General features: G+C 65.9%; 53 protein-coding genes and 1 riboswitch. Of the genes, 34 read left to right on the top strand and 19 right to left on the bottom strand.

Features of this window, described 5'->3' with window-relative positions; genetic code table 11:
- Nucleotides 1-429 precede the first annotated feature (429 nt).
- Nucleotides 430-819, top strand: a complete 390-nt coding sequence (locus tag ACQR13_RS31350) for a DUF1236 domain-containing protein (RefSeq protein WP_315718467.1) — start codon at nt 430-432, stop codon at nt 817-819.
- A gap of 52 nt (nt 820-871) precedes the next feature.
- Here the strand turns inward: ACQR13_RS31350 and ACQR13_RS31345 are convergent, their stop codons facing one another.
- The 3 genes from ACQR13_RS31345 to ACQR13_RS31335 form a co-directional block, all read right to left on the bottom strand.
- Complete coding sequence (locus ACQR13_RS31345) at nt 872-1,225, bottom strand: VanZ family protein (protein WP_315718418.1); 354 nt, start codon at nt 1,223-1,225, stop codon at nt 872-874.
- A 130-nt stretch (nt 1,226-1,355) separates the two neighbouring features.
- Complete coding sequence (locus ACQR13_RS31340; protein WP_316166990.1) at nt 1,356-1,955, bottom strand: thiamine pyrophosphate-dependent enzyme; 600 nt, start codon at nt 1,953-1,955, stop codon at nt 1,356-1,358.
- Complete coding sequence (locus ACQR13_RS31335; RefSeq protein ID WP_316184497.1) at nt 1,952-2,503, bottom strand: thiamine pyrophosphate-binding protein; 552 nt, start codon at nt 2,501-2,503, stop codon at nt 1,952-1,954. The genes ACQR13_RS31340 and ACQR13_RS31335 overlap by 4 nt, the downstream gene beginning before the upstream one ends.
- A gap of 149 nt (nt 2,504-2,652) precedes the next feature.
- Here ACQR13_RS31335 and ACQR13_RS31330 point away from each other — a divergent pair, with 149 nt between their 5' ends.
- Together ACQR13_RS31330 and ACQR13_RS31325 are read left to right on the top strand one after the other, a co-directional pair.
- On the top strand, nt 2,653-3,702 hold the full coding sequence (locus ACQR13_RS31330) for a hydroxyacid dehydrogenase (protein WP_316194004.1): 1,050 nt from the start codon (nt 2,653-2,655) through the stop codon (nt 3,700-3,702).
- Nucleotides 3,703-4,133: 431 nt separating this feature from the next.
- On the top strand, nt 4,134-4,346 hold the full coding sequence (locus ACQR13_RS31325; RefSeq protein WP_315754543.1) for a hypothetical protein: 213 nt from the start codon (nt 4,134-4,136) through the stop codon (nt 4,344-4,346).
- 9 nt (nt 4,347-4,355) lie between these two features.
- On the opposite strand, the gene ACQR13_RS31320 is transcribed toward ACQR13_RS31325, so the two are convergent.
- Both ACQR13_RS31320 and ACQR13_RS31315 read right to left on the bottom strand, forming a co-directional pair.
- On the bottom strand, nt 4,356-4,928 hold the full coding sequence (locus ACQR13_RS31320; RefSeq protein ID WP_315828438.1) for a GNAT family N-acetyltransferase: 573 nt from the start codon (nt 4,926-4,928) through the stop codon (nt 4,356-4,358).
- A gap of 8 nt (nt 4,929-4,936) precedes the next feature.
- Nucleotides 4,937-7,294, bottom strand: coding sequence for an Orn/Lys/Arg decarboxylase N-terminal domain-containing protein (locus ACQR13_RS31315; RefSeq protein WP_315754541.1), 2,358 nt, complete (start codon nt 7,292-7,294; stop codon nt 4,937-4,939).
- A 143-nt stretch (nt 7,295-7,437) separates the two neighbouring features.
- On the opposite strand from ACQR13_RS31315, the gene cobT reads away from it, so the two are divergent.
- Genes cobT through ACQR13_RS31300 form a run of 3 tightly spaced genes read left to right on the top strand, consistent with a single transcriptional unit; the run spans nt 7,438 to nt 9,802 of the window.
- Complete coding sequence (gene cobT, locus ACQR13_RS31310) at nt 7,438-8,493, top strand: nicotinate-nucleotide--dimethylbenzimidazole phosphoribosyltransferase (protein WP_316203082.1); 1,056 nt, start codon at nt 7,438-7,440, stop codon at nt 8,491-8,493.
- Nucleotides 8,493-9,086 carry a histidine phosphatase family protein gene (locus ACQR13_RS31305; protein WP_316171914.1) on the top strand — a complete coding sequence of 198 codons (594 nt, stop codon included), beginning with the start codon at nt 8,493-8,495 and terminating at the stop codon, nt 9,084-9,086. The genes cobT and ACQR13_RS31305 overlap by 1 nt, the downstream gene beginning before the upstream one ends.
- Nucleotides 9,083-9,802, top strand: coding sequence for an adenosylcobinamide-GDP ribazoletransferase (locus tag ACQR13_RS31300; protein ID WP_316171915.1), 720 nt, complete (start codon nt 9,083-9,085; stop codon nt 9,800-9,802). Before ACQR13_RS31305 ends, ACQR13_RS31300 begins: the two co-directional genes overlap by 4 nt.
- On the opposite strand, the gene cobD is transcribed toward ACQR13_RS31300, so the two are convergent.
- Nucleotides 9,799-10,854: a threonine-phosphate decarboxylase CobD gene (gene cobD, locus ACQR13_RS31295; RefSeq protein ID WP_315754534.1), complete on the bottom strand. Its 1,056-nt coding sequence runs from the start codon at nt 10,852-10,854 to the stop codon at nt 9,799-9,801. The two genes, ACQR13_RS31300 and cobD, sit on opposite strands and share 4 nt — an antisense overlap.
- A 37-nt stretch (nt 10,855-10,891) precedes the next feature.
- Between cobD and cbiB the strand changes: the two genes are divergently transcribed.
- Nucleotides 10,892-11,863, top strand: coding sequence for an adenosylcobinamide-phosphate synthase CbiB (gene cbiB, locus ACQR13_RS31290; RefSeq protein WP_316194002.1), 972 nt, complete (start codon nt 10,892-10,894; stop codon nt 11,861-11,863).
- On the opposite strand, the gene ACQR13_RS31285 is transcribed toward cbiB, so the two are convergent.
- From ACQR13_RS31285 to cobU, 3 genes are read right to left on the bottom strand one after another with little or no spacing between them, the layout of a single operon-like run.
- Nucleotides 11,850-13,343, bottom strand: a complete 1,494-nt coding sequence (locus ACQR13_RS31285; protein WP_315754531.1) for a cobyric acid synthase — start codon at nt 13,341-13,343, stop codon at nt 11,850-11,852. The two genes, cbiB and ACQR13_RS31285, sit on opposite strands and share 14 nt — an antisense overlap.
- 4 nt (nt 13,344-13,347) lie before the next feature.
- The gene (cobO, locus tag ACQR13_RS31280) at nt 13,348-13,956 is read right to left on the bottom strand and encodes a cob(I)yrinic acid a,c-diamide adenosyltransferase (RefSeq protein WP_315718430.1); all 609 of its coding nucleotides are present in this window, start codon (nt 13,954-13,956) and stop codon (nt 13,348-13,350) included.
- 16 nt (nt 13,957-13,972) lie between these two features.
- Entirely contained in the window at nt 13,973-14,509 is a 537-nt protein-coding gene (gene cobU, locus ACQR13_RS31275; protein WP_315754529.1) for a bifunctional adenosylcobinamide kinase/adenosylcobinamide-phosphate guanylyltransferase, read from the bottom strand.
- A gap of 34 nt (nt 14,510-14,543) precedes the next feature.
- Nucleotides 14,544-14,736, top strand: a riboswitch (cobalamin riboswitch).
- Nucleotides 14,737-14,855: 119 nt separating this feature from the next.
- Here cobU and ACQR13_RS31270 point away from each other — a divergent pair.
- From ACQR13_RS31270 to cobJ, 8 genes are read left to right on the top strand one after another with little or no spacing between them, the layout of a single operon-like run.
- Entirely contained in the window at nt 14,856-15,488 is a 633-nt protein-coding gene (locus ACQR13_RS31270; protein ID WP_315828430.1) for a HupE/UreJ family protein, read from the top strand.
- A gap of 3 nt (nt 15,489-15,491) precedes the next feature.
- Nucleotides 15,492-15,887 (top strand): DUF1636 domain-containing protein, encoded by a 396-nt coding sequence (locus ACQR13_RS31265; RefSeq protein ID WP_315718433.1) that lies wholly within the window; start codon nt 15,492-15,494, stop codon nt 15,885-15,887.
- 20 nt (nt 15,888-15,907) lie between these two features.
- On the top strand, nt 15,908-16,945 hold the full coding sequence (cobW, locus tag ACQR13_RS31260; RefSeq protein WP_315718434.1) for a cobalamin biosynthesis protein CobW: 1,038 nt from the start codon (nt 15,908-15,910) through the stop codon (nt 16,943-16,945).
- A gap of 9 nt (nt 16,946-16,954) precedes the next feature.
- On the top strand, nt 16,955-20,374 hold the full coding sequence (gene cobN / locus ACQR13_RS31255; RefSeq protein ID WP_316192278.1) for a cobaltochelatase subunit CobN: 3,420 nt from the start codon (nt 16,955-16,957) through the stop codon (nt 20,372-20,374).
- Nucleotides 20,371-21,645, top strand: a complete 1,275-nt coding sequence (cobG, locus tag ACQR13_RS31250; protein ID WP_316192277.1) for a precorrin-3B synthase — start codon at nt 20,371-20,373, stop codon at nt 21,643-21,645. The genes cobN and cobG overlap by 4 nt, the downstream gene beginning before the upstream one ends.
- The gene (locus ACQR13_RS31245; RefSeq protein ID WP_316192276.1) at nt 21,638-22,270 is read left to right on the top strand and encodes a precorrin-8X methylmutase; all 633 of its coding nucleotides are present in this window, start codon (nt 21,638-21,640) and stop codon (nt 22,268-22,270) included. The genes cobG and ACQR13_RS31245 overlap by 8 nt, the downstream gene beginning before the upstream one ends.
- On the top strand, nt 22,267-23,025 hold the full coding sequence (locus ACQR13_RS31240; protein ID WP_315718438.1) for a precorrin-2 C(20)-methyltransferase: 759 nt from the start codon (nt 22,267-22,269) through the stop codon (nt 23,023-23,025). Before ACQR13_RS31245 ends, ACQR13_RS31240 begins: the two co-directional genes overlap by 4 nt.
- Nucleotides 23,022-23,789, top strand: coding sequence for a precorrin-3B C(17)-methyltransferase (gene cobJ, locus ACQR13_RS31235; RefSeq protein ID WP_316192274.1), 768 nt, complete (start codon nt 23,022-23,024; stop codon nt 23,787-23,789). The genes ACQR13_RS31240 and cobJ overlap by 4 nt, the downstream gene beginning before the upstream one ends.
- On the opposite strand, the gene ACQR13_RS31230 is transcribed toward cobJ, so the two are convergent.
- On the bottom strand, nt 23,753-24,526 hold the full coding sequence (locus ACQR13_RS31230; RefSeq protein ID WP_434863553.1) for a cobalt-precorrin-6A reductase: 774 nt from the start codon (nt 24,524-24,526) through the stop codon (nt 23,753-23,755). The genes cobJ and ACQR13_RS31230 overlap by 37 nt on opposite strands.
- 14 nt (nt 24,527-24,540) lie before the next feature.
- On the opposite strand from ACQR13_RS31230, the gene cbiE reads away from it, so the two are divergent.
- Genes cbiE through cobM form a run of 3 tightly spaced genes read left to right on the top strand, consistent with a single transcriptional unit; the run spans nt 24,541 to nt 26,935 of the window.
- Nucleotides 24,541-25,776, top strand: a complete 1,236-nt coding sequence (cbiE, locus tag ACQR13_RS31225) for a precorrin-6y C5,15-methyltransferase (decarboxylating) subunit CbiE (RefSeq protein WP_434863552.1) — start codon at nt 24,541-24,543, stop codon at nt 25,774-25,776.
- A complete protein-coding gene (locus ACQR13_RS31220; protein ID WP_434863551.1) occupies nt 25,773-26,177 on the top strand; it encodes a cobalamin biosynthesis protein in 405 nt (134 codons plus the stop codon). The genes cbiE and ACQR13_RS31220 overlap by 4 nt, the downstream gene beginning before the upstream one ends.
- Nucleotides 26,174-26,935: a precorrin-4 C(11)-methyltransferase gene (gene cobM, locus ACQR13_RS31215; RefSeq protein ID WP_315754514.1), complete on the top strand. Its 762-nt coding sequence runs from the start codon at nt 26,174-26,176 to the stop codon at nt 26,933-26,935. The genes ACQR13_RS31220 and cobM overlap by 4 nt, the downstream gene beginning before the upstream one ends.
- Here cobM and ACQR13_RS31210 read toward each other — a convergent pair.
- Nucleotides 26,905-28,035, bottom strand: coding sequence for a cobalt-precorrin-5B (C(1))-methyltransferase (locus ACQR13_RS31210; RefSeq protein ID WP_316225769.1), 1,131 nt, complete (start codon nt 28,033-28,035; stop codon nt 26,905-26,907). The two genes, cobM and ACQR13_RS31210, sit on opposite strands and share 31 nt — an antisense overlap.
- A 47-nt stretch (nt 28,036-28,082) precedes the next feature.
- Here ACQR13_RS31210 and ACQR13_RS31205 point away from each other — a divergent pair, with 47 nt between their 5' ends.
- Both ACQR13_RS31205 and bluB read left to right on the top strand, forming a co-directional pair.
- Complete coding sequence (locus ACQR13_RS31205; RefSeq protein ID WP_434863550.1) at nt 28,083-29,423, top strand: cobyrinate a,c-diamide synthase; 1,341 nt, start codon at nt 28,083-28,085, stop codon at nt 29,421-29,423.
- The gene (bluB, locus tag ACQR13_RS31200; protein ID WP_434863549.1) at nt 29,420-30,076 is read left to right on the top strand and encodes a 5,6-dimethylbenzimidazole synthase; all 657 of its coding nucleotides are present in this window, start codon (nt 29,420-29,422) and stop codon (nt 30,074-30,076) included. Before ACQR13_RS31205 ends, bluB begins: the two co-directional genes overlap by 4 nt.
- Here the strand turns inward: bluB and ACQR13_RS31195 are convergent, their stop codons facing one another.
- Nucleotides 30,077-30,802 carry a formyltransferase family protein gene (locus ACQR13_RS31195; protein WP_315828421.1) on the bottom strand — a complete coding sequence of 242 codons (726 nt, stop codon included), beginning with the start codon at nt 30,800-30,802 and terminating at the stop codon, nt 30,077-30,079.
- Nucleotides 30,803-30,820: 18 nt separating this feature from the next.
- Nucleotides 30,821-32,152 carry a hypothetical protein gene (locus ACQR13_RS31190; RefSeq protein ID WP_434863548.1) on the bottom strand — a complete coding sequence of 444 codons (1,332 nt, stop codon included), beginning with the start codon at nt 32,150-32,152 and terminating at the stop codon, nt 30,821-30,823.
- A 941-nt stretch (nt 32,153-33,093) separates the two neighbouring features.
- On the opposite strand from ACQR13_RS31190, the gene ACQR13_RS31185 reads away from it, so the two are divergent.
- The 13 genes from ACQR13_RS31185 to cyoB all read left to right on the top strand — a co-directional run bounded on the left by ACQR13_RS31185 (nt 33,094) and on the right by cyoB (nt 47,167).
- Nucleotides 33,094-33,798 (top strand): RNA polymerase sigma factor, encoded by a 705-nt coding sequence (locus ACQR13_RS31185; protein WP_315754502.1) that lies wholly within the window; start codon nt 33,094-33,096, stop codon nt 33,796-33,798.
- A 138-nt stretch (nt 33,799-33,936) separates the two neighbouring features.
- Nucleotides 33,937-34,761, top strand: coding sequence for a flagellin (locus ACQR13_RS31180; RefSeq protein WP_315718450.1), 825 nt, complete (start codon nt 33,937-33,939; stop codon nt 34,759-34,761).
- Nucleotides 34,762-34,822: 61 nt separating this feature from the next.
- Nucleotides 34,823-36,538, top strand: a complete 1,716-nt coding sequence (fliD, locus tag ACQR13_RS31175; RefSeq protein ID WP_434863547.1) for a flagellar filament capping protein FliD — start codon at nt 34,823-34,825, stop codon at nt 36,536-36,538.
- Nucleotides 36,538-36,963, top strand: a complete 426-nt coding sequence (gene fliS, locus ACQR13_RS31170) for a flagellar export chaperone FliS (RefSeq protein ID WP_315828418.1) — start codon at nt 36,538-36,540, stop codon at nt 36,961-36,963. Before fliD ends, fliS begins: the two co-directional genes overlap by 1 nt.
- Nucleotides 36,964-37,194: 231 nt before the next feature.
- Complete coding sequence (locus ACQR13_RS31165; RefSeq protein WP_315754497.1) at nt 37,195-37,467, top strand: hypothetical protein; 273 nt, start codon at nt 37,195-37,197, stop codon at nt 37,465-37,467.
- Nucleotides 37,468-37,831: 364 nt separating this feature from the next.
- Nucleotides 37,832-38,497, top strand: coding sequence for a flagellar hook assembly protein FlgD (locus ACQR13_RS31160; protein WP_315718454.1), 666 nt, complete (start codon nt 37,832-37,834; stop codon nt 38,495-38,497).
- 22 nt (nt 38,498-38,519) lie between these two features.
- Nucleotides 38,520-39,758, top strand: coding sequence for a flagellar hook protein FlgE (flgE, locus tag ACQR13_RS31155; protein ID WP_315754495.1), 1,239 nt, complete (start codon nt 38,520-38,522; stop codon nt 39,756-39,758).
- Nucleotides 39,759-39,760: 2 nt separating this feature from the next.
- Nucleotides 39,761-40,030 (top strand): hypothetical protein, encoded by a 270-nt coding sequence (locus ACQR13_RS31150; protein ID WP_315718456.1) that lies wholly within the window; start codon nt 39,761-39,763, stop codon nt 40,028-40,030.
- 15 nt (nt 40,031-40,045) lie between these two features.
- Nucleotides 40,046-40,498 (top strand): flagellar protein FlgN, encoded by a 453-nt coding sequence (locus ACQR13_RS31145; protein ID WP_315718457.1) that lies wholly within the window; start codon nt 40,046-40,048, stop codon nt 40,496-40,498.
- Between the two features lie 27 nt (nt 40,499-40,525).
- Entirely contained in the window at nt 40,526-42,283 is a 1,758-nt protein-coding gene (gene flgK, locus ACQR13_RS31140; RefSeq protein WP_434863546.1) for a flagellar hook-associated protein FlgK, read from the top strand.
- A 54-nt stretch (nt 42,284-42,337) separates the two neighbouring features.
- Nucleotides 42,338-43,207, top strand: a complete 870-nt coding sequence (locus ACQR13_RS31135; protein WP_434863555.1) for a flagellin — start codon at nt 42,338-42,340, stop codon at nt 43,205-43,207.
- Between the two features lie 171 nt (nt 43,208-43,378).
- A complete protein-coding gene (locus ACQR13_RS31130; RefSeq protein WP_434863545.1) occupies nt 43,379-45,148 on the top strand; it encodes an SDR family oxidoreductase in 1,770 nt (589 codons plus the stop codon).
- A 15-nt stretch (nt 45,149-45,163) separates the two neighbouring features.
- Nucleotides 45,164-47,167: a cytochrome o ubiquinol oxidase subunit I gene (cyoB, locus tag ACQR13_RS31125; RefSeq protein WP_434863544.1), complete on the top strand. Its 2,004-nt coding sequence runs from the start codon at nt 45,164-45,166 to the stop codon at nt 47,165-47,167.
- A 60-nt stretch (nt 47,168-47,227) separates the two neighbouring features.
- Here the strand turns inward: cyoB and ACQR13_RS31120 are convergent, their stop codons facing one another.
- The 6 genes from ACQR13_RS31120 to ACQR13_RS31095 all read right to left on the bottom strand — a co-directional run bounded on the left by ACQR13_RS31120 (nt 47,228) and on the right by ACQR13_RS31095 (nt 52,281).
- On the bottom strand, nt 47,228-47,740 hold the full coding sequence (locus ACQR13_RS31120; protein ID WP_316166954.1) for a hypothetical protein: 513 nt from the start codon (nt 47,738-47,740) through the stop codon (nt 47,228-47,230).
- A 140-nt stretch (nt 47,741-47,880) separates the two neighbouring features.
- Nucleotides 47,881-48,282 (bottom strand): BA14K family protein, encoded by a 402-nt coding sequence (locus ACQR13_RS31115; RefSeq protein ID WP_316173087.1) that lies wholly within the window; start codon nt 48,280-48,282, stop codon nt 47,881-47,883.
- A 123-nt stretch (nt 48,283-48,405) separates the two neighbouring features.
- A complete protein-coding gene (locus ACQR13_RS31110; protein ID WP_316166952.1) occupies nt 48,406-49,188 on the bottom strand; it encodes an alpha/beta fold hydrolase in 783 nt (260 codons plus the stop codon).
- Nucleotides 49,189-49,192: 4 nt separating this feature from the next.
- Complete coding sequence (locus ACQR13_RS31105; protein WP_316166950.1) at nt 49,193-50,488, bottom strand: O-acetylhomoserine aminocarboxypropyltransferase; 1,296 nt, start codon at nt 50,486-50,488, stop codon at nt 49,193-49,195.
- 92 nt (nt 50,489-50,580) lie between these two features.
- Nucleotides 50,581-51,201, bottom strand: a complete 621-nt coding sequence (locus ACQR13_RS31100) for a nitroreductase family protein (protein ID WP_316166948.1) — start codon at nt 51,199-51,201, stop codon at nt 50,581-50,583.
- 81 nt (nt 51,202-51,282) lie between these two features.
- Nucleotides 51,283-52,281: an aliphatic sulfonate ABC transporter substrate-binding protein gene (locus tag ACQR13_RS31095; RefSeq protein WP_434840888.1), complete on the bottom strand. Its 999-nt coding sequence runs from the start codon at nt 52,279-52,281 to the stop codon at nt 51,283-51,285.
- A gap of 1,198 nt (nt 52,282-53,479) precedes the next feature.
- Between ACQR13_RS31095 and ACQR13_RS31090 the strand changes: the two genes are divergently transcribed.
- On the top strand, nt 53,480-56,180 hold a 2,701-nt coding region (locus ACQR13_RS31090; protein WP_434863543.1), incomplete at its 3' end, for a hypothetical protein.

The following is a 56,180-nucleotide window of genomic DNA, read 5'->3' as shown; positions in this document are numbered from 1 at the left end:
AGCGACGGGGTCAATCAGCCGGTCCCCGAGGAGAGCGCGAAAGAAGCGTTAAGACCGCCGCGCAGGGAATGCCGGTTGATCGGCTTTGCCTGTGGTACCTGCCGCCTGCATTTTTTTCAGCAGGCGGGCCATGGGTGAGGCCTTCACCCGGCATTCCCTGCGCCCTCTCGATGTCATCGGAGGGCGATCGATCGCAGGACTCGGGCGTGATCCGCCGCGAGAGTGCGAACCTGCGCGCGGTTGTTTGAAACGTGGATAGCAACTGAGCAATCTCTCCATCATCTCCGACGATGGTGAAGAGTTCGAGGCTTGGTTCCCTTGGCATGATGGTTCCCTTGGCATGATGAAGTTTCGGCCATTTGGAACCGGAACTGCAGGCGATCCCTTGGTGTTGAACGGCATCTCGAAAGCACTGGAGGAGAGACAATGATGAGAACCCGTCTTGCCGTTTCGCTGATCGCCACCTCGCTGCTGGCGTCGACCGCTGCGTTCGCCCAGTCCACGACCGTCGAAGGTGCCGCCAATGGTGCTGCGGCCGGCGGCGCCGTTGCCGGTCCGGTCGGCGCCATGGTTGGTGGCACGGTCGGCGCCGCCGTCGGTGCGGGCCTGGAGATTCCGAACGCGGTCATCAACTCGATCGAGGCCGAGCGCGCGCCGTCGGTGGTCGTCCATGAGCGTGTCGTGGTCGGCGAGCCGCTGCCCGCCACCGTCGAACTGCGTCCGGTACCGCGCTACACCGAGTATCGCTATGCCGTCGTGAACGATCGCCGCGTGATCGTCGATCCGCGCACCCGCCGCGTCATCAAGATCATCGAGTGATCTGACATTCTGACAGGCAGGGGCCTCGTCGCATCAGCGGCGGGGCCTCTTGTCATGCGGTTTGCGTGCGGATCTGTCGGATGAGCCAGTCGATGGCCGCGGACAGGCCGAATCCGATGCAGGCGGTCGCGGCGTCGACGACGAAGTCTTCCAGCCGTGCGTGACGCCCTGGCGCCAGGAACTGCGCGAGTTCGAGTGCACCGATCAGGATCACCGCAATCCCGGTGGTCAGCAGCCGATGACTGCGATAGGCGAGGCCGAACGCAAGGCCGATCAGGATGAAGGCGAGGGCGTGTTCGCCGTCCTGTCCAAGCTGCGAATGGGGCCTATAGCTGGGCGGACCCAGCGTTGCGAAGGCAACGGCTGCGGCGAGCAGCCAGGCCGAGAGGCGGATCGCGATCTTCATGGACGCTGCTTAGCACGTTCCGGGCCACGAACCGGGGTCACGGTCGCTTGAGGCACCGGTTTAGTTAACGTGGCTCGGAAGCCGGAACATGGCCTTCTCATCGTACCGCGAACAGCTTTCGTCCGGCGCCTCAGATCGGCTGCCGGACTCCCAGACCCTGCATGAAGCGCTCGCGGATCTGTGCCGGATCGCGCCTGGTGGCGCCCGTACCGGGCTTGTCGTCGATCTTCGCCGCAATCAGCACTGGACCGGGCGCCTCGAACGCAACATCGATCAAGCGTTCGAAATCCTCTTCGTCTACAGCCCAATGGCTGGCGCCAATGCCGCAACCGGCGGCAATGGCGACAATGTCGGCCTGCCGGGCCGAGGTCGGCTGGCTGCCGGTGATCTGGTAGATGCCGTTGTCCATGACGATGATGGCCAAATTTTTCGGCGCCAGCGTCGCAATCGTGGTCAGGCAGCCGAGCTGCATCAGCAGCGAGCCGTCGCCCTCGAGCGCGAACACCCGGCGCTGCGGCTGCGCCAGGGCGACGCCGAGCGCGATCGGGCAGGCAAGCCCCATGCTGCCGAGCATGTAGAAATTCTGCGGCCGCGGGCCCGCCGCCCACAGATCGAAATTGGTGTTGCCGATGCCGCCGATGACAGCTTCCTCGTGCTTGAGTTTCGCGACCAGCCGGCAGGTGAGGTCGGTGCGGTTCATGACCTTGGTGTTGCTGATGGTCGCGCTCATGCGAACACCTTTCCGCCGGTCAGCAGCGGCGACAGGATGAGCGCCACCGGCGCCTGTGTCGCCACCGCCTGCTTGATCGAGCGGTCCATGATGAATTCGAGCTCGTCGAGGCGCGTCATGGTGTGATGCTCCATCGCCAGCGCATCGAGCACGGGGCGCATGGTCCGGCACACCAGCGACTGGCCGTAGTTGAATTCGCCGAGCGTGCCGCGCTCGGACACGATCATGATCAGCGGGATCTGGCAGGGCACGACCAGCGAGGCCAGCACGTTGGGCAAGGTCGCGAAGCCCGATGTCTGCATCAGGAGCGCGCCGCGCCGCCCGCCCATCCAGGCGCCTGCGAGAATGCCGACCGCTTCCTCCTCGCGCGCCGTCGCAAACGTCGTGAAGAACGGATCGTCGTGCAGGCTGTGGATCAGCGGCGTCAGGACGCGGTCGGGAACGTAGGGGATGAGGTCGACGGCGTTGCGCTTGAAGGTCTGCAGCACGATCTCGTGCCAATTCGGCACGGTGCTTGCGGATCGCGCCGCATCGGCATCGGCGGCCATTGCTGTTCCTCCGGTCGTCCCTGATGGGGGCGCTGTTGGCGCTGAGCTTGACGGCACCGGGACGATTGTCAACATGCCGGCCCGGCCGGTCAGGCATCCGCCTTTCAAGTCCGACATCAAGAACCAAGACACCAGGAGGTCGCCTGTTCATGGCCGCGAATTCCAAGCGCGTGTTCTACGTCAAATATCTGGCGCACCCGATCTTCAGCGAGCTGCTCGCCGCACGCCCCGACGTCCGGCTCGACCGGCTGGAGAACGAGAGCTCCGAGGCCGAGACGGCGCCGATCCTCGCGGCGGCTCACGCCTACCAGATCGGGGCGGCCCGCGACGAACTCGCGCCGCGCTTCCATGTCGATGCAGACCTGCTGCGCCGCGCCCCAAACCTCCTCGTCGTGTCGAGCAACGGGGCCGGATACGACCCGGTCGACGTCGACGCCTGCACCGGGGCCGGCGTCCTCGTCGTGAACCAGTCCGGCGGCAACGCGCATTCGGTGGCCGAGCACACGCTCGGCATGATGCTGACCCTGTCGAAGCGCATCATCCAGTCCGACCGCCGGCTGCGCCGGGAGCGCGACGTCAACCGCAACGATCTGATCGGCAACGAGGTGCAGGGGCGGACGATCGGCATCGTCGGGCTTGGCCATGTCGGCCGCCGGGTTGCCGAGCTGTGCCGCGGCCTCCTCGGCATGACGGTGCTGGCCTATGACCCGTATCTCTCGCCGGAGGAGATCGCGGCACGCGGCGCGGAGAAGGTGGAACTCGATGACCTGATGCGGCGCTCTGATTTCGTCTCGATCAACTGCCCGCTGACGAGGGAGAGCCGGGGCATGATCGGTGCCCGCGAGTTCGCACTGATGCAGCCGAGCGCCTATTTCGTCACCACCGCCCGCGGCTTCGTCCATGACGAGGAGGCGCTGTTCACCGCCCTCAGCGAAAAGCGCATCGCCGGCGCCGGCCTCGACGTCTGGGCCAAGGAGCCGCCGCCGCCGGACCATCCGCTGCTCCAATTCGACAACGTGCTGGCGAGTCCCCATACGGCCGGCGTGACTCGCGAGGCGCGGCAGAACATGGGCCGGATCGCCGCCGAGCAACTGCTCGCCGCGCTCGACGGCGGGCGGCCGCCGCGCCTCATCAACCCCGAGGCCTGGCCGCGCTACAGCGCCCGTTTCCGCGAGGCATTCGGAGTGACACCCGCCTAGCCGGGAGAGAGGAATTGCGAGGAGAAGATTTCATGCGTCGCAAGCCGCGAGGTGGCAACAAATCTTCTCTCCCGGGCGGCTTCCGCGAAGCGGACATTGCTATTTTCCGAGCTGTCTCGACAGCACGATGGAGGCTGATCATTTTTCCTGTGGCGCCATGAGCTTAGGCCACGTTTTTCGCTCGGCGCGGAAGGGAAGTTGGTCCGATGCGCAGGCTGAACGCGATCCTGAAGTCGACCCACGGCCGCGTCCGTCGCGCCGTCTCGCAGTTCGTCGCAATCGCCGCGGCGAGCCTGCCTTCGGTCGGCGCCTGAGCGCCGGTTCCACGAGCTGCGTCAAATATTTGCATCGACCGCTTGATATCGGTCAACAGCGAGCTGGGAAGCGCGGTAACATCACCTCCGAGCACTCCGTGAGAGACGGGAGGTTGCATGTCGCGCTATGTCATCCATTTCATGAAGGACGTGCTGGGCGAGAACGGCCGCCAGTGCGAGATTTGCCAGAGCACGCTGGAGGTTGAGGCCGAGAGCGAAGGCGAAGCCGCAGAGATCGCAAAGTCCCGGTTCTGCGAACAGCAGGAGCTGCGCGACTGGTCGCTGCATGCCGACCGCATCGAGGTGAAGGCGGCCGACTTTCCCTCCTGACCTTGCGGCTCAGCGGCGCAGCCCAGCCGGCGCGTCGCTGGCCCCGGGGCCCAGCGAGCGCTGCACCATCACGGTGTCGCACCAGCGGCCGTAACGGTAGGCGACGCCCGGAAGCAGCCCCACCCTGGCGAACCCGAAGCGCTCATGAATGCCGAGCGAGGCGACGTTGTCGGCGTCGATATAGCCGATCATCTGGCGATATCCGGCCGCTGCGGAAGCATCGATCAGCGCCTGCATCAGCAGCCGGCCGACACCACGGCCGAGATGCTCATGGTGGACATAGATCGAATGCTTGACCGCGAACCGATAGGCTGGCCGCTTCCTGAACAGGACGACATAGGCATAGCCCACGACCTCGCCGCGGAATGTCGCGACCAGATGTGGCAGCCGATGATTGCGCAGATTCTTGCGCCGCTGCTTGAGATCGTCCGGCTCGGGCGCCCCGGAACCGGCGGCGCTGTCCTCGACCCCGCGGCGGACGTGCCGCCGGTAGATCGAGAGCATGGCCTCGACATCTTCGTCGCGTGACGGCCTGACGAGGACCGGCGGCTCGGTCTCGCGAGCCGTGATCGCGCTGTCCATGGTTCGAATTACTCTGCGCAGACATAGGTATGGAGCCGGATCCGGCCGGACTCGTCGAGCTCCTTGTACAGCCCCTGGATCTCGACGTCGAAACCGGGATAGGCGTTGAACGCCCGCTCGAACATCTTGAGGTAATCGATCATCGGCTGGGCGCGTTCGGACAGCCGTTCGCCCGGAACGATGGTGGCGATGCCCGGCGGATAGACCACGAACGGCGTCGTCGCGATGCGCCCGGCGATCTGGTCGATCGGCAGGTAGTCGACCTCGTTTCGCATCAACGCACGCGCCGCCTCGCGCGGCGACATCGCGATCTCGGGCAAGTGCTGCGGCTGGAACTGCTTCGCCTGCAGCGCGCTCACCTCGGCCTCGCGGTAGAAGCGGTGCATCTCGGCGCAGAGGTCGCGCAGCCGCAGCATGCCGTAACGCGCAAAGCGCTTGCGGGTGAACTCCGGAATGGCGTCCTCCAGCAGCACGTTGTCGTCGTGGAGCCGCTTGAAGGCGACCAGACCGCTGATCAGGGTTCCGGCCTTGCTCGCCTCGACCCCCGGCGTCAGCAGGAAGAGCAACGAGTTGAGGTCGTTCTTCTCCGCCACGATGCGGTTCTCGCGCAGATATTGCGCGACGATCGGAGCCGGGATGCCGTGATCGGCATAGCCGCCGGTGGTGCGATCGAAGCCGGGGGTGAGCAGGGTCAGCTTGTTGGGGTCGGTCATGGTGAAGCCAGCGGCGAGATCCGGAAAGCCGTGCCATGCCGCCCCGGGCGCGAGCTGCCACAGCGCGGCATCGGTCGAGAGCTGGTCGGTCGAGAGCGCCTCCCAGGCCACGTCGTGGCTAGCCCCGGGATTGGCCGCATCGGGGATCGATACGCGATCCGGAACGAATGGCTCGAAGAACCAGCGCCGCGCCGGATCCTTCTCCTTCTCCTCGAATTCGCGGCGCATCGCCCGGATCTTCTTGCGCAACTCGATGCCGAGCCGGATCGTGTCGTCCCACAGCACCTCACCGGAGCGGCCCTTCATCATCTGTGCGCCGACGTCCAGCGAGGCGAACAGCGGGTAGAACGGCGATGTCGAGGCGTGCTGCATGAAGCTTTCGTTGAAGCGGCGATGCTCGATCCGCCGCCGCTGCCCCTTGATGTGGCGGTCCTTGACGTGGATCTGCGATGCCTGGGAGAAGCTCGCGAGCTGCTTGTGGGTCGATTGCGTGGCGATGATGCCGGGAGCGTCGGGCCCGAGATCGCCGAGGCCCATGGCGAAGCGGCCGGCGTAGAGCGGGTGGAATTTCATGAAGCCCGCCCAGGCCTCGTCGAACATGATGTAGTCGCAGAGGTGCCCGATCCGCTTCAGGATCATCTCGGCGCTGTGGATCGTGCCGTCATAGGTGCACTGCTCGACCACCGCGACGCGGAACGGGCGCGGCTTGCGCCAGGCGTCAGGATCCTTGACCAGCGGGTTGTCGCGGATCTGTTGCCGGAGGTGCTCCTCATCGAGCAGATCCCAGCGCATCGGGCCGATCAGGCCCCAGGGGTTGCGAACCGTTGGGACGTAGATCGGGACTCCGCCGGAGATCAGCAGCGCGCCGTGATGGGCGGCCTTGTGGTTGTTGCGGTCGAACAGCACGAGGTCGCCGTCGGTGACCAGGGCCCCGAGCACGACCTTGTTGGAGGTCGAGGTACCGTTGAGGACGAAATAGGTCTTCTCGGCGCCAAAGATCTGCGCCGCTTCCTTCTGCGCGCGCAGCGCCGGCCCCTCATGGGTCAGGAGATCGCCGAGATCGAGCACGGAATTGTCGAGGTCGTCCCGGAACACGGCCTCGCCGAGATGCTCGACGAAGACCCGGCCGATCGGGCTGCGGCTATAGAACACGCCGCCATTGTGCCCGGGGCAGGTCCAGAGCTGGTTGCCTTCCTCGGCGTAGTCGACGAGCGCGCCGAAGAATGGCGTCTTCAGTGTCTCGGCATATTGCTTCAGCCGGCTGACCAGGTTCTTGGCGATGAAGGCGGGCGTCTCCTCCGACAGGAAGACATAGCCGTCGATGAAGTCGAGCACCTCGACCGGCAGATCCTCGAACCGCTTGCGGCGGATCAGGAGGATGATCGGGAAGTCCAGTCCGCGACGGCGCATCAGGTTGATCAGCGACGCCGTCTTGCCTTCCAGGCCCTTCTTGCCCCAATCGACGACCATGCAGCCGATCGCGGCATCCGTCTGCACGGCGATCTCGGCGTCCTCCAGCTTGCGGGCGCGCACCACCTCGAAGCCCGAGCGCTGGATCTCCTCGATGATCTGGTTGAAGCGGACGCCCGCAAGGTCGTCGGTCTCGAAGACGGGCGCGGCGAACAGGAAGGTGAAACGGCGGAAGTATTCCATGAGAGTCTTTCGGGCTGCGTGGGCAGCCACCTGTCGTCACGTTCGATGACGGTTCGATGACAATAGGGCGCCTCACGGAGCTTGTCTCGGCCGCCTCGCAGTGGCAATCGTCCTGAACCCGAGTGATGCTGAAAGGATCCGTGGTGCTTCCCGAATGGATCAGCCTTGATTGTGTGGCCCCGTCCGAGCTCCATCGGCAGGCGGCGCTGGAACGCCAGGCCCAGTTGACCAAGCCGATTGGCGCCCTTGGGCGATTGGAGCAGGTGGCGGTCGAGCTGGCGGCGCTGCAGGCGTTGGAGCGGCCGGGGGCCGATAGGGTCCCGGTGGTGCTGTTCGCGGGGGACCATGGCATCGCGGCACGGGGCGTGTCGGCGTATCCGCCGGAAGTGACGGTGCAGATGCTGCACAACTTCGCGGCCGGTGGCGCGGCGATCTCGGTGCTGGTGCGCAGCCTGGGCTGTCCGCTCGAGGTGGTCGATGTCGGTACGCTGGCGGATGAGCCGGTGCCCGGTGTCGTCGTCGACAAGCCGCGGCGCGGCACGCGCGACTTCAGCACCGGGGCGGCGCTGACGCCGGAGGAGGTCGCGTTCGCGGCCGACGCCGGACGGCGCGCGGTGGCGCGGCAGGCCGATCACGCGCCGCAGCTCGTGATCTTCGGCGAGATGGGGATCGGCAACACGACGTCGGCGGCAGCCATCGCCGCCGCGCTGCTGTCATGCGCGCCCGCGGACATCGTCGGCAGTGGCACCGGGCTCGACGCCGCCGGGCGGGCGAGGAAGGCTGCGGTGATTGCCGATGCGTTGGGGCGACACGGGCTCACGGCGGGAGCGGCCGTCGCGGACGTCCTGGCTGCCGTCGGCGGCTTCGAGATCATTGCGATGGCCGGCGCGATCGTCGCCGCCGCGCAGCGGCGCTGGCCGGTGCTGGTCGACGGCTTCATCGTCTCGGTCGCGGCGCTGGTCGCCGTCCGCCTCAATCCCTCCTGCCGTCCGTGGCTGCTGTTCTCGCATCGCTCGGCCGAGCGCGGCCACGCCATCGTGCTCGACGCGCTCGGTGCCCGTCCGCTGATCGACCTCGATCTGCGGCTCGGCGAGGCCTCGGGCGCCGCCACTGCGCTGCCGATCATCCGATTGGCCTGCGCGCTCCACGGGGGCATGGCCACCTTTGCGGAGGCCGCCGTCTCGGGAGCCAAGTCCTGATGCGGATCGATCTGCTGCGGCACGGGACGACAGGACGGGACGGCCATCTCGACGGCCGCACCGACCCGCCGCTCAGCGAGCCCGGCTGGGATCAATTCCGGCGGCAGACGCGGAGTCGGATCTGGCGCAGCGTCGTCAGCTCGCCGTTGGCGCGCGCACGTGCGGCAGCGGAGGATTATGCCCGGCTGACCGGCTGCGCGCTGGACATCGACGCGGATTGGAGCGAGCTCGATTTCGGCCTCTGGGACGGGCGGACGCATCGCGACATCGCCGCGGAGCCCGGAGGCGAAGCCTTGCTCGACACCTTCCATGCCGATGCTGAGGTCCGGGCGCCGGGCGGTGAGAGCTGGTCCGATTTGCAGGCGCGAGTGGCGCGCGCAACACATCGTATCCTTACCCGGCCCGAGCCTGCGCCGGTTCTGGTGGTTGCGCATGGCGGCGCCATGCGCGCAGCGCTCTCGCATCTGCTCGGCTGGCCGCTGCGCCAGCTGTGGAGCCTGCGCATCCGGCCCGGCACGCGGATCACGCTCGAAGCCGGGCAGGGCGGTGATGGTGTATCTTGGGGCGAAATCGTCGAGATCATCCAGCCATGAGTCTGCGTGAATTCTGGATCGCATTGCAGTTCCTGACACGGCTGCCGACACCGCGGGTCGCTGAGTCGCGACCGGACGATCTTGCACGGGCGTCGGTCTGGTTTCCGGCAGCCGGACTGGTGATTGGCGCCTGTCTGGCGCTGGTCGCCCGCCTTTTTCATGATGCCGATCCCTGGATCGTCGCGCTGACCGTGCTGGTCGCCTGGATCGGGATCACCGGCGCGCTGCATCTCGATGGGCTCGGCGACGTCGCCGACGCGTTCGGCGCCTCGCATGGCAGGCCGGAACGCTTCATCGCCGTGCTGGGCGATCCCCATGCCGGCAGCTTTGCCGTCGTCGCGATCAGCTTGCAGATCGCCGCCAAGCTGGTGCTGATCGCCGAGCTGGCGACGGGCCCGACGGCCTGGGCGCTGGTGCTGATCCCGGCCTGGGCACGCTGGGGGACTTTGATCTGCAATAAGACCCTGCTGTCGTTGAAGCCAGGGCTGGGGGCGAGCATCTCGAACAGCGTCGGCTGGAACGTCATCGTCGCCTGGGGCGGCGCGCTCGCGATCGGCGCGCTGGCCGGTGCGGTGCCGACGCTGATCGCGATCGCTCTGGTTCCGGGAATCGCGTTCTATTGGCAATGGCGGCTCGGCGGCATCACCGGCGATTGCCATGGCGCCAGCATCGAGGTCACGGAAACGCTGCTGCTTGCCGCCTGCGTTCTCGGCTAGGACGCGCTGCCGAGCGCCTGCGCCAGCCGCTGCCAGCCTGTCTCATGGCCCGGCAGGCCGAAGCGCAGCCAGCTTGTTTGAGCCGGAAAACGCCGGACATGGATGCCATGGCGGGCGAGCCGCTCGGCCAATGCGGCAGCATCCGTGCTCTCGACCAGTCTGAACAGCGGCGTTCCTCCAAGAGCCCTGGACGTAGGGGGGCCGTGAATCCTGCAGCCGGACGTGGTCAGCATCGTATCGAGGCGTTGTCCGTCTGACATCAGCCGCACGCGTGCCTCCTGCAGCCATCGGTCGTCAGCGAGAGCAAGCGAGCCAACCGCGAGCGCAGGTCCAGACACGGCCCATGGCCCCAACGCCCGGCGCAGTTGATCGGCCAGGTCCTGGCACGTGACGGCAAAACCGAGTCTCAATCCGGCCAGACCGTAAGCCTTTCCGAACGATCGCAACACCAGCGTGGCTGGCGGCAAATTCGGTATCAGGCTTGCCTCAACGGGACAGAAATCAGCAAAGGCTTCGTCCACCACGAGCAAACCGTTGCGACGGGCGAGAAACACGCCCAGCAAGTGGAGTGTGGCGCGTGGCATCAATCGCCCCGTGGGATTGTTCGGGTTGACCACAATGGCGACGTCTGCTTCGGCCAGTGCTTCGACCTTGTCGACCAGACGCACCTGGTGGCCGCAGCTGCGCCAGCAGAGCTCATGTTCTTCGTAGGTGGGCGCCAGCACGGCAACCGAACTTGGAGCGCGAAGACGCGGCAGGATCTGGAGCAGCGCCTGGGTGCCTGCGGCTGCAACGATCGATGCGGGTGTCCGCACGCCGTAGCGTGCGGCAGCAGCGGACAACAGCGCCTGCTCGTCGAGCTTGCTGGGCAACATTGCCCAGCTCTCAGCCGGGATCGCCGGCACGGGATAGGGGATCGGGTTGATTCCGGTCGACAGATCGATCCACGGCTGTGGCGCATCCGGATAGCGACGGCTGATCGCAGCGAGATCGCCGCCGTGAAGGATCGCTTCCGGCTCGTCCGCGCGCATGCTAGTCGCTCTGTCGTCCATCTCTTTCCTTTACATGTCTTTCCTTCAGCGGAGATCGATGTTCGTCTCTCTCGCGCTCACGGCGCTCCTCGTCGAGGCGGCGGTCGGTTATCCCCAGGTCCTGGTGCAGCGGATCGGTCATCCCGTGATGTGGGTGGGCGCGCTGATAGCATGGGGGGACCGCCGCTGGAACAGGGCAGCAGACGGCTTTGCCGCACGACGCGCGCGCGGCATTGCGCTCGTGTGCCTGCTCGTCGCGGGGATGATGGCCACCGGTCTCGCCGCAACATGGGTCATGCAGGCGCTCGTCGGCGAACCGGTCGCAACCATCATCCTTGGTGTGGCGGCAAGCAGCCTGCTGGCCCAGCGCAGTCTCGACACGCATGTCGCCGCGGTTGCAGAGGGACTGGGGCAGGAGGGGCTCGAGGGTGGCCGCCGAGCCGTCTCGATGATCGTCGGCCGCGATCCCGAGCGGCTGGATGAGGCCGGCGTCGCGCGGGCCGCGGTCGAGAGCCTGGCAGAAAACTTCTCCGATGGCGTCGTCGCACCCGTGTTCTGGCTCGTCGTCGGCGGGCTGCCGGGCATCCTGATCTACAAGGCTCTCAACACCGCCGACAGTATGATCGGTCATCTCTCGGACCGTCACCGCGCGTTCGGCTGGGCGGCGGCGCGGCTCGACGATCTCGTCAATCTTCCGGCCTCGCGCCTGTCCGCGCTGTGGATCGCAGCCGCCGCGGCCTGCATCCCGAGCGCCTCGGCTTCGGCCGCGGTGCGAGCCGTCGCACGCGATGCATCGAAGCACCGTTCGCCCAACGCCGGCTGGCCCGAAGCGGCGATGGCCGGTGCGCTCGGACTGCGCCTGGCGGGGCCGCGCGTCTATCACGGTCATCTCGTCACCGATGCCTGGATGGGCGACGGGCGCGCCGATCTCGACGCGTCCGACATCCGGCAGGCCTTGCGGCTGTATCGGCTGGCCTGTTTGGTTCAAGCCCTGGTCGTCGCAGGACTCGTCCTGGTCAGGATCCTGTAGCCGCCACGGGCGGCGCGGGCTTGCTCGCCAATGCCAGGATGCGGTCAACGTCGACGTAGCGCTCGAGATGCGCCGCGAGTGCATCCAACGTCGTGTCCACATCGATCTCATAGGAGAGGCCGCTGGTCGTCGCGCCGAGGCCGCGCAGCCAATGGCTGCGCAGGCCGTCGTCGGCGAACAGGCCATGCACGTAGCAGCCGGCTACCAGGCCATCAGGCGCGATGGCGCCATCGCGCCGGCCATCGGAGAAGGTGAGGAAGGAGCGCTGTGTCGCCCGTCCCTCCGTGCGGCCGATGTGCATCTCGTAGCCGCGGAACGAGAGCTTATCGTGCGTCAGCGTGCCCTGGACCTCGCGTAACGCCTTGTCATCGGTCAGTGTCGTTTCGACGTCGAGCAGGCCAAGTCCCGCGACGGAACCAGCTGCACCCTCGTGCCCATCCGGATCGCTGATCACGCGCCCCAGCATCTGATAGCCGCCGCAGATGCCGAGCACGCGGCCGTCGCGGCGAAGATGCGCGCGGAGATCAATGTCCCAGCCGACTTCACGCAAGGCGGCGAGATCGGCGATCGTCGCCTTCGAGCCCGGCAGGATCACCATCGATGCGTCGCCGGGGATCGGCGTGCCAGGCCGCAAGAACTGCAGATCGATTCCATCTTCCAGCCGCAACGGATCGAACTCGTCGAAATTGGAGATGCGCGGATAGGCGAGGATGACGACCTTCGGTCGCTGTCCTCCCGATGATCCGCGTTCAGCCAGGCCAAGCGCGTCCTCCGCCGGCAGGCGGCGCGCATCCGGAAAATGTGGAATGAGCCCGAGCGATGTCCACCCCGTCCGCTGCGCGATCTCGTTCATGCCCGACGCAAACAATGCGGGGTCGCCGCGAAACTTGTTGACGAGGAAACCCGCCACGCGCGCGGCATCGTCCGGCGGGATCACCGTCTTGGTGCCGACCAGGCTCGCAATCACGCCGCCCCGATCGATATCGCCGATCAGCACCACCGGAATCTGCGTCGCCTGCGCAAAGCCCATGTTGGCGATGTCGCCGCCGCGCAGGTTGATCTCGGAGGCGGAGCCTGCGCCTTCGACCAGCACGATGTCGGCATCCGCCGCGAGCTGATGGAAGCTGTCGAGCACGGCCGCCATCAGTTGCGGCTTCATCGCCTGATAGGCCGACGCCTTGGCGGTGCCGATGACGCGGCCCTGCACCACGACCTGCGACCCGATCTCGCTTTGTGGCTTCAGCAGCACCGGGTTCATGTGCACCGTCATCGGCCGCCGCGCCGCGCGCGCCTGCAGCGCCTGGGCACGGCCGATCTCGCCGCCATCAGCGGTGACGGCGGCGTTGTTCGACATGTTCTGCGGCTTGAACGGCGCCACCTTGAGGCCGCGCAATGTCAGCGCGCGCGCGAGCCCCGCGACGATCAGCGATTTGCCGACGTCGGAGCCGGTGCCCTGGAACATGATGGCCCGCGCGCTCATGAACTCAGTACTCGATGCCTTCCTGCGCCCTCACGCCGGCCGCGAAATGATGCTTCACGAGGTTCATCTCGGTGACGAGATCGGCGGCCTCGATTAGCTCCGGCTTGGCGTTGCGGCCGGTGACGACGACGTGCAGATCGGGACGGCGCCCTGCGAGCGTGGCGACGACGTCTGCGATATCAAGGTGATCGTAGCGCAGCGCGATGTTGAGCTCATCGAGGACGAGCAGCCGGATCGACGGATCCGCCATCAGCTCCTTAGCCTTCGCCCAGGCGCGCTCGGCCGCGGCGACGTCGCGCGCACGATCCTGCGTCTCCCACGTAAAGCCTTCCCCGAGCGTGTGCCACGACACCTGATCGCCGAACTTCTCGATCGCCTTGCGCTCGCCTGTTTCCCACGCACCTTTGCCGAACTGCACGACGCCGATGCGAAAGCCGCGGCCGAGTGCGCGCAGCATCAGGCCCCACGCCGCCGTCGATTTGCCCTTGCCCTTGCCGGTGTGAACGATCAGCAGGCCCTTCTCCACGGTCTTGGAGGCGACCTCGGCATCCTGCACCGCCTTGCGGTTCTCCATCTTCGCCTTGTGGCGTGAATCGTCGGCGCTTCCGGTCATCGGCATTTTCTCCTGGTCACTTCAACGTCAGCGGCAGTCCCGCCGCCATCAGGATCACGCGATCCGCTAAGGCCGCGATGTCCTGGTTCAGTCGCCCCTGGGCATCGCGAAAGGCGCGCGCGAGCGCGTTGTCCGGCACGATGCCCAATCCGACTTCGTTGGACACGGCCACGATCGGGCCATGCGCGTTCCTGAGCGCGTCGATCAGCTCGGCACATCTGGCCGGCACGTTCATGTCGGCGAGCATCACGTTGCTGAGCCAGAGCGTCAGGCAATCGATCAGCATCGGTACGCCCGATTCTCCGCTTGCCCGGACGAGGCCCGCGAGATCATGCGCCGTCTCCAGCGTCTGCCATCCCTTGGCGCGGCGCGCCTTGTGCTGGGCGATCCGGTCGGTCATTTCGGCGTCGAAGGCCTGCGCGGTCGCAACATAGGTCCAAGGCGCGGGAAGGGCGGTGACGAGGGCCTCGGCATGGCGGCTCTTGCCCGAGCGCGCACCGCCGAGCACCAGCGTCAGGCGCGGCAGGGCGGGATGCGGCGGGGCGGGGACCATGGGGACGATTCCGATTGACGGGCTTTGGTGCGACCCGTATCTAACAGATGACGGTTCTCCGAAAGGAGAGATTTAGGGAACACGGTGCGGGTTCTTGACCCAAGGCCGTGGCTGCCCCCGCAACTGTAATCGGCGAGTGTGAGGCCAAGACACCACTGGGAAACCGGGAAGGTGGCCCCATGCAGCGACCCGAAAGCCAGGAGACCTGCCGTCGAGATTGCTGTTGGCCGACCCGTCGCGCGGGGAGTCGCGATGCTGGTTCTGATCCCGCCGGGATGGGTGGGATGCCGTCGGATGCAGCGCATCGTCCGGTCCTCTGGGGAGCCGGCAAGCGACGGAGACGGCCATGAAGTTGACCCGTACCACGACCTTTGCAGCCGCGAGCCTGGTGCTGCTCGCCACCGATCCCGCCTTCGCGCATCACATGATGGGGGGCAAGCTGCCGCAGACGTTTGCGCAGGGGATGCTGTCCGGCCTCGGCCATCCTGTCATCGGAATCGACCATCTGGCGGCGATCGTGGGCGCGGGCATCGTTGCAGCGCTTCTGGGCCGCGGCTTCGCGCCGGTGCTCGCCTTCACCACCGCGATGATCGCGGGCGTCGGCCTTCATGTGGCCAAGGCCAACATCCCGGCTGCCGAGCTGCTGGTCGGCCTGACCACCGTCGTGGTTGGGCTGGTGGTGGTGATGCGTGGCCGTTTCGGTGTGCTGCCCGTCGCCGGCCTGTTCGCCGTGACCGGTCTCGTCCATGGATATGCGCTGGGCGAATCGATCGTCGGGGCCGAGAATACCCCGCTCGGGGCCTATCTCGTCGGTCTGCTCGTGATCCAGACCATCATCGCCGCCGGCGCGTTCCTCGGCACCAGGCTGCTGTCGGCAAAGGCCAAGACGGCTGCGCCGCTGGCGCTGCGGCTCGCGGGCGCTGCCATCGTGCTGGTGGGTGGGGTCGCCGCGGCGACGGCGGCCGGCGTGATCGGCTGATTGATGACCGCATCCGAGACTGGTGAGACGACGCTGTTCGTCTGCGTCACTTGCCGTTCGCAGGGGACGGAACCTACGCCGCCTGATCAGCCGCGGGCCGGAGCCCGTTTGCTCGCCGCGATCGAGACGTTGCCGACCGCGCAGCGCGCCGGTGTCACCGTTGTCGGTGTCGAGTGTCTGTCGAACTGCAATCGTGCGTGCACGGTTGCGGTGACGGCGCCGGGCAAATGGACCTATGTGCTCGGCGCGCTCGATCCGGATCTGCATGCGCGGGATGTGCTGACATTTGCGCAACTGCATCAGCGCCATGACGCCGGTCTGCCGGCCTGGCGCGAGCGTCCCGAATACATTCGCAAGAACACCGTCGCCCGCGTGCCTGCGCTGTCAGCGCCACGCTGAAAACGAGAGATCGCATCGCCATGACGAAGTCGTTCGCCAAGACGCCTTGCACCATCGTCACCGGTTTCCTCGGCGCCGGCAAGACCACGCTGGTGCGCAACCTGATCGAGACCGCGAACGGTCGCCGGCTCGCCATCATCGTCAACGAGTTCGGCGATGTCGGCATCGACGGCGACATCCTGAAGGGGTGCGGCGTGCCGGATTGTCCGGAGGATCGCATCGTCGAGCTGTCGAACGGCTGCCTGTGCTGCACCGTTGCCGATGATTTCGTCCCCGCGCTCAGGAGCCTGCTGGATCAGAAGGAGCCGCCTGAGCATATCGTGATCGAGACCTCGGGGCTGGCGCTGCCGAAGCCGCTGGTGCAGGCCTTCAACTGGCCCGAGATCGCGACGCGCGTCACCGTCGACGGCGTCGTTGCGGTCGTCGATGGTCCGGCGGTGGTCGCGGGACGCTTCGCCGATGATCCCGAAGCGCTCGCCGCGCAGCGCGCCACCGATGCGTCGCTCGATCACGACAATCCGCTGGAGGAGGTCTACGAGGACCAGCTGTTGTGCGCCGATCTCGTCGTGATGAACAAGAGCGACCTGATGAGCGAGGAGCAGCGCAAGGATGTCGCCGCCGAGATCGCGGCGAAGGTGCAGCGTGCCGTCAAGGTGATCGCGACGGAGCACGGCAGGCTGTCGGCTTCGGTGCTGCTCGGACTCGGTGCCGCCGCGGAGGACGATCTCGCGGCCCGGCCGTCGCATCACGACAACGAGGCCGAGCACGATCACGACGATTTCGAGAGTTTCGTGCTCGACGTTCCGGCGCAGGCTTCGCCCGATGCGCTCGTCGACCGCATCGCGGCCGCCGTCGACGCACATGATGTGTTGCGGGTGAAAGGGTTCGTGGAAGTCGCCGGCAAGCCGCTGCGCCTCCTGGTGCAGGCCGTCGGCAGCCGCATCCAGCATCAGTTCGAGCGCCCGTGGCGCTCGGGCGAATCGCGGCAGGGGCGGCTGGTGATCATCGGCGAGCGCGGCCTCGATGCCGCCGCCATCCAGAGCCTGATCACAGGATAGGCGTCACCGATGCACCTGCTGGCGACAACGGGCGCGGATCTCGACGACCTCGAACAGGCCGTGGATCTTGCACAGTCGCCGGCCGAGATCGTCGTGCTGTCGTTCTCGGACACCGACCTGTCGGCGCTGGCCGAAGCCTGGACCGTGTCGTCGGATGACCTGCCGAGCCTGCGCCTCGCCAGCTTGAAACGGCTGAAGCATCCGATGTCGGTCGATCTCTATGTCGACCGCGTCGTGCTGGGCGCGCGCGCCGTCGTCGTGCGCTGTCTCGGCGGGCTCGACTATTGGCGCTACGGGCTGGAGCGCATCGCATCGGTCTGCCGCAGCCGCCACATCCTGTTCGCGGCACTGCCGGGTGACGATCGCGCCGACGACAGGCTTGCTGAGCTCTCGACCTTGCCGCAGGACGCGACCTCGCGTCTCTACGGTTATCTGCACGAGGGCGGGGTCGGCAATGCGCGCGAGGCCCTGCGCTATCTCGCGACGCTGCTCGGGCGCGACGCGCAGTTTGCCGAACCGATCGCGATCGGTTCGATCGTCGGCTTCATGCCCGATCGCGGAGCCGTCGGCATCGATGATCTCTGCAGCCATGATGATGCGCGGCCGAGCGCGCTGATCGTGTTCTACCGTGCGAGCCTGCTCGCTGCCGATACGGCCGGGATTGCTGAGCTGATGCGGGCGATCGAAGCCAAAGGGCTGGCGGCAGTCGCGGTCGCGGTGACCAGCCTGAAGGATCCCAATATTGGGGATGCACTGGCGCGACTCGTCCAGCGCCGGCGTCCTGCGATCATTTTGAACGCCACCGCGTTCTCGGCGCTGCGCGACGACGGCACCACGGTGCTCGACGTGGCCGATGCACCAGTTCTGCAAATCATCCAGGCGCAGAGCACGGAAGAGGCCTGGGCCTCGTCGGTGCGCGGACTGTCGCCGACGGACCTTGCGATGAATGTCGTGCTACCGGAGCTCGACGGCCGGCTGTTGGCGCGCCCGATTGCGTTCAAGGGCGAGGCGCCGGCGGATGAGCGTCTGCAGTTCAGCGCGATGCGCTATGTGCCTCAACAGGACCGCATTGCTTACGTCGCGCAACTGGCGGCGCGATGGGCGCAATTGCGGGGGCTGCCGGCCAGCGAGCGGCGCGTGGCGCTGGTACTCTCCGATTATCCGTCGCGCGGCGGGCGTTGCGGCTACGCCGTCGGTCTCGACACCAGCGCAAGCGCAGCCGCCATTGCGCGGTTGTTGGCGGAGGCGGGGTACGATATCGGCCGTGTAGCGCCGACTGCGGACGATATCGAAACGCTGCTGCGGGACGAGGCAGATCAGCTCGTGGTGCCGCTCGCGGCCTATCGGTGTGCTCTGGCGCCGTTGCCGGACGATCTGCAGCGTGCGCTACATGACATCTGGGGAGAGGCGGAAGCGGACCCGGCGTTCCGGGATGGCGCCTTCCATTTTCCGGTGCTGCGTGCGGGAAAACTCCTGATCTTGTTGCAACCGGATCGTGGCAGTCGCGCCGATCGCAAGTCCGGTTATCACGACACCAGCGTGCCGCCGCGGCACGCCTATGTCGCGCTCTATGCATATCTGCGAGAGGCCGAGCGGATCGATGCGCTGATCCATCTTGGTGCGCATGGCACGCTGGAATGGCTGCCGGGCAAGGCGCTGGCGCTGTCAAATGCGTGCTGGCCCGAGGCCGTACTGGGCCCGCTGCCGGTGATCTACCCCTTCATCGTCAACAATCCCGGCGAAGCGATGCAGGCCAAGCGGCGGTTGTCGGCACTGACGCTCGGGCATCTGACGCCGCCGCTGTCGCAGGCCGGTCTGCACGGATCCCTGCTGGAGCTGGAGGGGCTGGTCGAGGAATATGCCGAGGCGGATGGCCTCGACAAACGCCGCCTGAAACTGCTCGAGGAGGAGATCGTCGCGCGGGCCTGGCAGGGCGGCCTGGCCGCCGATTGCGGGCTCGACCGTGCCATGACCGGACGCGAGGCGATCGCGCAGCTCGACGCGCAGCTCTGCGACATCAAGGAGCTCGCGGTGCGCGACCGCCTGCACGTGTTTGGGGAGGCGCCCGACACGGCGGCGACCGCCCTGCTGGCCGATGCGATCACGGCGGCGATGGGGCAGGCGGTGACGGTCGATCGCGCCGACATCGCCGCACGGATCGCCGCGAGCGCTGCGGCCGAGCGCAGCGCGTTGCTCGCCGCGCTCGATGGCCGGCGCGTTGCTGCCGGTCCCGCCGGAGCGCCGAGCCGCGGCCGTCTCGACGTGCTGCCCACGGGCCGCAATCTGACCGCGATCGATCCGCGCGCGATCCCGACCCGGACCGCGGCCCTGGTCGGCGTACGCGCGGCTGATGAGGTGATCCGGCGCTATTTGCAGGATCATGGCGACTACCCGCGCGCGCTCATGCTCGATCTCTGGGCGTCCGCATCGCTGCGCACGGGCGGCGACGATCTGGCCCAGGCCTTGGCTTATCTCGGCGCGCGGCCGCGCTGGGACCTCAACTCCAATCGGGTCACCGGCGTCGACGTGCTGCCGTTGGCGATGCTCGACCGCCCGCGCATCGATGCGACGCTGCGGATCTCGGGGCTGTTCCGCGACCTGTTCGAAGCGCAGATCGCGCTGTTTGATCTCGCCGTGCAGAAGGTGGCGTCACTCGACGAGGACGATGCCGACAATCCGCTGGCCGCGGCACGGCGGCGCGGCGAGAGCCTGGCGCGCGTGTTCGGCGGCGCACCCGGCAGCTACGGCGCCGTTGCCGCCGACCTCGCGCTCGGGATGGACTGGACGAGCCGGTCGCAGCTCGGCGAAGCGTATCTTGAGAGCACCGCTTACAGTTTCGGCGGAGCGCATGACGGCGTGTCGGCCTCCGACACGTTCCGCGCCCGCGTCCGTAGCGCCGATGCCCTCGTGCATCCGCAGGACGATCGTGAGCGCGACCTCCTCGATGGCGAGGAGGTGGCCGATTTCGCCGGAGGCTTCGCAGCCGCTGCAGCGTCGCTCGGCGCGTCGCCCGTACTGCTGCATCTCGACACCAGCCGTCCGGAGGCGCCCGCGGCGCGGAGCTTCAGCGAGGAGATTGCCCGCGTGGTGCGCGGCCGTCTCACCAATCCGCGCTGGATCTCGGGAATGCTCGCGCATGGCTATCGCGGCGTCGCCGAGATCGCGCAGGGCGTCGACGCGCTCTACGCCTTTGCGGCTACCTCCGACACCGTTGCCGAGCACCTGTTCGATCTGGCGCATGGCGCGCTGCTGCGTGACGAGGCCGTGCTGGACGGCATGACCGCACGCAATCCCGCGGCCGTCGCCGCGATCGTGGCGCGATTCGAAGACGCGCTGCGTCGGCAGCTGTGGGTGCCACGCCGAAATGCCGTCGCCGATGAGCTTGCGCATGCCCGCACGCGCCTGACGCAAGCGGAGAGCGCGTCATGACCGCCTCGGTCGAGATCAAGGGCTGGTGCCCGGGCGCGCGGCGGCCGATGCCGAGCGGCGACGGCCTCATCGTTCGTGTCCGGCCGCATGGCGGCGCGTTGCCGGTGTCGGCGCTGCGTGAGCTTGCCGAGGCCGCTCGGCGCTACGGCAACGGCCAGATCGACCTCACGCGCCGCGCCAATCTGCAAATACGCGGCGTATCGTCCGAGACGCTCGCGCCGCTGTGGGAGCTGATGGCATCGCTCGGCCTGCTCGATGACAGCGCCGAGCTCGAGGCCATCCGCAACATCGTCGTCAACCCGCTGGCGGGACTCGACCCGGCCGAATGGGTCGACATGCGCCCCGTCGCCGCCGAGCTGGAGACGCTGCTGGCCTCGGATCAGGCGCTCCATGCGCTGCCGCCCAAGTTCGGCTTTGCGCTGGACGGTGGCGGCAGGCTGCCGCTGACCGGGCTCGCCGCGGACGTTCGTCTCGTCGCCTGTGGTGGTACTGAGGCGAGGCGGATCGCCGTCGGCATTGCCGGTTCAAACGACTATGTGTGGCTGGGAACGGCAGCCGTGACCGACGCGGCGTCGACGGCCGTTCACCTCGCGCGGCTGGTGCTGCAACACAGCCCGACGCGACGTTCCGCGACGTTGCCGCCGCAAGCGAGCGCTGCCATCCGCGCCGAACTGGGCCTCGATGTTTCAAACGCCGTCGCGACGGCGTCGGCAACCATTTCGCAGCGACGTTGCGGCGTCATCGCTCTGACGGATCAAACCTGCGCCGTCGGTCTCGGCGTGCCGTTCGGCCGCATTGATAGCGGCACGCTGGCGCGGCTTGCGGCCATGCTTGCGGCACACGATGTCGCCGAGGTCCGCTTGTCACCATGGCGCGCGCTGTATGTCGCCGCGGGTGCCGTGATCGCGGAGCAACTGGCGGCGGATGCCGCCCGGCTCGGTCTGGTCGTCGACGATGCCGATCCACTGATGCGCATCGACGCCTGCTCGGGCGTCGGCTGCTGTCCATCGACCGGACTGGCGACGCGACAGCATGCCGGCCTGCTCGCGGATGCGATGGCTCGGACCGGATTCAACGGCACGCTGCACGTCTCCGGCTGCGCCAAGGGCTGCGCACGCTCGGCAGCCGCGGACGTCGTGCTGGTCGGCGAGGGCGAAGGTTATCACGTCGTCCGCAACGGCACGGTGAAGAGCGAGCCCTGCGGCATGCTCGATCCCACCGAGATCGACGTCGACGGGCTGTTCGAAACGAAAGAAAAGGCCGATGTCTGAGCTGCGCGACTACATCAAGGACGGCGCGGAGATCTATCGCCGCTCGTTCGCGACCATCCGCGCCGAGGCCGATCTGTCGCGCTTCCGCGGACTGGAAGAGAAGATCGCCGTGCGTATCATCCATGCCTGCGGCATGGTCGAGATCACCTCCGACATCGCGATGTCCGAACACTTCGCCACCGCGGCGCGGGAGGCGCTCGATCGTGGCGCGCCGATCCTGTGCGATGCCAAGATGGTGGCGCAGGGGATCACGCGGGCGCGGTTGCCGGCGAGGAACGAGATCATCTGCACGCTCGATGCGCACGAGGTGCCGGCGCTCGCCGCGCAGCTCGGCACGACCCGATCCGCAGCAGCGCTGGAGCTGTGGCGGCCGCATCTCGGCGGCGCCCTGGTGGCGATCGGCAATGCGCCGACGTCGTTGTTTCATCTGCTCGACATGCTCGATCAGGGCGCGCCGCGACCGGCGGCGGTGATCGGAACGGCTGTGGGGTTCGTGGGAGCCCGCGAGTCCAAGGAGGCGCTCGCGGCCGATGGTCGGGTACCGTATCTGATCGTCAAGGGCCGCAAGGGCGGCAGCGCCATGGCGGTTGCTGCGGTGAATGCGATCGCGAGCGACGTCGAATGAGCCTGCTCGACACCATCGCGGGCTCGGCCGATCCGGGTACGCTGTACGGCATCGGCGTCGGTCCGGGCGACGTTCGCTATCTGACCTTGCGCGCCGCTGGTCTGGTTCGGTCCGTCGACGTGGTGGCGTTCTTTGCCAAGCGCGGGATGGAAGGCAACGCGCGACGGATCGTGGCGCCGTTGATGGAATCCGGCCGCCACGAGCTGCGGCTCGAATATCCGGTCACGGAGGAATTGCCCGTCGCCGACTTGTCCTATCAGTCCCAGATCGCCGATTTCTACCGGCGCGCGTCGGAGAGCATCACCGCGCATCTGGCGGCGGGGCGATCGGTCGGTCTGCTGTCCGAAGGCGACCCGTTCTTCTACGGCTCGTTCATGCATATGTGGCGGCGGCTCGAGCGCGATCATCCGGTCGAGGTCGTCCCGGGCGTCACCGGCATGTCCGGCTGCTGGACCAAGGCCAATGTTCCCATCACCTGGGGCGACGATGTCCTGTCCGTGCTGCCGGGCACGCTGGGCGAGGACGTCCTGCATGACCGGCTGACGCGTTGCGAGGCCGCCGTCATCATGAAGGTCGGGCGCAACCTTGCTAAAGTGAAGCGCGCGATCATCAGCGCCGGATTGCTCGATCGCGCGCTCTATGTCGAGCGCGGTACGATGGAAGCGCAGCGTGTCGCGCCGCTGGCCGAGGTGGAACTGGACCGCGGCCCCTATTTCTCGATGATCCTGATCCCCGGACAAGGGCGTCGGCTATGACGGGTACGCTGACGATCGTGGGCGTCGGCCCGGGGCGGGCCGAACTGATCACGCCGGCCGCCGCGGCCGCCATCGCAGGCGCGACCGATCTGATCGGCTATGGACCGTATCTCGACAGGGTGACGACGACGAGTCCGGGTCAAATCCGGCACGCCAGTGACAATCGCGTCGAGCTCGACCGCGCCCGCCACGCACTCGGGCTCGCAAGCGACGGCAAGCAGGTCGCGGTGGTGTCGGGCGGTGATCCCGGCGTGTTCGCGATGGCCGCGGCGGTGTTCGAAGCGGTCGAGGCGGGACCGGCGGCGTGGCGTGACCTCGACATCCGCGTCGAGCCTGGTGTCACCGCGATGCTGGCGGCGGCGGCCGAGGTCGGGGCGCCGCTCGGTGGCGACTTCTGCGCGATCTCGCTGTCCGACAATCTCAAGAGCTGGACGACCATCCGCCGCCGCCTCGAGGCGGCTGCCGCCGCCGACTTCGTCATCGCGCTGTATAATCCGCTGTCCAAGGCGCGACCTCATCAGCTGGGCGAGGCGTTCGCGCTGTTGCGGCGGATCAAGCCGGAGTCGACCGTCGTCGTCATGGTGCGGGCCGCCGGCAGTGGTGATGTCCGACGGATCATCACCACCTTGGGCGAGGTCGATCCCGGCAAGGCGGACATGCGAACGCTCGTGCTGATCGGATCGACCGCCACGCGCCTGATCGCGCGCGAGGGAAAGGCGCCGTTTGTCTATACGCTGCGCCGCGAGGTCGAGGGCGGCGCATGAGCCAGTCGTGCCTCCAGCCATTGCAACGCGGCTCGCGCGCCGTCCAGCGCGACGCCCTGCGGCTTGTCGGGTCGGGCGATCATCACCACGGGAATCGCGAGCCGCCGCGCGGCTGCGATTTTCGGATAGGTCGCGGCGCCTCCGGAGTTCTTCGACACCACGAAGGCGATGCGCTCCTGGATCAGAAAGGCTTCCTCTGTCGCCTCGTCGAACGGCCCGCGATCGTGGACGAAGCGAATGTCGGGCGGCAACGCGACGTCGCCAGGCGGATCGATGGTTCGCGCGACGTAGTGATGCTGCGGGGCTGCTGCGAAGGCTGCGAGCTCCAGGCGCCCAAGACTGAGGAACACACACGCCGGATCTGCTCCGAGCGCGGAAGCCGCGTCGTCGGCACTGCTGACCTCGATCCAGCGGTCGCCGGCCTGACGTTGCCATGCCGCGCGCCGGATCGACGCCAGCGGCACCGACAGCGCATGGCAGGCTGCAACCGCATGTCGCGAGATCTGGTCGGCGTAGGGATGCGTGGCATCGACGACGGCGTCAATTGCATGATCGCGCAGCCAGGCTTCGAGTCCGGCGATGCCGCCGAAGCCGCCGATGCGCGTCGGCAGCGGCTGCGGTTTGGGCGAAGCGGTGCGGCCGGCGAGCGAGAGCGTCGCTGCGAACCGGTCGTCGCCGGCGAGCAGCTTCGCCAGCTCCGAAGCCTCGGTCGTCCCGCCGAGAATGAGGATGCGCATGCGGGGCAGGGTCCATGGTGAACTCGGCCGCAACTTGCAACGCGCAGCGCTGGCTGTCCATCGTCGGGATTGGCGAGGATGGTGTTGACGGTCTCTCGACGTCTGCACGACGTCTCATCGCGCAGGCGGCGCTCGTGGTCGGCGGCGCGCGCCATCTCGAGCTTGCGGCGCCGTTGATTGCGGGGGAACGGCTGGCGTGGCCCAGCCCGCTGAAGCTCGCGTTCGACCAGATCGCGGCGCGACGGGGAGAGCCCGTCGTCGTTCTCGCAAGCGGCGATCCTTTCAACTACGGCGTCGGCAAGCAGCTGATGCAGCGTTTCGCGTCCGCCGAGATGCTTTGCGTCCCGCAGCCCTCGGCCTTCAGCCTCGCGGCGGCACGGCTCGGCTGGCCGCTGCAGGATGTGGCGCAGGTGACGCTGCACGGCCGCCCGCTCGAAGGGATCATCCGCCATCTCGCGCCGGCGGCGCGCATTCTGGCCCTGGCCTGGGACGGTTCCACTGCCGCACGGCTCGCCGCGCTGCTGACCTCACGCCGCATGGGACGCTCGCGCCTGACGGTGCTGGAAGCGATCGGCGGCGCGCACGAACGGGTGCGCAGCGCGTCGGCCGACGCGTTCGATCTCTCTGATATTCATCCGCTGACGACGATCGCGATCGATGTCGAAGCGGAGGTTGATGCGCCCGTGATCCCGCTGACCGCCGGTCTTGCCGATGACCTGTTCGAGCATGACGGCCAGTTGACCAAGCGCGAGGTCCGCGCCGTGACGTTGTCGGCCCTGGCGCCGCGTCCGGGCGAGCTGTTGTGGGACGTCGGGCTGGGCTCGGGTTCGGTGGCAATCGAGTGGCTGCTGCGTCATGGCTCGTTGCGCGCAATCGGCATCGAGGCGCGCCAGGACCGGGCCGACCGGGCGATGCGCAACGCGCTGGCGCTCGGCACTCCCGAGCTGACACTGGTGACGGGGCGCGCGCCAGCGGTGCTGGCGGATCTCGAAACGCCGGATGCGGTCTTCATCGGCGGCGGCATCTCGGAAGCGGGGGTGTTCGAAGCCGTCTGGTCGCGGCTGAAACCCGGCGGCCGCCTCGTCGCCAACGTGGTGTCGCTCGAAGGCGAGACGCGGCTCAGCGCGTTGTTCGGCCAGCATGGCGGTGAACTGATCCGCATCGCCGTTTCGCGCATCGAGCCGGTTGGCCGCATGCATGGCTGGCGGCAGGCCATGCCGATCACGCAGTGGCGGGTGACGAAGCCATGATCGCGCTCGGGATTGGTTGCCGGCGTGCCGCCGACGTCGCAGATATCGAGGCGATCATCGCGCATGCGCTCTCGCTTGCGCGCCTCGCGCCCGCAGACGTGTCGGTGCTCGCCACTGCGACTGACAAGGCCAGTGAGCCTGGCGTGATCTGCGCCGCGCAGCGGCTTGGCCGTCCGCTCGTCGCCATCGCCTCTGCTGACATGGCGGCTGTTGCCGATCGCGCGATCACGCGGAGCGATCGCGTCAGGTGCTTGAAGGGTGTACCTTCGGTTGCCGAGACGGCGGCGCTCGCTGCCGCCGGCGTGAATGCCCGGCTGATCCTCGTGCGCGTCGCAAACGCCGTAGCGACCTGCGCGGTGGCGGAGGGCGACGGCGCCATTGTTGCGGAGCCTGCCTCATGACGGTGCATTTCGTTGGCGCGGGTCCAGGCGCGCCGGACCTGATCACCTTGCGCGGCCGCGACCTGATCGCGCGCTGCCCGGTTTGTCTCTATGCGGGCTCGCTGGTCCCTCGGGCGCTGCTCGATCATTGTCCACCTGGCGCGCGTATCGTCGACACGGCACCGATGTCGCTCGACGAAATCGTCGCCGAAATCGAGCGCGCCACGCTCGCTGGCGAAGATGTGGCGCGACTGCATTCCGGCGATCTCTCGATCTGGAGCGCGCTCGGCGAGCAATTGCGGCGCCTCGATGCATTGCGGATCCCCTACACGATCACACCGGGCGTACCGTCGTTCGCGGCGGCTGCCGCCGCGCTTGGCCGCGAACTGACCTTGCCGGGCCTCGCCCAATCGGTGGTGCTCACGCGGACGTCCGGCCGCGCGTCGGCCATGCCGGAGACGGAGCAGCTCTCGCTGTTCGCGCAGTCGCGCGCCACGCTCGCCATCCATCTCTCGATCCACGTTCTCGATAAAGTCGTTGACGAGCTGCGGCCGCATTACGGCGACGACTGTCCGGTGGCGATCGTCTATCGCGCGAGCTGGCCGGATCAGTTGGTCCTGACCGGCACGCTGGCGACGATCGTCGGACAAGCCGCGGCTTCCGCCGTGGAGCGGACCGCGCTGATCCTCGTGGGCCGCGCGCTCGCAGCCGAGGATTTTCGCGACAGCGCGCTGTACGATACCGGCTATCAGCGGCGCTTCCGCGGGAGGGGCGAATGAGCCGGTCCCTGACTTTGTCCCACCAGCCGGCCGTCACGGTCGAACACGGCGACGTCGAGGGCCATGTCGTTGTCGCCCAGCGCACGCCGCGCCGTCTTCCAGGCGGCGAGCGCGACGGCCTCGCCGGCGGGAAATCCGACCCGCTCGGCCTCCTGCAGCACCTGCAGCGCGGTGTTGGCCGTGCGTGCGCTCGTGACCAGCGTGGCCGGCGCCCCCGCGTCATGCAGCGTGTTCGCGAGCCAGCCGAGATCGACCTCGCCGGCGCGCGAATGCAGGTCGAGCAGGCCCTGGCCGAGCTTGGTCATCTTGGCGAAGCCGCCGGCCACGGTGACGCGGGCGACCGGATGCCGGCGCAGATATTTCAACATGCCGCCGGCGAAATCGCCCATGTCGATCAGCGCCGTCTCCGGCAGGCCATGGAGCTGCTGCACGGCCTTCTCGGACGTGCTTCCCGTCGCGCCAGCGATGTGCGGCAGGCCAGCCGCGCGCGCGACGTCGATACCGCGATAGATGGAGTGGATCCAGGCAGCACAACTGAACGGCACCACGATTCCCGTGGTGCCGAGGATCGACAGGCCGCCGACAATGCCGAGCCGCGGGTTCAGCGTCTTCCTGGCGAGCTCCTCGCCGCCGGGAATGGAGATCTCGACGGCCACATCGCGCGCCGCGCCGAGCGCGGCAGCGGCCTCATTGATCGCCGCCGCGATCATCTCGCGCGGCACCGGATTGATCGCAGGTTCTCCCGGCGGCAGCGGCAATCCCGGTCGCGTCACTGTGCCGACGCCGGGGCCGGCGCGGAACGTCACGCCGGAATTGTCTGCACCGCGCCGCAAAGTCGCTTTGACCAGCGCACCGTGCGTGACATCGGGATCGTCGCCGGCGTCCTTGACGACGCCCGCGGTTGCCTTGGTGCCGTCGGTCTCATGCATCGCGATCGCAAAGCCGACGCGACGCCCGCCGGGCAAGGCGATCTCGACCATGGCAGGACAGTTGCCCGTGATCAGCAGCTCGTAGGCGGCGCGCGCCGCAGCCGTGGCGCAGCTGCCGGTCGTCCAGCCACGCTTCAGCGGTTGGTTCGGCGGATCCGCAGTTTCCTTCATGTCCGTTCGCATAGCACATTTTGCCATGCCTCGGCGGCGTTGCGGCCATGACCATGGTGGCGCCCAACGGAATCATCGTCGCCGCGCCGCGTTCCGGCGCCGGCAAGACGACGGTCACGCTCGGGCTCTTGCGTGCGCTCAGCCGGCGCGGCGCGCGCGTGCAACCCTTCAAATGCGGCCCGGACTATATCGATCTCGCCTATCACACGGCCGCTGCAGGACGGACGAGCTACAATCTCGACGGCTGGGCGATGTCGGCGCGGCAACTGCTCGGGCTTGCCTGCAGCGTTGCCGCCGATGCCGATATCGCCATCGTCGAGGGCGTCATGGGCCTCTTCGATGGTGCGTCACATCCCGGGCGCGCGGGCAGCGGCTCGGCCGCCGATCTCGCAGCCCTGACCGGCTGGCCGGTCGTGCTCGTTCTCGATGTCAGCGGGCAGACCGAGACGGCCGCCGCCGTCGCGCTCGGCTGCGCGCGTTTTCGCGACGACGTTCGCGTGGCCGGGGTGATCCTCAATCGGGTCGCGAGCGAGCGCCACCGAGCGCTCATCGAGCCGGCGTTCGCGGCTATCGGAATCAAGGTCCTCGGCGCTCTGGCGCGGGACGCGCAATTGACCTTGCCGGAACGTCATCTCGGCCTGGTCCAGGCCCAGGAGATCACGGCCATCGAGGCCCATCTCGAGCGTCTCGCGGCCAGCGTGTCCGGATCGGTCGATCTCGACGCGCTGCTCGCTCTCGCGAACCCGATCCGCGCGCCCGATCTGGCGGCGCAGACATCCAGCCTCGGCCTCAAACCGCCCGGACAGCGCATCGCGTTCGCAGCAGATGCCGCCTTCTCGTTCAGCTATCCGCACCTCCTCCGGCACTGGCGCGCTCAGGCCGCGGAGACCATTCCGTTCTCGCCGTTGAACGACGAGGCTCCCGATCCCGCAGCCGACGCGGTCTGGCTGCCAGGCGGCTATCCCGAATTGCACGCGGGACGGTTGGCCTCGGCGCGGTCGTTCCTCGATGCGTTGCGCGCGATGGCGTTACGCGGCGTGCCGATCCACGGTGAGTGCGGCGGCTACATGACGCTGGGGACAGGACTCGAGGATGCTCACGGTGTCCGGCATGCGATGGCCGGGCTGCTGTCGCTGGAAACGTCGTTCGCGCGCCGCCGCCTGCATCTCGGCTATCGTCAAGCGACGCTCTTGGCCGACTGCAGTCTCGGCGGAAGAGGGGCCGTCGTTCACGGTCACGAATTCCACTATGCAACCATCCTGAGCGAGGCAGACGATCCGCTGATCGCGTGCCGCGATGCGTCGGGCGGCGTTGTCGCCGAGCACGGCGCCCGGCGCGGGTCGGTGACCGGATCGTTCCTGCACGTCCTGAGCGGGGAGGGCGCATGAGCGAGCTAGGCCGAAGCCCTCCGCAGTTCGACGCGACATTCCGGCAGCGCTTTGCCGAGCTGGTGCGCTGGCGTCGCGACGTCCGCCGTTTCCGCGCCGATCCGGTCTCCCCAGAGCTGATCGAACAGTTGCTCGCGCTCGCGTCCCATGCGCCATCCGTCGGCTTCTGCCAGCCCTGGCGGTTCGTGCTCGTCGAGAGCCCTGAGCGCCGCGCGACGGTCATCGAGAACTTCCAGCACGCGAACCAGGCCGCGCTCGCCGGCTATGATGGTGAGCGCCGCGCGCTCTATGCAAGCCTCAAGCTGGAAGGCTTGACGCAGGCGCCGGTCCATCTCGCTGTCTGTGCCGACGAGGGCGCTGCCACCGGTCATCGTCTCGGCCGCGCCACGATGCCGGAAACGCTCCGCTACTCGGTGGTGGCGGCGATCCAGACGTTCTGGCTGGCAGCGCGCGCGGAAGGTCTCGGCGTCGGCTGGGTGTCGATCCTGGACCCGGCGGCTGTCTGTCGTGAACTCGAGTTGCCGTCCGACTGGAGCCTGATTGCGTATCTCTGCGTCGGCTGGCCGCAGGAGGAGCATGACGATCCCGAGTTGGAACGTCACGGCTGGGAAACGCGGCTCGACCAGACCGTGGTCAAGCCGCTCAAGCGCTAGTCACGATGCGAGCGCCAACGCCGGTGCGTCAACCGTCATCGGCTCGCCGACAGCGTCCGCGGCGCGCATGAGCTGAAACCGTGTGCCGTGCAGGTTGAGGGTCAGTGGAATGCCGCGGAAATCGTCGTGAAAGGCGCGGATGCGGCGCGCCATGTCGGCCGGATCGATGTCGACGGGCATGTCGCACATGGCGGCGTACATCTGCCGGGTGCTCTTCGCGCCGCTCCAACCGGTGCCGAGTGCCGGCAGCGGGCCGGCATGGCAGGCGAGGTCGCGCGACATCCGCCAGAACAGATAGGCGAGCCGCACGAACGTCATCTGCTCCAAGCCGCGGACATCCACGCCTTGCGGGATGTCGAACGTCTCGACACCGACGATCGCGCCGCAGTCGACCCGGGTCTCCATCGCATGGGCCGTCGCGCCGAAGCGCGTCGCACCGTCGTACATCGCGAAATGGGCCGGTGCCCAGCCGGGATAATCCGGCGGGCCCGGATGAAAATTGTAGGCGCCGTGGCCGAGCGCCTGAAGGATGGCGGCGGGCACGATGACGCCGGTCGTGAAGGCAAGCAGGCGGGATCTGCCGAGCACGTCGCGCTCGATGGCTTCGATGTCCTGCAGGCTGACCGCGAAACGGAATGCGAGGGCAGGGTTGTGCGCCCGCAGGAGCTCCGACAATGCGAGCTGCTGGTCGCGGCTGCCGGTGAGAAGGATGATGGTGTCGAACATGATTTGTCCTGGCTGGCGTCAGTGGCGATGGGCGTTGAAGCTGGCGGGCCGGCGCGTCGCTTCCGAGGCGGCGGTGGCGGCGAACAGATCGGCCGGCAGTTCCTGACCGGGGATGATCTCGAGCACCATGTTGTCAGCCAGCAAAGCGGCCTCCCTCGCGATGCGAACCTCCGGCGGCCACGAGCACAGCGAAAGCTCGAGGCGGCCAAAGCCGCCGCAATCGGCGACGAAGGCGCTCGTCAGCCTCTCGATGCTGTCAGCCGTTGCGCGTGCGCTACTGCGTTCGACGTCGCGCAGGATGACCGTGATGCCCCGGTCGGACTTCACTCTCGAGCGCACCACGAGCAGCGACTCCAGCGCGCCGACGCGCCCAGCCCGCCGCGGCGACCGCGCCACCTCGGCGAAGTCCGGGTCGGGACCAAGATCAGCCTTGGTCGGCTTCAGATTGTGCACGATCGTCGCGTTGCGGACCCCGGCTTCCCCTGCAACGGCATGAAAGCTGCGGGGAAGCCAGACCGTGTCGAGCGCGATCTGAGACGTTACCGCACTCCAGGCCTGGTCGATCAGATAGCCGCCCCAGACATCGGGGTATGACGAGGCGATCTCGCGCCAGGTCGTCAGCATTGTCTCGGCCGCCTTGGAGCGACCGAAATAGAGGGTGCGCGGCGACATCTCCCAGCCGTTCCACTTATGGACGGCGAAGTCGCAGCCCGTCAGATGAGGAAGGTCCGGGGCGGCTTGAAACATCACGTCGGCCTCGACGTACAACAGCGGCTCGCGGTGACGCTGCCACATCCGCGCGATGAAGTCGGCCTTGTCGGCAGCGCTCAGACGCTCGCCGGGGCGTCGATCGATCGCCTCGATGTCGAATGGGAGCCCGAACCGCTGCAGCGAGCGTCTGAGATGATAGACGTGCAGGTCGCCGACCGTCGTTGGATGGCAGGACACGACACGCATCGCAGGTGCGGGTGCCGCCTCCGGAGCAGGCCAGTCGCGGCCGCCCCACCACAATTCATGCGGACCGTCGGCTGAGGTGCCGACGGTACCGAACGCGGTCAACTTGGATTTCAGGAAATCGAACGCAGGATTTTCGCCGAAGGGGATGACCACGGCGTCATACGTTGTCAGCGAGCCATGCAGCAGTTCGGCACCCGCGCCCGTCGGCGGGTCGAGCAGGACGACCGTACGGCCACGGCCAAGCGACGGACGGTCGCCGCAGTGAATCGGCGGCCCGAACGTCCGCGACAGCCATTGGAGACGACGACCTTGCTGCTGACCGAGCTTGACGCCGAGAGCGCGCAGGGCTTGCACCGGGTCGTCGTCAATGGTCTTCGGGTCTTGTCGCGTCATGCCGGGTCCTCCTGCACAATCAAACGGACCACGTCAGCCAATCAGGCGCGTCGATCGCGCATGTGCTTGCGCCGATGACTTGCGATGATGCGCGTAGGACGAGGCTCTCGACACGGAAAACGCGAACTTCGTTTCGCAATGTTGCCGGGCGCGCCGCTCGAATCCCCAACGGTTGAATCGACATCGTGATTGCAGAAGCGGAAGTACGAGCATTCGCGTCCGGTCTGATCAAGTTAACCAGCACTGACGTGAGCGATTGGGCGCGCAAAAGCGATCGCTGTGCGGATCCCGCGCTTCACGCTGATACGTTGAACGCAACTCCGCTCCGGAGAGTCTGTATCGATCGAAACATTCAGCAACATTCGGTGACGCTATGGACATCGATGGACATCCAGGCATGTGTCGATGGCGCGCGACGCATCACGTCGTTCGCTCCATTTTGTCGCGTCATCAGCAACTACAACGTACGAACGCGACAGATCAGGCGCGTCATGTCGCAAAAATCGTCACGCGATTCAAAAATCGCGTCTGCGGCAACTGACAGAGTCGAAAAATGAGATAATTTCGTCGAGGTGATTCGGAAAAAATTGCCGGGCGAGATGATCGTTTCGCAAGAATTCCGGACCTTGCGCGAGCGCGGATTTGGCGTGCGCGGTACGCATCCACGGATGCTGTTAGTAAGCGTTGCAGCTCGCGTTTTCTGCTGAATTCGTCTTCCGGAATGAAACTCCCGCCATGCCGAACATCGGCCTTTCCTTCTCAACGACCGTCGAGCGCTCGATCCGCGTGCGGCAGAATTTGCCTGTCCCTAGGCAAAACATTCCACCTAACTATCTGAAAAGTCACAAAAAATCTTCGCCTGCTTCTCTCGATCGCAGCGTTCAACGATCGGAAGCCGTCTGCGAATTGCGTAGTCGGCATTGCGGGTTGGAGATTCGGAAATGAGCTACGCGCTGGACGTCTGGGCCCCGGCCGATGGCGTATCTTCGAAGGAGCCGGAGGCGCCGGACGTTGCGACGCTGCTGTCGAGCGAGTCGGCCAGCACCGTTCCCGACTCCGCGCCGCCAGGCGAGGCTGCGATCTTTGACGAGGACAAGGATCTGCTCGACCGGCTGGCCACCGGAGAGGAACTCGCATTTCGTCTCCTCGTCGAGCGCCACATCGACCGCGCCTATGCGATTGCGTTGCGCATCGTCGGCAATGCTGCCGATGCAGAGGACGTCGTGCAGGATACGATGTTGAAGGTCTGGACGCACCGCGGGCGGTGGCAGCACGGCCGCGCCAAATTCTCGACCTGGCTCTATCGCGTCGTCAGCAACCGCTGTATCGACATCCGGCGCAAGCCGCGGACCGAGAATGTCGATGTGGTGCCCGAGGTTGCGGACGGCAAGCCGGATGCAGTGAGCGTCATCGAGCGTGCGGAGCTCAGCGACCTCCTGGAAGGAGCGATGCAGCGGCTTCCGGAACAGCAACGGATCGCTGTGATCCTGTCGTATCACGAGAACATGAGCAACGGCGAGATCGCCGAGGTGATGGACACGACAGTGGCCGCCGTGGAGTCGCTGTTGAAACGGGGACGCCAGCATCTGCGCGACATGCTGCGGCGTCACGAGCGCGACATTCGCGGCGCCTTCACGGATTGCTAACCATAAAAATCCCGTCGCGGGAGAATTCCCGCCTGATTCCCGCAGGCGCTTCCGTTTGATCGGTCAGACGGGGCCGATCCGCACCGTCAGTCCTTCCACGATGCGGCGTGCTTTGCCGATCACTCAGGAGTCCTCACCGTGCCCGCAATTTCCACCAACATCGCCGCCAACTCCGCCGTCCGCTACCTGAACATCAACTCCAACCAGGAGACGAGCTCGCTCTCCAAGCTGTCGAGCGGTTCGCGCATCACGTCAGCCTCGGACGACGCGGCCGGTCTCGCCATTTCGACGCGTATCTCGTCGGACATCACCACGCTGCAGCAGGCTGCGACCAACACGGCGCAGGCGACGTCGATCCTGCAGACCGCGGATGGTGGCGCATCCAACATCAGCGACATCCTGGCGCGCATGAAGTCGCTGGCCTCCGAGTCCGCATCGGGCACCACGGTCGGAACCAGCCGCACCTACATCCAGTCGGAATTCTCGCAGCTCACCAGTGAAATCTCGTCGATCGCGACCGGAACGCGCTATAGCGGCCAGAGCCTGCTCGACGGCACCAGCACCTTCTCGTCGGGCGTCTCGGTCCTGGTCGGCTCGTCCGCGTCCGACACCATCAACATCACGCTGTCGGATCTCACCGCGAGCACGCTCGGCGTCTCGTCGCTCGACGTCAGCACCCAGACCGGCGCGACCGCAGCCTTGACCGCTCTCGACACCGCGATCGACACCGTGTCGAAGGCCCGCGCCGACATCGGCGCGCAGGAGTCGCGCTTCAACTTCTCGGCCGACTCGATCTCCACGCAGACGCAGAACCTGCAATCGGCCAATTCCGCGATCAAGGACGTCGACATCGCGTCCGAGCAGGCGAAGCTGTCGTCGGCGCAGGTGAAGACCCAGGCCGCGGTGTCGGCGGAAGCCGCCGCCAACCAGATCCCGCAGTACCTCCTGAAGCTGCTGGGCTGAGCCGTGATCTGCCGGGCCGGCGCCTCGCCGGTCCGGCTTTTTCCTTGGAGGACGACGACGGATGACGGTGAGCAGCGCAACCTCGAGCACGAGCAGCACGACGTCGTCTTCTTCATCATCGTCGACGAGCTCGAGCAGCTCGCTCACGACGTCGGGCACGAGCACGACGAGCACAATCGACTGGACCGCGCTGATCGAGTCCGCCGTCAATGCCAAGCTCACCCAGGCGACCCAGATCTCGACCAAGATCACGGCCAATGAGGCCAAGATCACGGCGTATCAGACGCTGCAGACCACGCTGAAGACGCTGTCATCGGGATTGTCGTCACTGGCGACGTCGATGGTGAACTCGCTTGCGACCAACGCCTTCGCCACGCGGGCCGCCACCATCAGCGCGACCGGCGACGTCAGCGCCTCATCGGCTCTGTCGATGTCGGTGAGCAACGGAGCCGCGACCGGCAGCCACACGCTGACGATCAGCCAGGTCGCCACGGCTCACAAGGTGACCGGTACGACGCAGTCGAGCCAGACCGCGGCACTCGGCTATTCCGGTACGTTCTCGCTCGGCCTGTCCGGGGGCAGCACGGCCGACATCACCATCACCAGCGGCATGTCGCTGCAGGATGTCGTCGACGCGATCAATGCCCAGAGCTCCACGACCAATGTCGAGGCGTCGATCGTCCAGGTATCGAGCGGGTCCTATCAGCTGGTGTTGACGGGGACCCAGGATGCCGCGGACATCACCTATGCAAGCTCGTCCGGGGACGACGTCCTCAACAAGCTCGGGGTGACCGACAGCTCGGGAGCCTTCGCGACGGTGCTGCAGACCGCGCAGGCAGCGGAATTCACGCTCGATGGGATCAGCCTGACGCGCGATACCAACGACATCACCGACGTTCTCAGTGGCGTCACCTTCGACCTGCTGCAGGCGACCCCGTCCGGAACGACGCTGACCGTCACGATCGGGACGGACACGAGCCAGATCTCGTCGGCATTGCAGACATTCGTTACCGACTACAATGCATTCCGCGATGCCGTGATCGCGCAGCAGACCACCAATTCAGACGGGACGGCGTCCTCGAGCTCCGTCCTGTTCGGCGACGGCACCATGCGCGACATCATGAATTCGCTTCAGGCCGTGCTCGGAACCTCGGTCGGCGGGTTGACGATGGCCGACCTTGGCCTGTCGTTCAACGAGAAGAACGAGCTCGAACTCGATACCAGCACGCTGTCGACGATCCTCAGCACCAATCTGAGCGGCGTGACGACGTTGTTGTCGGCGCAGACCAAGACCTCGTCGAGCCAGCTCAGCGTGGTCAATACCGGGTCGTCGCCGCAGTCGTTCACCCTTGATCTGGCGGTGGATTCGTCGGGAAATCTTTCGGCGGCGTCCGTCGGTGGCGACAGCTCCCTGTTCACGGTGAGCGGCAACACGATCGTGGGCAATTCCGGGACGATCTATGCCGGGATGGCCTTCACCTATGCCGGCTCGACGTCGCAATCGATCACCGTGACCTCCACACAGGGGCTCGCGACCCAGATCTACCAGATCGCCAAGACCGCATCATCCAGCACGGGATCGCTGCAGACGCTGATCGATAATCTGACCTCGCAGGACGACACGATGCAGGCCAAGGTCGATGACATCAAGAGCTCGGCCTCCACGTTCCAGACGCAGCTTACGGCGCAGTACGCCAAATATCAGGCTGCGATCGAGAGCGCCAACAACACGCTCACTTATCTGAAAGCCCTTCTCAACGCGAGTTCGAGTAACTGATGACCCAGAATTCGATGGCGCAATTCGCAAGTCAGGCCTATCGCGGCGCTGCGGTGGCCGTTCCGCCGCTGCGGGCCGTCATCATGCTGCTCAACGGAGCGATGATGAGCTTGCAGAAGTCGCTGCAGGCGCAGGAGGCTCGCCGCTTCGAGGAGGGGCACATCCATGTGACCCGGGCGACGGCCATTCTGCGCGGATTGAGCCTTCACCTCGATCCGACGCGCGGCGGGCCGGTCGCCGACCAGCTGTTCGGAACCTACAACGCCCTGATCGTGGCCGCGCTGCGGGCCTACGGTCGACCTCACATGCGCGAGAATTTCCAGCGGATCACCGAAAGTCTGCTGGAACTGCGGGAGGCGTGGGAGGCTGTCGAGGCGGCAACCCGGGGAAAGCGAGCGGCCGGTGATTCGGCCAACCCTCGGTAGCTCTGGCGAATCAGGCCCCTGCCGCACCGCGGAAATCTTGGGAAACGGATCAGAAACGGGCTGCATTGTCTCCCGTTTCGGTATCCAGTGCGGCCTCGCGTGCATACGGCTCCCGAAAAGTACGGAGTTTTCCGTGTCCGGTTGCGGTCGATCGCCACAATTGCCGATATCAATTTCGTTCGCGGGCTGAATGCTTTATGACCAAGCTGGAAGCGCTGGATTGGGCGGACGATGGACGTCAGGGAATTCGAGGATCTGATCGGCAGGCTGGGTGAGGACATCTCGCGCTGGCCAGCGGAGCAGCGTCAGTCAGCTGCTGACCTGCTGGCATCCTCTCCCGAAGCCGATCGATTGCTGTCCGAGGCACGTCTTGTTCGTGAGGCGCTGTCGTCGCCGCCGGCGCGTGCACCCGCGGGCTTGACGTCGCGCATCCTTGCTGCGGCCCATCGCCTGACCCAAGAGGAAGCGGCAACCGCCCCGGCCGACGCCCACCAGCCTGGCTGAGCCCTAGCCAGGGCCGAGCTTGGGCGGCTACGCTTTGGCCGGTTGGACTTCGGCGCTGGAAGCGCAACACCATCGCATCAGTCATCTCGCTCAATCTGTCGAGCTCTCTTGCGCGCGAATCCGGGCGCCCGAGTGCGGCGACGGCGAACCGTCGCGCCGATGCAGATCGGAGCCTCGCACCAGGCGATTTTTGCCCACTCAGCGCAACCGCGCGGCGGCAAATTCTGCCGTCGGATCAACTAATTCGACCGACTAATTGTGCGCCTGGAATCGGCGTTCCGGCCGTTTGATCAGCAAACGCCTTCACGACCGCGTGGTCGTGCTGTGTCCCGCCGTCGTTCGCGGCGCGAGCCGGAGTTCTGCCATGACCGTTTCTGCCGCGAGTTCGTCGACTGCGACCACCTCATCGACCTCATCATCCAGCGACACATCTCGTACGACACTCAGCTCGACCGACTTTCTTCAGCTCCTGGTGAGCGAACTCCAGAACCAGGATCCGCTCAATGCGACCAGCGTGACCGACTTCATCAACCAGATGACGTCCTACGCCAACTACACCTCGCAGCAGTCGCTCAACAGCAGCATGACCTCGCTGGCCGGCTCGTTCTCGAGCCTGGTGACGCTGAATTCGGTGAACTACATCGGTCACACCGTCGAGGCCAAGAGTGACACCGCCGTTCTCTCGAACGGCTCGGCGACGTTCGGCTATTCGCTGTCGTCGGCGGCATCGAACGTTTCGATCTCGATCAAGGATTCCTCCGGAAGCACGGTCTGGACCGGCACCGGGACCGGCAACAAGGGCGCCAATTCGATCACCTGGGACGGCACCGATTCCAGCGGCAATCAGCTCAGCGACGGCGGCCAGTACACGATCTCCGTGACGGCGACGGACTCCGCGGGCACCTCGGTCCTCAACTACACGACGGTCACCGGGACCGTAACCGGCATCGACACCTCGACCAGCACGCCCTCGCTCACCGTCGGCGGCGTTCCTGTCAGCGCCAGCAACATCATCGGCGTCACCTCCTGACGGCATTACCCGGAGTACAATCATGAGTCTTTCTGGAGCCCTGTCATCGGCGATCTCGGCGCTCAATGCGCAGAGTTCGTCGCTCGCCATGATCAGCGACAACATCTCCAACGCCGATACGACCGGATACAAGACCACCTCCGGCCTGTTCGAGCAGCTGGTGACGGCATCGAGCAGTTCGAAAGCCTATTCCTCGGGGGGCGTCTCGGTCTCCGGCCGTGCCAACATCACGCAGCAGGGGCTGCTGGCCGCCACCACCAACGCGACCGACGTCGCAATCCAGGGCTCGGGTTTCTTCGTCGCGACCAACTCGACTTCGGCCGGAGGCGAGACTTTCTACACCCGCAACGGCGCGTTCACCACCGACAATGCCGGCTATCTCGAGAACGACGGCTACTATCTCGAAGGCTGGCGCACCGATGCAACCGGCAACGTGGTCGGCAACGGCCTCGAGCCGGTCAATACGAAGGTGGCGCTGACGAATGGTGGGGCGACGACCAAGACGTCGCTTGCGGCCAACCTGCCGGCCGATGCCGCGAGCGGAGACACCTTCAGCAGCTCGATGACCGTGTACGATTCGCTGGGGCAATCGCACGCGCTCAACGTCACCTGGACCAAGGGGGCGACGGCGAACGAATGGACCGCCGATTTCGCGCCGGCGACGGCGTCGGACGGCACCGTGACGAGCGGCACCTATACGATCGATTTCAACTCTGACGGCTCGCTGAACACGGTGTCCTCGACCAATCTCGGTATCACCTGGAACAACGGCGCCGCGGCGAGCTCGATCGCGCTCAGCTTCGGCACCACCGGCGGCGGCACCGACGGCCTGACGCAGTTGTCGTCCGGCAGCACGACGCCGAGCGTCTCCAATTTCAGCGCCAATTCCGATGGCATCTCGTTTGGCACGCTGAGCAGCATTTCGGTCGGCAAGAATGGCCTCGTCGAGGCGACCTATTCCAACGGACAGACGGTTCCGATCTACAAGCTCGCGGTGGCGACCTTCGCCGATCCCAATGGTCTCGTGGCGCATAGCAGCGGCATGTACACGTCGACGGCGACGTCGGGCAATGCGACCCTGCAGGCGTCCGGCGAGAATGGTGCAGGAACCATCTACGGCAGTGAGCTGGAATCGAGCACGACCGACACCACGGGCCAGTTCAGCAACATGATCTCGGCTCAGCAGGCCTATTCGGCGGCATCGCAGGTGATCTCGGCCGTCAACAAGATGTACGACACGCTGATTTCGTCGATGAGGTGATCATGGCCGACCTGAAGAGGGAGCGGCTCGGCGAGGGCGAGGCTCTGCTGAAGAGGCTGCGGCGGCTGAGACTGCGCGCTGCGACCGCCGGCAAGGACGACCGCGCGCAACTGCTGGCCTTGATCGACGATATCGAAACGGTCCGACGAAAGCTGCTGCGTGAATGCGCGCTGCTCGACGAAGAGCTCAAGGTCGCCACCGTGAGGGTGACGGCGCTGAATACCTACGCCCGTGTCGCGCAGATCAGCCGCCGACCGCAGCGTGAACAGTAGGATGGGAGCGACAGGATGAAACACGCAATTCAGGCCGATCAGCGGCCGGCCAGCGAAGATGAAGTGCGGACCTTGATCGCGCTGATCGACGAACTCATCGCGGTGGTGTCGGAGGAGAATGCGGAGCTTGCCAAAGGGCTCCCGGCCTCGCGTTCCAAGCAGCTCGACGACAAGAATCGGCTCGCCGGGCTGTTTGAGCAGCGGGTCGCCGAATGCGCCAGGCGAACGGCGAGCCTCGACGTCCGCGACCGTGTGCTGCGCGAGCAGCTCATGGAGCACATCTTCAACCTTCGTGGCGCGATGGACGAGAACCTCGTTCGGCTGCGGGCTGCGATCGAAGCCAGCAATCGTCGCATCGAGGCGGTGATGCAGGCGATCCGCGAGCAGATCGCGAATGCCTCGCCCTATGGCGCCGGTGGACGTCGTACCGCGCGTGCGACGTCCTGTGGAACCAACGTGAGGGCGTGATGGCCAGCCAACAGCGGGAGTAGGGCAATGTCGCTCGACATAGCACGGCTGGTCGCCTTCAGCGGCATCTCGGCCACGGAGCTGCAGATCAGCGTGGCGTCGTCGAACATCTCGAACGCCGACACGAAGGGGTATACGCAGAAGACGGCCAACCAGGTCACGAACGTGACCGGCGGAATCGGGACCGGCGTTTCCATTACCGGCATTTCGAGCAATGTCGACAAGCTGCTGCTGAAATCCTTGATCGGAGCCAATTCGGAGCTCGGCGCGGCCGACACCACGAACAACTATCTGACGCAACTGCAGCAGCTGTTCGGCAGCGCGTCCACATCCGGCACCTCGACGACGGGAACGTCGCTGGCAAACTCGCTGGCATCGCTGGAGTCCGCCTTGTCGTCGCTGGCGAGCTCGCCCAGCAGTGCTTCGCTGCAATCGGCAGTCGTCAGCGCGCTGGATGACTTCGCCAGCCAGCTGCGCAGCACGTCGAGCGGTGTGCAGGCGTTGCGGGCCAACGCCGACAAGGACATCGCGTCGTCGGTTCAGAGCGCCAACGACGACCTGCAACAGATCGCCGATCTCAATGTCGAGATCCGCAAGATGGCGGCGTCCGGCCAATCGACCGCCGATCTCGAGGACGAGCGCAATGCCGCGTTGCAGGACCTTTCGTCCTATATGAACGTCAGCTACTACGCGGCGTCGAACGGCGACCTTCAGGTCTATACCTCGTCGGGGCGAGCTCTCGTCGACAGCTCGGCGCACACGCTGAGCTATACGGCCTCGGCGAATGTCTCGGCGGCGTCGAGCTATGCGTCCGGCGGCTTCAGCGGCATCATGGTCGACGGCGTCGACGTCACGTCGCAGATCACGTCGGGCAAGATCGGTTCGCTAGTCACGTTGCGGGACGAGACCCTGCCGGCCGCGCAGACCCAGCTCGATCAGCTGGCCTCGCAGCTGAAATCGTCGCTGAATGCGATCACCAATGGCGCATCGGCCGTTCCACCTCCGACCACTCTGACCGGGTCGGCGAGCGTCAGCAGTACGACGGCCCTGTCGGCGTCCGGAACGGTCCGCATCGCCGTGGCTGACCAGAGCGGCAATCTCGTTTCGTACGAGGATCTCGACCTGTCGTCCTATGCGACGGTGGGCGATCTGGTCACGGCGCTCAACGGCATCTCCGGGGTCTCCGCCTCGATCGATTCCAGCGGACACCTGTCGATCAGCGCCACGTCGTCGTCGAACGGCATCGCGATCAACGACATGACCAGCGCGGTCGGCGGCAGCGGCTTCTCCGACTATTTCGGCATGAATGACCTCGTCACCGGCACGAGCGCCGCCAATTTTGCCGTCAACAGCAGCATCCTGAGCGGCGCGGCCGGTCTGCCCACCGGCACGCTCGACGGCTCCGCGACGTTGACGACCGGCAGCCAGGTGCTGACGGCCGGCTCGGCGACGGTCATCGACGCGCTCGTTGACAAGCTGACCGGCTCGACCAGCTTCGCGTCGGCTGGCGGCCTGAGCGCAACGACCGGCTCGTTCGCCGACTACGCCGCGGCGATCGTCGCCAATGTCGCCAGCAAGGCGTCGCAGGCCTCCACTGCCTACACCGCGAAGTCGACGGCCCAGTCGAGCTATGCCAGTTCGCTGTCCTCGCAATCGGGCGTCAACCTCGACGAGGAGACGGCGCGGCTGAGCTCGCTGCAGAACAAATACGCTGCCGCCTCGCAGCTGATCTCCGTGGTCAACAGCATGTTCTCGTCGCTGCTCACTGCCGTGCAATCGACCTAGTCCGGAGTGCACATCATGACGATGCGGATTGCGACATTCTCGAACTCCGACCAGATGATCACGGGCGCGCTGCGGACGCAGGCGACCATGGCCAACCTCCAGGTGCAGGAGGCCTCGGGGCTGAAGGCCGAGTATCTCGCCGGTTACGGCGCCGACACCCAGCACGTCGTCAATCTGCAGGTCTCTGTCACGCGGGCGCAGTCCTACATCGACGCTGCGACTCTGGCGGACAGCAAAGTGCAGGTCATGTACTCTGCCGTGGGGCAGGTGTCGGACATCGTCAGTCAGCTGCGCACGGCCCTGAGCGCTGCGAGCTCCGGCAGCAGCACGGGAACCACGTCCGCGATCAGCAGCGCGCAGCAGTTGCTGCAGCAGATGTCGGGCATTCTGAACACCCAGTACGACGGGCAATATCTGTTCGGCGGTGCGCGGACCGCGACGGCGGCGGTCGATACGTCGAGCTTCGCTTCCGGCACGGGATCGTTGACCACGACGGATACCAGCTATTTTCAGGGCGACAGCGAGCTTGCCTCGGTCCGGGTTTCCGATGGGCAGTCGGTCACCTATGGCGTTACTGCCGACAATCCGGCGTTCGAGGAGGTCATGCGGGTCCTGAAGTTCGTGGCCAACAGCTCGACCCTGTCCGGAACCGACATCACCTCCGCGCTGTCGCTTGCCGATCAGGCGGTGGACGATGTCGCCACGGTACAGGCCAAGCTCTCCGATGCGGCGTCCCGGATCGAGAGCGCGAAGTCGCAGCAGACCGATTACAAGAGCTATGCCGAGAGCCTGGCGACCGACCTGACCAGCGTCGATGTGGCGGCGGTCACCGCCCAGCTCTCGACTTATCAAGCCCAGCTCACGGCGAGTTATACCGCCATCTCCAAGATCCAGAGCCTGAACCTGGCCAGTTACCTGCGTTGAGCCCCGACTTATCGCGCGGCGATGCAGGGCGCAGGGACCCGAGCAGAGCCGGATCTGCCAGGCGGGCCTAGACCTTGCCGGCGGCCGGCCTTGGGATCCGCATTCCCGGCCGATTGAAACCATGCGCCGCGCCGGAGGTTTGTTGACGGGCATCTCGTCGGCGGAACTCTCATGGACCAGATAACTCAGCCTCGAAGCTACGGCCATGGCTTGCGGCCCGTGGCGGACAATGTGTGGATCGTCGACGGCGGCCGGATTCGGGCCGCCGGACTGCCGCTCTCCGTGCGCATGACGGTGATCCGCCTGCCGAGCGGTGATCTGCTGCTGCACTCGACCACGCGCTTCACTCATGCGCTGCGGGAGGAGCTGGAGCAGCTGGGACCCATCAAATATCTGCTCGCGCCCAACGTCGCGCACTGGATGTTCCTGCCGGACTGGCAGGCGGCCCTGCCGAATGCGCAGGTCTTCGCTGCGCCGGGCTTGGCAGAGCGCCAGCAGGTTCGCCGAAGCGGCCTGCGTATCGATCGTGAGCTGACCGATGTCACGCCGGACGAATGGTCCGCAGATATCCAGTTGGTGCTCGTTGCCGCACCGATGTTCACCGAAGTGGAGCTGTTTCACAGGCCGAGCCGCACACTCGTCCTGACAGACCTCGTGCAGAACCTGGCACCGGAAGGTCTGGGCATCGTGGCGCGGACCGCGGCGAATCTGCTCGGGATCACCGCGCCTGATGGCAAGGCACCGACCCATCTGCGGATGCTGCTGCGGCTCGGCGGCCGTGCCGTCCGGCTCGCGGCGGCGCGGTTGATTGCGCTGGCGCCCGAACGCGTCGTCTTTTCCCATGGCCGATGGTTCGACACCGGCGGCGCGCACCAGCTGCGCCGCGCGCTCGGCTGGCTGCTGGATGCCTCCCCCGAGGCGCGCCGGCTGATGCGTGATCTGAAGGGAACGCGCGTCGTGGTGACGGGCGCCTCGAGCGGCATCGGCCGGGCGACGGCACTCGCCTTGGCGCGGGAAGGGGCCAGCATCGTGCTGGCCGCGCGGCGCGTGGACGTTCTGAAAGATGTCGCGGCCGAATGCGAAACCCTTGGCGGGCGCGCCATCGCCGTCGGCACCGACGTGACCGATGCAGCCGCGGTCATGCACTTGGCCGATCAGGCCGTGCAGACGTTCGGTGGCATCGATGTCTGGATCAACAACGCCGGAACCGGGGTGTTCGGCGCCTATCAGGACGCCGACATCGCGCTCCACCGTAAGACCATCGAGGTCAATCTGCTGGGGACGATGAACGGTGCCTATGCGGTTCTGCCGGTCTTCCTGCGGCAGCAGCGCGGAACCTTGATCAACAACATCTCGCTCGGCGGATGGGCTCCGACTCCGTTCGCCGCCGCCTACACCGCCAGCAAGTTCGGCCTCCGCGGCTTCTCGGCGAGCTTGCGTCAGGAACTCGCCGGTCACAAGGATATCCACGTCTGCAGCGTATTCCCCGCGATGGTCGACACGCCCGGCTTCGTGCATGGCGCCAACATGTCCGGCCGCAATCTCGGTCCAGGACCGCTGCTGTATCGGCCCGAGGACGTCGCCGAGACGTTCTTGCAGTTGATCCGCGCTCCTCACGACGAAGTCGCCGTCGGCTGGCCGGCGCGGCTCGGGCAGATCTCCTATGCCCTGGCGCGCTGGCCGACCGAGCGACTCCTGAGCACGGCGTTCCGTTTCCTGTTGTCGCGCGCGAAGGGCGCACCACGCAGCACAGGTGCCGTGTTGGCGCCGATCGCCGCTGGCACCGCGGTGAGCGGCGGCTGGCTCGTGCGCAAGAAGCTGCCGCCGGCCGGGCAGCTCAGCAGAATTGGATTGGCACTTGGGCTCGGAGGCATCGCGTTGGTTGCTCTTGCGCGCGCCCGCCGGCCTTCGCGGCCATCGCGCCGACATATTACCCGCTGATCCCCGGGGGCGTCCATGCTCGGCAAGCTCGATTGGTCGGCGATCCCCTTTGGCCAGCCCATCCCGCTCGTGGCCGCAGGCCTCGTGCTGGTGGCGATCCTCGGTGTCCTCGTATGGGTCTTGGCGAAGGGGTACTTCCCTTATCTCTGGCGTGAATGGATCACCAGCGTCGATCACAAGCGGATCGGCGTGATGTACATGCTGCTCGCCTTCATGATGCTGCTGCGTGGCGGCACTGATGCGATCATGATGCGAACGCAGCAGGCGGTGGCGTTTCATTCCAACGGCTATCTTCCGCCGGAGCACTACAACCAGATCTTCTCCGCCCACGGCACTATCATGATCTTCTTCGTGGCGATGCCGTTCGTGATCGGGCTGATGAATCTGGTCGTACCGCTGCAGCTCGGGGTACGGGATGTCGCGTTTCCCACGCTGAACTCCGTCGGCTTCTGGCTCACGGCCACCGGCGCGCTGCTGGTCAACGTGTCCCTCGTCGTCGGCGAGTTCGCGCGCACCGGCTGGCTGCCGTTCCCGCCCTTGTCGGAGTTGACCTACTCGCCGGGAGTGGGCGTGGACTATTACATCTGGGCGCTGGAGATCTCCGGCGTCGGGACCCTGGTCAGCGGTATCAACCTGGTCACCACCGTCCTCAAGCTGCGCACCCGGGGCATGAGCTATCTGCGCATGCCGATGTTCTGCTGGACCACGCTGGCAACGAACCTGCTGATCGTCGCGGCGTTTCCGATCCTCACGGCGACGCTGACGATGCTGATGCTCGACCGCTATTTCGGCTTCCACTTTTTCACCAACGAGGCCGGCGGCAACATGATGATGTTCATGAACCTGATCTGGGCCTGGGGACATCCCGAGGTCTACATCCTGGTTCTGCCGGCGTTCGGGATCTACTCCGAGGTGGTCGCGACGTTCTCGAGCAAGTCGCCGTTCGGCTATCGCTCGATGGTGTTGGCGACCATGGCGATCTGCGTCATCTCCTTCATGGTCTGGCTGCATCATTTCTTCACGATGGGGGCGGGCCCCAACGTGAACGCGATCTTCGGCATTGCGAGCATGATCATCGCGGTGCCTACGGGCGTGAAGATCTATAATTGGCTGTTCACGATGTATGGCGGGCGGGTGCGCTTCACGACGCCCATGCTGTGGTCGGTCGGCTTCATGATCACCTTCATGATCGGCGGGCTCACCGGCGTGCTTGTCGCGGTGCCGCCGGCGGATTTCCTGCTGCACAACAGCCTGTTCCTGGTCGCCCATTTCCACAACGTCATCATCGGCGGCGTGCTGTTCGGGGTGTTCGCGGGTGTCACTTACTGGTTTCCAAAGGCGTTCGGCTTTCGGCTGTATGAGAGCTGGGGCAAGGCGGCGTTCTGGTTCACCCTCATTGGCTTCTACGTGACCTTCATGCCGCTCTATGTCGTCGGCCTGCTCGGCATGACCCGACGGATGCAGCACTACGATGTCGCGGAATGGCGTCCCTGGCTTGCAGCTGCAACGTTCGGCACGGCGCTGCTCGCGATCGGCGTCATTCTTCAGATTCTCCAACTGGTCTTCAGCATCCGCGATCGCGAGCTCCTACGCGATACGACCGGCGACCCCTGGGACGGCCGCTCGCTCGAATGGGCCACGTCCTCACCGCCGCCGGTGTTCAATTTTGCGGTGCTGCCGAATGTGACGGGGCAGGATGCGTATTGGCGGATCAAGGAAAATGCAAAAGACCAGCAGCCCCATACGCGGGAAAAGGACTATCAGGACATCGAGCTGCCAAAAAACTCCCCCACGGGATTCGTCTGCGCCTTCTTCGCCACGGTCATGGGCTTCGCGCTGATCTGGCACATCTGGTGGATGGTGGCGCTCGGCGCAATGGGCGCGTTGGCGACATTCGTCGTGTTTGCCTGGCGCGATCACGACGAGTACGTCATCCCTGCGGCGGAGGTCGCCCGGATCGATCGGGGCATCATCGAAGCGCGGCAGGGATTCTCGTCGTCAGCGGCTGCCGGGGCCTGAGACCCATCGAAGGGAAGCTGCCGGTGCGTCGGGCCAGCCGCACGCACCGGCGAATTCACATCACCAGCGATGATGGGCGCGGATCACGCCATGGCCGTGGCGGTGATGGCCCCAACCCGGACCGCGGTAATAGCCGTAGCTGTGGCGCCACGGCCGCGGGCCATAGGAATAGCCGTAGCTGCGATAGATCGGGCGCGGCACGTAGCTGTAGCCGTAGCCGTAGCCGCCGTAATAGGGGCGGTAGGCCGGGTAGTAGCCGCCATAGCCGTAGGGATAGGCAGCGTAGCGATACCCGCCGTAGTAGGGATAGGGCGCGTAGCCGCCATAGTAGGAGGGGGCGGCGATCGCCGATCCGATCAGGGCACCCGCCAACAGCCCCGCGCCGATTGCGGCACCGCCGCCCCAGCCGCCATGCCAGCCGCCGTAGCGGACCTGGACGGCATTCGAGCTTTCGGCGCCCGGTTTGGCGGCTGCCGACAGCGACGTCAGCGGCGCAGCCGAGACCGAGTGCAGCGTGGACAAAGAAAGTGCGCCGGCGATGGCGAGCGTCGCGGCGGCTTTGAAGGTGACCATCCCGATGTCTCCCGTTGATTCAGGCTCATACTCAACCGGATGAGACGCACTTCGTTGCATTTGTCGCGGCGGACGTTTTGTCGCGCGCCATGGGTCCAGGCGGCGGTCGATGCCGGAGACCGGCATCGGCCTTGATGTCGCTACGGGCAGGAATGGCGCAGGCCGTCATTGCCGAGATAGGTGCCGGAGCCCGGGTCGTAGGATCGGAACCGCTGGGCGCAATAGGCCTGGGCGTTGGCGGCCTCGGCGCGGCTGTTGGCGATGGCGCCACCGATGATCGCGCCGGCCGCGAGACCGCCCAGGGCGGCGGCACCCGCACCGTAGCCGTGGCGATGCCCGCCATAGCGATGGCCGTAATCGCCGTGGCGATGACCGTAGCCGCCGCGCCAGTGGCGATATTGCACCTGCTGCAGCTCGGTCGCGTTCTGCGTGGCGGCGGCCGGCGCCGCGTGGTTCGGCAACGGCGCGGCGGCGAGCGGCGATGCGGCCGCGAGCGACATCGTTCCGATGGTGGCGACCGTCAAAAGTTTGCGCAGATCCATCTGCGTGCTCCTTTCTGTTCGTTGTGCCGGAGGGCAACGGCTCGCCGTCGCCCTCCGTTCCGCGCTGCAAAGGAGCATGTCGGCGGCACGAGGTCGCAGCCAAGAGCGAACCGTGACCGCAAGCTACTCGATCAGCGCGTCGAGCAGCGCATCCGGACATTCCGTCATCATCGTATGCCCCGCGCCGGGCAGCACGATGGTGCGCGATTGCGCGATTGCAGCCGCCAGCGCCTTGCCGGCCTTCAGCGGCGTCATCATGTCCTTTTCGCCGAGGATCAGCCGCGTCGGCACCTTGATCCTGGCCGCCGCTGCCAGCGCATCCTGATAGTCGTTGCAGGCGGAGAGATCGTTGAACAGCACGCCCGGCGCGCAGCGCTCCAGGGTCGCCTGCGCGCCGCCATGCATCCACAGCCCGGGCGCGCGGCTGCCGCCGAGCTCGGCGGCAAAACCGAGGCCCCAGATCGAGACCATGTCGATGGCGGCGTGATCGTTGGCTTCGGCGGCCTTCAGGAGGTCAGGTCCGACCGTCATCGCTGCCGCGGTGCCGATCAGGCTGAGCGCCGACACGCGATCGGGATGGCGCGCCGCGGCATCCAGCGCAATCAGCGATCCCATCGAATGCCCGATCAGGTGAGCGGGCTTCGCGTTCACCGCCTGCAACAGCGCGACGATCCAATCGGCCATGGCGGTGATGGTCGGCAGCGCCGGCCCCGTCGAGCGGCCATGGCCCGGCAGATCGGGCGCCAGCACGGCAAAGCCGTGATGGGCGAACCAGCGGCTGTGCAGCGCCCAGACCGAATGATCGAAGCCGGCGCCATGGATGAAGACGACGGCGGGCAGGGACGAATCGAACTCGCGGCCGCCCGTGGCGGCGAAGACCTCATGATCTCCGATCGACAGTTGCATGGGCTCACACCTTCTGCGAGGCGCGCAGCGCCTGTCCGAGATCGTCGATGATGTCGCCGGCCGCCTCGATGCCGACCGAGAGCCGGATCAGCTCCTCGCCGATTCCGGCCGCGGCGAGCTGGGCGGCGTCCATCTGCTGATGCGTGGTCGAGGCGGGGTGGATCACCAGCGTCTTGGCGTCGCCGACATTGGCGAGATGGCTGATCAGCTTCAGGCTCTCGATGAACTTGCGTCCCGCGGGACGTCCGCCCTTGATACCGAACGAGATGATCGAGCCGGCGCCGCGCGGCAACAGCTCCTTGGCGAGCGCATGGTCCGGATGGGTCTCGAGCGAAGGATGCAGCACCCAGTCGACGGCCTTGTTGGCGGTCAGCGCCTCCAGCACCGCGCGGGTGTTGGTGACGTGCCGCTCCATGCGCAGATGCAGCGTCTCGACGCCCTGCAGCAGATGGAACGCGTTGGTCGGCGACAGGCAGGCGCCGAAATCGCGCAGGCCTTCGGTCCGCGCGCGCATGATGAAGGCGGCCGCGCCGAACTGCTCGTCGAAGACGATGCCATGATAGCCGGCATAGGGTTCGGTGAGCTGCGTGAACTTGGCCGAGGCGCGCCAGTCGAACCGGCCGCCATCGATGATCGCGCCGCCGATCGCGATGCCATGGCCGCCGAGCCACTTGGTCGCGGAGTGCATCACGATGTCGGCGCCTTGGGAAATCGGCTGGCTCAGATAGGGCGTGGCGAAGGTGTTGTCGATCAGGAGCGGCACGCCGGCCGCGTGCGCGATCGCCGAGACCTTGGGGATGTCCAGCACCTCGAGGCCGGGGTTGCCGAGGGTCTCGCCGATCAGGAGCCGCGTGTTCGGCTTGATCGCAGCGCGGAAACCGTCGTGATCCCTGGGCTTGACGAAGCTCGTGGTGATGCCGAAGCGCGGCAGCGTGTGCGCGAGCAGGTTGATGGTGCCGCCATAGAGCGAGGAGGAGGCCACGATGTGATCGCCCGCATTCAGAAGCGTGGCGATGGCCAGATGCAGCGCCGCCTGGCCGCTCGCGGTGCAGACCGCGCCGACGCCGCCTTCGAGCGCGGCGAGCCGCTCTTCGAGCACGGCCGTGGTCGGGTTGGAGATGCGGGTATAGATGTGGCCGGCGCGTTCGAGATTGAACAGCGCCGCGGCGTGCTCGGTGTCGTCGAACACATAGGACGTGGTCTGATAGATCGGCACCGCGCGGGCGCCGGTCGCGGGATCCGGGTGCTGGCCCGCGTGCAGGCTCAGGGTCTCGAAGGCGGGCGGTTTCGGCGGCGGCATGCGGATCAACTCTCCTCAAGCAGATCGCATCTTCTGCCACAGATTTCGCGGTCCGTCAGGAGCGGCGCGGTGCGCCGCCCCTGCGACATCGATCAGCCGCCGAAGCGCTGCGGGAACAGGCCGGCCGAGGCGATCTCGGCGATGGACAGGCGTGCGCTCGGCTTCTCGCGCTCCTTGAGCATGGCCGGCAGCTTTTCGCCATCGCCCTTGCGGCCGACCGCGATCGCGATCTCCACGGCGAAACCGGCGGGCACCCCGAGGGCCGTCTGCGCGGCGGCGACGTCGAAGCCGCTCATGCCATGGGTGATCCAGCCGGACAACGCGGCCTGGTTGGCGAAATTGGCCCAGGCCGCGCCGGCATCGAAGGAATGCGTGCGCGTCGGTGCCGGCTCGGTCTTGCCCGCCGGGATGAAGGTCTTCTTCGACAGCACGTAGACGATCGCCGCGGCATGCTGCGCCCAGCCGCGGTTGAACTCGACCAGCGGCGCCAGGAAGGTGTCGAACTCGGCCGAGCCGCGCAGCGCGTAGAGGAAGCGCCAGGGCTGCGAATTGTAGGAGGAGGGCGCCCAGCGTGCCGCCTCGATGAAGGTCAGGAGCTCCGTCTCGGGAAGCGCCTCGTCGCTGAAGCCGCGCGGCGACCAGCGATCGACGAAGATGCGATGCGCCGGATGCTCGGTGATGCGGCCGGTCGGGGGAGGAAGATGGGCAGTCACGGGTGGTCTCCTTCGTTCAGGCTCGTCGTCGGGCCTCGTGCCGCGCTTCGCTGCCGGGCACAATCTCGGCTCCTGTGTGGCTCACGGCGCTTTGGGAGTCCAGATCGCCAACGCCGATGTGTCCACCTTCGCCGGCAGCACGCGCTCCGCCAGGAAAGCGTCCGCGATCTTCTGCTGTTCCGACAGGCCGGCCGCGGTGACCGCGCCGACCTGGTAGGAGCGGTGGCTGTTGGCCTCCTCGACGGTGGCGGCATCGATGCCCCACAGGGCAGCGAGTTGGCTCGCCGCGGCGGCCGGATTGGCCTTCACCCATTTGCCGGTTTCGACGAGCTTGCCGTAGATGACGTTGAGGGCGTCGCCATGTCCGGCGGCGTAGTCGGCGGATGCGAGATAGTAGCGCTTGTAGCTGGCAAGCCCGTCGCTGCCGTCCGCGAGCACGCGCGCCCCTGACTGGCGGATGGTGCTGGTCAGGAACGGATCCCACGCGACCCAGGCATCGACATTGTTGCTGACGAAAGCGGTCCTGCCGTCGGCGGGCGGCAGATAGGCGGGGGTGATGTCCTTGAAGGTGAGACCCGCTTTGGCGAGCGCGGCGAGCAGCAGATAGTGGCTGCCGGCGCCCTTGGTCACCGCGATCTTCCTGCCTTTCAGCTCAGCGAGCGTCTTGGCCGGCGAAGCCGTTGCCACGAGGATCGCCTGGGCCGACGGCGAGGCGGCCTCCTCGGCGACATAAGCGAGCCTCGCGCCCGCGGCCTGCGCGAACACCGGGACGGTATCGGCGACATCGGCGCCGACATCGATGCTGCCGATGTTGATCGCTTCCAGCAGCGGCAGGCCGCTGGAGAATTCGTGCCACGACACCTTGATGCCGAGCGGCGCCAGCGCCTTCTCCAACTCGCCATTGGTTTTGAGGAGGGCGATCAGGGTCGAGGATCTCTGATAGCCGATGCGCAGCGTCTCGGCTGCGTCGGCTTGCGACGTGGCGAGCGCGCCGAGCAGGGCCGCGGCCATCATCAGGACGCCGCGACGGGCGAGATGCAAGGGCCGCGCGCGACGCAGGCCGCTGAAGGACGGTGTCATTCGGCAATCTCCCAAACAGGCGGTTGCATGCAATTGTCCAGGATCATTCGCAGGATCGTCAGCCCTGCGCAATCTTGCAGATCTGTTCATATGGAGAGGAAAGTTTCTCATGTGCCCATGCCGCGAGAAGTTTTGTTTTCTTGGCGCGCGAGATCTGACGAGACAGCCGTTCGCATCCTCGCCACGCGCAGAGCGTCCGAGAGATGTCTGCCGTTCGTCCCTCCATCGAGAGAGGGCACAGGGAAGGCCGGGCGTCGACTGACACCCATGGCCCGCGTGCAAAAAAGGAAGCACGCGGCGGTTACCACAGGATCAGCCGGACATCCGGCCTTCCCTGCGCAACGGGCTTACGGCTTATACGCGTTCTCCCCGGCGCGCCGAGCTTTCTGGCCACCGTCGCCTGCGCGAAGCCGAGCCTCGTCGCAGACTTGATACTAGCATCGGAGTATCAGGACCACGCGATTTCGCCGTCCGGCTCCCATCGTTCGTCCGCGCGCTTGACGCACGCTGCGACGAGAACCGGCCATCGCATCCCGCACCAACGTTTCGTGACGTTCGCGAAGCGCCCCTCTCGATCGGGCGGGATGGGGTGATACAACCATGAATTCTGAAAAAAAGAAACAAGAATATTTTTCGTCGCGGGACTGGACAGGGCAAATCAGCCTGAGAATGCGGGCGAATTCCGCTTCGTCGCGCACGCGCGAGGAGAAGCTATTGGCTCGTCACGCAAGCCCTGGGGCTTCGGCATATCACAATCAGCTTGTGCCCCTCTGCCGCGACGGCATGGCAGGCCCTCGGCCCAGCCATGCCGTCTTAGCGACTCTCCGCAGCGGTCTGGGCAGGCATGTCCGATCGAACCGCCTTGCATCCGCCGGCCGAAATGAAGCGCGGAGCTCATGAGCGGATTTGGCCGGAGCAGGAGCCGCGGAGCAGGCCCCATTCGGAGGACAGTCCGTGATTAGGGCGGACCTTCTGCGACCGAGTCAGCGGCGTCCGCATTCGTTTCCTTAAGGTGACATTGTCGAGGCCCGGCATCATCACGATACCTCCGACGTAGAGGCCGCACTTCCAGCGCCGCAGCCAACCGGCTTCGGCAACAGCAGCCGTCAGCTAATAGTTGAATTAGCCGTAGTTGCGCAAAAACGTAAACGCAACTAACATTTGGCGTCACGATTGCAACCTTTGATGGGCCAACAAGGTGTCAGTTCAAGGAACAGACAGAGGAAAGATTGCGCCAAATCTACTCGCGTTACAAGAAGCTTGGCAGAAACACCCGAAGTTCAAACAGCGGGCGTTGGGCGGGCGACGTGCGCTTGACGGATTTCACTATCAGCTCGCGGTTTCACTTGATCGTTTTTTTGAAGCCGTGTTGGCCCAGAATGAAGAAGCGGCGAGCGTTGCCTTCGAAGGTCTTAGCGACCTCAGTGAAAAGCGTGAAAGCCTCGTCTATCTCACACAGATCAAGACGACCTTGCGAAAGGAGTCCCTTCAAGATGCGATCCAAGAGGCCATCGCAGTGGACGAGTTTCTCGAGGAATGCTGCCCCTCTGTACGGAACAGTTTTCGCTTCAGGATTACTGCGCGAAGTTTACGAGGAAATGTTTCGTCTCAACCCGCGCGCCTGACTGCTTCAGAGCTCAAGCTCGACGCTGTTTCGGCAAAGCGATGGGAACATCTGCGACATCGATGTCTGCCCGTTGAGGTGGACGGTGCACCTGAAGTTCGTTTGGCGACTCGCCTTTGGAACGATGTGACCCACCCGACGACCCTTATTGACACCTGTATGGGTCGGCTCCTTCAAATGCTTCCCTCTGGCGTGTCGCCCGTGCAAATAGCGAAAGCTCTGCTCACGCTTTGGAACACGGCACGTCGACAAAAGGTGGCGCCTCTGCATCTGCTTGGCGCGACGGATCTAAAAAAGGATAATGAGCTGGTCCAGAGGCACATTGTGCACGGTGTTCGCCCCAGCCTGGCTGATGTTCGTGACGGATGTTTCATGGACCGTCCGGAGAAGCTCAAAGCGGTCCTGTCGACGATTCACGAGCGTTGGCTGGCGGATGCACAAGAGCGAAACGCGGTCGTCCCGGTGTTTTGGATAACGGGTCCTTCTGGAGCAGGCAAGAGTGTGCTTCTGCTCCAGATCATTAGCGAGCTCCTGGCGGACGGCCAAGTCGAAGCGGTCAATTATATCGAATCGTACGCGCATGCTCTACCTCGCGCTCTCGACAATGCTAGCGCTACCTCCCTCTCCATGCTGGTCGCAGGCGATGACCTCTACTCGCCGGAGAATCGCGATCCTGCGATATGGCGAGAAGTTGGCGAACTGACCGCAACGGCTCGCAAGTTCCCAAACCGGTTTGCCATTCTCACCTGCGGCCCCCTCGAGCAACTGAAAGCTTTTAGACGCGAGTGCGAACGGCATCGGGCGCTCGATCCGGTCGAAATCGTGGCCGAGCCCCTGACCCCCGAAGAGCAGGTTGCCTACCATGAGTGGTATCAGCAGCGCACCGGTGTCGATGTTCCTATCCGAAGAGAAGCGATTTTCGTCGCAGCCGCGTGGATTTACGAACTCCACCGCGAGCAGAGACTGACGCCAGAGGCTTTTGCCACCCGATTCGACAATCGTCTCCATGAGCTCGCCATTCAAGCACAAGGCCGTGCTGCCCTCATCCTCAATCTCTATGGCCTGAAAGCTCCGGAGGGGCTGTTTCAAGGACATCGGGCAGAATTGGCGCAATTGGTCGGCGAGCAGGTATGGCGTCTCAGCAATCCAAAATCTGGAACGTTGGCGGGCCGCTTCTTTCACCCCCAGATCAGCCGTCTGATCTACGATGCTCTGGTGCCACGCGGCGAGACAGTTCGGCGGGCAGAGGACATTTCTGTTGGGTTTGATGCAATGCTCGAAGAGGGCAAGCCAGCAGACGCGTTTCTCGGCTGGCTGGGCTCCCGCAAGATCGGCAAGGGTAGGACGCGTGGCGCTCTCATGCTTGACGAGACTATGCGTGTGGAAATCCTGAAGGCTTTGTGGCCATGCTTTCGCCGGCGAGGTCCTGAACATGAGATCACCCCACGTCTTTTCGCTTGGCAACAGTCGGCCTTGAGTGCCGAGGTCGATCTGAACGCGTCAGGCATCAAGGCTCGGATCCAATCCTGGTGGCATGACCTGGGCGAGGATGCCCCAGATTGGGGGCTTCTTTTCCAAATGGTGTGGGATATGGCCGCTCAAGAAGAGCGTCTGGTTCTTCTGAGCAGAGGGCGAGGTTGGCTCGGGGTATATCTCGAGGCCGGAACATGGCCTTGGATCAACAGGCGCTTGATCAGGTTTTCACCAGCGGATGCAGTTATCAGAGATCAGGCCTTGGCGTGGCTCAGTCGCAACACCGCGCACCAGTATTGCGCACGCGTTTGGTTGGATCTGTGCGAGACCACTCAGAGCTCACAGCAGCCAAGCTCGGAGCAGGCTGCCCTTGTTCGACTCGCCCTTCAAGCTATTCCGGCCCAACCTGAAAGCGCTGCAGATATTCCGATGTGGACCAAGACTGCTAAGCTCAATCCACCGGTTGCCGAGTTCGTTGACGCCGTTGCTCGCAAGTTGACAAAGGTACGAAATCCGTATCAGCACGAAAAGGGCGTTGAGTTCTTGCTGAGCCTCGTCCCAGCGACCGAGCTCATTGCAAATACAATGCCTGCGCTTCGCAGCAACATGGAAAACTTCGGTTGGCCCTACCTCTGGAGTAATCTCGCGCTAAGGTGTCCGAGAGAAGCCCGTTGGTTGTCGCTCGGCCGCGATTGGCTGACCGGTCGCGATAACGAGCCTGAGTGGAACTTCGTCTGGCAAAAACTGATCGATCAGAACTTCGAGCACGCGACGCTACTGCCGCGCGGCCGCGATTGGCTGA

This window comes from Bradyrhizobium sp. HKCCYLRH3059 (genome assembly GCF_051168035.1).
GTDB lineage: Bacteria > Pseudomonadota > Alphaproteobacteria > Rhizobiales > Xanthobacteraceae > Bradyrhizobium.
The sequence above is the reverse complement of the archived record's forward strand: the minus strand, read 5'-3'. Positions and strand labels throughout refer to the sequence as shown.

Bases quoted from the DNA above. Each gene is read 5' to 3' on its own strand.
- bluB (WP_434863549.1), top strand. From the start codon at position 29,420: ATGAGCGAGCTAGGCCGAAGCCCTCCGCAGTTCGACGCGACATTCCGG.
- ACQR13_RS31205 (WP_434863550.1), top strand. From the start codon at position 28,083: ATGACCATGGTGGCGCCCAACGGAATCATCGTCGCCGCGCCGCGTTCC.
- fliD (WP_434863547.1), top strand. From the start codon at position 34,823: ATGACGGTGAGCAGCGCAACCTCGAGCACGAGCAGCACGACGTCGTCT.
- flgE (WP_315754495.1), top strand. From the start codon at position 38,520: ATGAGTCTTTCTGGAGCCCTGTCATCGGCGATCTCGGCGCTCAATGCG.
- ACQR13_RS31300 (WP_316171915.1), top strand. From the start codon at position 9,083: ATGAGTCTGCGTGAATTCTGGATCGCATTGCAGTTCCTGACACGGCTG.
- ACQR13_RS31265 (WP_315718433.1), top strand. From the start codon at position 15,492: ATGACCGCATCCGAGACTGGTGAGACGACGCTGTTCGTCTGCGTCACT.
- ACQR13_RS31220 (WP_434863551.1), top strand. From the start codon at position 25,773: ATGATCGCGCTCGGGATTGGTTGCCGGCGTGCCGCCGACGTCGCAGAT.
- ACQR13_RS31095 (WP_434840888.1), bottom strand. From the start codon at position 52,281: ATGACACCGTCCTTCAGCGGCCTGCGTCGCGCGCGGCCCTTGCATCTC.
- ACQR13_RS31115 (WP_316173087.1), bottom strand. From the start codon at position 48,282: ATGGATCTGCGCAAACTTTTGACGGTCGCCACCATCGGAACGATGTCG.
- ACQR13_RS31340 (WP_316166990.1), bottom strand. From the start codon at position 1,955: ATGAGCGCGACCATCAGCAACACCAAGGTCATGAACCGCACCGACCTC.
- fliS (WP_315828418.1), top strand. From the start codon at position 36,538: ATGACCCAGAATTCGATGGCGCAATTCGCAAGTCAGGCCTATCGCGGC.
- ACQR13_RS31110 (WP_316166952.1), bottom strand. From the start codon at position 49,188: ATGCAACTGTCGATCGGAGATCATGAGGTCTTCGCCGCCACGGGCGGC.
- ACQR13_RS31240 (WP_315718438.1), top strand. From the start codon at position 22,267: ATGAGCCTGCTCGACACCATCGCGGGCTCGGCCGATCCGGGTACGCTG.
- flgK (WP_434863546.1), top strand. From the start codon at position 40,526: ATGTCGCTCGACATAGCACGGCTGGTCGCCTTCAGCGGCATCTCGGCC.
- ACQR13_RS31190 (WP_434863548.1), bottom strand. From the start codon at position 32,152: ATGACGCGACAAGACCCGAAGACCATTGACGACGACCCGGTGCAAGCC.
- ACQR13_RS31335 (WP_316184497.1), bottom strand. From the start codon at position 2,503: ATGGCCGCCGATGCCGATGCGGCGCGATCCGCAAGCACCGTGCCGAAT.
- cbiE (WP_434863552.1), top strand. From the start codon at position 24,541: ATGGTGAACTCGGCCGCAACTTGCAACGCGCAGCGCTGGCTGTCCATC.
- ACQR13_RS31150 (WP_315718456.1), top strand. From the start codon at position 39,761: ATGGCCGACCTGAAGAGGGAGCGGCTCGGCGAGGGCGAGGCTCTGCTG.
- ACQR13_RS31230 (WP_434863553.1), bottom strand. From the start codon at position 24,526: ATGCGCATCCTCATTCTCGGCGGGACGACCGAGGCTTCGGAGCTGGCG.
- cobM (WP_315754514.1), top strand. From the start codon at position 26,174: ATGACGGTGCATTTCGTTGGCGCGGGTCCAGGCGCGCCGGACCTGATC.
- ACQR13_RS31245 (WP_316192276.1), top strand. From the start codon at position 21,638: ATGTCTGAGCTGCGCGACTACATCAAGGACGGCGCGGAGATCTATCGC.
- cobW (WP_315718434.1), top strand. From the start codon at position 15,908: ATGACGAAGTCGTTCGCCAAGACGCCTTGCACCATCGTCACCGGTTTC.
- ACQR13_RS31105 (WP_316166950.1), bottom strand. From the start codon at position 50,488: ATGCCGCCGCCGAAACCGCCCGCCTTCGAGACCCTGAGCCTGCACGCG.
- ACQR13_RS31330 (WP_316194004.1), top strand. From the start codon at position 2,653: ATGGCCGCGAATTCCAAGCGCGTGTTCTACGTCAAATATCTGGCGCAC.
- ACQR13_RS31120 (WP_316166954.1), bottom strand. From the start codon at position 47,740: ATGGTCACCTTCAAAGCCGCCGCGACGCTCGCCATCGCCGGCGCACTT.
- ACQR13_RS31345 (WP_315718418.1), bottom strand. From the start codon at position 1,225: ATGAAGATCGCGATCCGCCTCTCGGCCTGGCTGCTCGCCGCAGCCGTT.
- cobJ (WP_316192274.1), top strand. From the start codon at position 23,022: ATGACGGGTACGCTGACGATCGTGGGCGTCGGCCCGGGGCGGGCCGAA.
- ACQR13_RS31185 (WP_315754502.1), top strand. From the start codon at position 33,094: ATGAGCTACGCGCTGGACGTCTGGGCCCCGGCCGATGGCGTATCTTCG.
- cobU (WP_315754529.1), bottom strand. From the start codon at position 14,509: ATGGTCCCCGCCCCGCCGCATCCCGCCCTGCCGCGCCTGACGCTGGTG.
- cobO (WP_315718430.1), bottom strand. From the start codon at position 13,956: ATGACCGGAAGCGCCGACGATTCACGCCACAAGGCGAAGATGGAGAAC.
- ACQR13_RS31320 (WP_315828438.1), bottom strand. From the start codon at position 4,928: ATGGACAGCGCGATCACGGCTCGCGAGACCGAGCCGCCGGTCCTCGTC.
- ACQR13_RS31315 (WP_315754541.1), bottom strand. From the start codon at position 7,294: ATGGAATACTTCCGCCGTTTCACCTTCCTGTTCGCCGCGCCCGTCTTC.
- ACQR13_RS31325 (WP_315754543.1), top strand. From the start codon at position 4,134: ATGTCGCGCTATGTCATCCATTTCATGAAGGACGTGCTGGGCGAGAAC.
- cyoB (WP_434863544.1), top strand. From the start codon at position 45,164: ATGCTCGGCAAGCTCGATTGGTCGGCGATCCCCTTTGGCCAGCCCATC.
- cobN (WP_316192278.1), top strand. From the start codon at position 16,955: ATGCACCTGCTGGCGACAACGGGCGCGGATCTCGACGACCTCGAACAG.
- cobD (WP_315754534.1), bottom strand. From the start codon at position 10,854: ATGGACGACAGAGCGACTAGCATGCGCGCGGACGAGCCGGAAGCGATC.
- ACQR13_RS31135 (WP_434863555.1), top strand. From the start codon at position 42,338: ATGATCACGGGCGCGCTGCGGACGCAGGCGACCATGGCCAACCTCCAG.
- ACQR13_RS31195 (WP_315828421.1), bottom strand. From the start codon at position 30,802: ATGTTCGACACCATCATCCTTCTCACCGGCAGCCGCGACCAGCAGCTC.
- ACQR13_RS31130 (WP_434863545.1), top strand. From the start codon at position 43,379: ATGGACCAGATAACTCAGCCTCGAAGCTACGGCCATGGCTTGCGGCCC.
- cobG (WP_316192277.1), top strand. From the start codon at position 20,371: ATGACCGCCTCGGTCGAGATCAAGGGCTGGTGCCCGGGCGCGCGGCGG.
- ACQR13_RS31350 (WP_315718467.1), top strand. From the start codon at position 430: ATGAGAACCCGTCTTGCCGTTTCGCTGATCGCCACCTCGCTGCTGGCG.
- cbiB (WP_316194002.1), top strand. From the start codon at position 10,892: ATGTTCGTCTCTCTCGCGCTCACGGCGCTCCTCGTCGAGGCGGCGGTC.
- ACQR13_RS31165 (WP_315754497.1), top strand. From the start codon at position 37,195: ATGGACGTCAGGGAATTCGAGGATCTGATCGGCAGGCTGGGTGAGGAC.
- ACQR13_RS31270 (WP_315828430.1), top strand. From the start codon at position 14,856: ATGAAGTTGACCCGTACCACGACCTTTGCAGCCGCGAGCCTGGTGCTG.
- ACQR13_RS31285 (WP_315754531.1), bottom strand. From the start codon at position 13,343: ATGAGCGCGCGGGCCATCATGTTCCAGGGCACCGGCTCCGACGTCGGC.
- ACQR13_RS31210 (WP_316225769.1), bottom strand. From the start codon at position 28,035: ATGAAGGAAACTGCGGATCCGCCGAACCAACCGCTGAAGCGTGGCTGG.
- ACQR13_RS31145 (WP_315718457.1), top strand. From the start codon at position 40,046: ATGAAACACGCAATTCAGGCCGATCAGCGGCCGGCCAGCGAAGATGAA.
- ACQR13_RS31305 (WP_316171914.1), top strand. From the start codon at position 8,493: ATGCGGATCGATCTGCTGCGGCACGGGACGACAGGACGGGACGGCCAT.
- ACQR13_RS31160 (WP_315718454.1), top strand. From the start codon at position 37,832: ATGACCGTTTCTGCCGCGAGTTCGTCGACTGCGACCACCTCATCGACC.